55 protein-coding genes and 1 pseudogene (2 of these 56 cut by a window edge) are annotated in these 57671 nt (G+C 71.0%); 7 read left to right on the top strand and 49 right to left on the bottom strand.

Translation table 11 applies throughout. The annotated features are described in order from the left end of the window. The 4 genes from infB to rimP all read right to left on the bottom strand — a co-directional run. Nucleotides 1–2009, bottom strand: the 5' portion of a protein-coding gene (infB, locus tag ACTVCO_RS08130) for a translation initiation factor IF-2 (RefSeq protein ID WP_443727888.1). 847 nt of this gene lie to the left of the window's left edge; only the first 2009 of its 2856 coding nucleotides appear in the window; the start codon lies at nt 2007–2009; the stop codon falls past the left edge of the window. 139 nt (nt 2010–2148) lie between these two features. After that, nucleotides 2149–2523 (bottom strand): YlxR family protein, encoded by a 375-nt coding sequence (locus ACTVCO_RS08125; protein ID WP_443727932.1) that lies wholly within the window; start codon nt 2521–2523, stop codon nt 2149–2151. Next, complete coding sequence (gene nusA, locus ACTVCO_RS08120; RefSeq protein WP_443727887.1) at nt 2501–3577, bottom strand: transcription termination factor NusA; 1077 nt, start codon at nt 3575–3577, stop codon at nt 2501–2503. The genes ACTVCO_RS08125 and nusA overlap by 23 nt, the downstream gene beginning before the upstream one ends. Before the next feature lie 3 nt (nt 3578–3580). Beyond that, a complete protein-coding gene (gene rimP / locus ACTVCO_RS08115) occupies nt 3581–4096 on the bottom strand; it encodes a ribosome maturation factor RimP (protein WP_443727886.1) in 516 nt (171 codons plus the stop codon). Nucleotides 4097–4288: 192 nt separating this feature from the next. On the opposite strand from rimP, the gene ACTVCO_RS08110 reads away from it, so the two are divergent. After that, entirely contained in the window at nt 4289–5284 is a 996-nt protein-coding gene (locus tag ACTVCO_RS08110) for a DUF4439 domain-containing protein (protein WP_443727885.1), read from the top strand. 60 nt (nt 5285–5344) lie between these two features. On the opposite strand, the gene ACTVCO_RS08105 is transcribed toward ACTVCO_RS08110, so the two are convergent. Next, on the bottom strand, nt 5345–6004 hold the full coding sequence (locus ACTVCO_RS08105) for a response regulator (protein ID WP_443727884.1): 660 nt from the start codon (nt 6002–6004) through the stop codon (nt 5345–5347). Further along, nucleotides 6001–7248: a sensor histidine kinase gene (locus tag ACTVCO_RS08100; RefSeq protein ID WP_443727883.1), complete on the bottom strand. Its 1248-nt coding sequence runs from the start codon at nt 7246–7248 to the stop codon at nt 6001–6003. Before ACTVCO_RS08100 ends, ACTVCO_RS08105 begins: the two co-directional genes overlap by 4 nt. 173 nt (nt 7249–7421) lie before the next feature. On the opposite strand from ACTVCO_RS08100, the gene ACTVCO_RS08095 reads away from it, so the two are divergent. Then, complete coding sequence (locus tag ACTVCO_RS08095; RefSeq protein ID WP_443727882.1) at nt 7422–8372, top strand: ATP-binding cassette domain-containing protein; 951 nt, start codon at nt 7422–7424, stop codon at nt 8370–8372. After that, a complete protein-coding gene (locus ACTVCO_RS08090) occupies nt 8369–9205 on the top strand; it encodes an ABC transporter permease (protein ID WP_443727881.1) in 837 nt (278 codons plus the stop codon). Before ACTVCO_RS08095 ends, ACTVCO_RS08090 begins: the two co-directional genes overlap by 4 nt. Before the next feature lie 124 nt (nt 9206–9329). On the opposite strand, the gene ACTVCO_RS08085 is transcribed toward ACTVCO_RS08090, so the two are convergent. The 12 genes from ACTVCO_RS08085 to rpsB all read right to left on the bottom strand — a co-directional run bounded on the left by ACTVCO_RS08085 (nt 9330) and on the right by rpsB (nt 21925). Further along, nucleotides 9330–11111, bottom strand: coding sequence for a proline--tRNA ligase (locus ACTVCO_RS08085; RefSeq protein ID WP_443727880.1), 1782 nt, complete (start codon nt 11109–11111; stop codon nt 9330–9332). Between the two features lie 63 nt (nt 11112–11174). Continuing rightward, nucleotides 11175–12125 carry a GNAT family N-acetyltransferase gene (locus ACTVCO_RS08080; protein ID WP_443727879.1) on the bottom strand — a complete coding sequence of 317 codons (951 nt, stop codon included), beginning with the start codon at nt 12123–12125 and terminating at the stop codon, nt 11175–11177. A 107-nt stretch (nt 12126–12232) separates the two neighbouring features. Continuing rightward, on the bottom strand, nt 12233–13396 hold the full coding sequence (ispG, locus tag ACTVCO_RS08075) for a flavodoxin-dependent (E)-4-hydroxy-3-methylbut-2-enyl-diphosphate synthase (protein WP_443727878.1): 1164 nt from the start codon (nt 13394–13396) through the stop codon (nt 12233–12235). 121 nt (nt 13397–13517) lie between these two features. Continuing rightward, nucleotides 13518–14837: a M50 family metallopeptidase gene (locus tag ACTVCO_RS08070; RefSeq protein WP_443727877.1), complete on the bottom strand. Its 1320-nt coding sequence runs from the start codon at nt 14835–14837 to the stop codon at nt 13518–13520. A 46-nt stretch (nt 14838–14883) separates the two neighbouring features. Next, nucleotides 14884–16032, bottom strand: coding sequence for a 1-deoxy-D-xylulose-5-phosphate reductoisomerase (gene dxr / locus ACTVCO_RS08065; protein ID WP_443727876.1), 1149 nt, complete (start codon nt 16030–16032; stop codon nt 14884–14886). Between the two features lie 23 nt (nt 16033–16055). After that, on the bottom strand, nt 16056–16619 hold the full coding sequence (locus ACTVCO_RS08060) for a DivIVA domain-containing protein (RefSeq protein ID WP_443727875.1): 564 nt from the start codon (nt 16617–16619) through the stop codon (nt 16056–16058). Next, a complete protein-coding gene (rlmN, locus tag ACTVCO_RS08055) occupies nt 16616–17749 on the bottom strand; it encodes a 23S rRNA (adenine(2503)-C(2))-methyltransferase RlmN (RefSeq protein ID WP_443727874.1) in 1134 nt (377 codons plus the stop codon). The genes ACTVCO_RS08060 and rlmN overlap by 4 nt, the downstream gene beginning before the upstream one ends. 25 nt (nt 17750–17774) lie before the next feature. Next, a complete protein-coding gene (locus ACTVCO_RS08050; protein WP_443727873.1) occupies nt 17775–18620 on the bottom strand; it encodes a phosphatidate cytidylyltransferase in 846 nt (281 codons plus the stop codon). After that, nucleotides 18620–19177 (bottom strand): ribosome recycling factor, encoded by a 558-nt coding sequence (gene frr, locus ACTVCO_RS08045; protein WP_443727872.1) that lies wholly within the window; start codon nt 19175–19177, stop codon nt 18620–18622. The genes ACTVCO_RS08050 and frr overlap by 1 nt, the downstream gene beginning before the upstream one ends. An 81-nt stretch (nt 19178–19258) precedes the next feature. Beyond that, complete coding sequence (pyrH, locus tag ACTVCO_RS08040; protein WP_443727871.1) at nt 19259–19981, bottom strand: UMP kinase; 723 nt, start codon at nt 19979–19981, stop codon at nt 19259–19261. A gap of 94 nt (nt 19982–20075) precedes the next feature. Continuing rightward, nucleotides 20076–20921, bottom strand: coding sequence for a translation elongation factor Ts (tsf, locus tag ACTVCO_RS08035; protein WP_443727870.1), 846 nt, complete (start codon nt 20919–20921; stop codon nt 20076–20078). A gap of 86 nt (nt 20922–21007) precedes the next feature. Continuing rightward, entirely contained in the window at nt 21008–21925 is a 918-nt protein-coding gene (rpsB, locus tag ACTVCO_RS08030) for a 30S ribosomal protein S2 (RefSeq protein WP_443727869.1), read from the bottom strand. A 426-nt stretch (nt 21926–22351) separates the two neighbouring features. Between rpsB and ACTVCO_RS08025 the strand changes: the two genes are divergently transcribed. Further along, entirely contained in the window at nt 22352–22996 is a 645-nt protein-coding gene (locus tag ACTVCO_RS08025; RefSeq protein WP_443727868.1) for a M23 family metallopeptidase, read from the top strand. An 81-nt stretch (nt 22997–23077) separates the two neighbouring features. Here the strand turns inward: ACTVCO_RS08025 and ACTVCO_RS08020 are convergent, their stop codons facing one another. The 31 genes and pseudogenes from ACTVCO_RS08020 to ACTVCO_RS07870 form a co-directional block, all read right to left on the bottom strand. Continuing rightward, nucleotides 23078–23887 carry a FliA/WhiG family RNA polymerase sigma factor gene (locus tag ACTVCO_RS08020; RefSeq protein ID WP_443727867.1) on the bottom strand — a complete coding sequence of 270 codons (810 nt, stop codon included), beginning with the start codon at nt 23885–23887 and terminating at the stop codon, nt 23078–23080. A 59-nt stretch (nt 23888–23946) separates the two neighbouring features. After that, entirely contained in the window at nt 23947–24879 is a 933-nt protein-coding gene (locus tag ACTVCO_RS08015; protein WP_443727866.1) for a tyrosine recombinase XerC, read from the bottom strand. Between the two features lie 249 nt (nt 24880–25128). Next, nucleotides 25129–26367: a DNA-processing protein DprA gene (gene dprA / locus ACTVCO_RS08010; protein ID WP_443727865.1), complete on the bottom strand. Its 1239-nt coding sequence runs from the start codon at nt 26365–26367 to the stop codon at nt 25129–25131. Then, a complete protein-coding gene (locus tag ACTVCO_RS08005; RefSeq protein WP_443727864.1) occupies nt 26364–27899 on the bottom strand; it encodes a YifB family Mg chelatase-like AAA ATPase in 1536 nt (511 codons plus the stop codon). Before ACTVCO_RS08005 ends, dprA begins: the two co-directional genes overlap by 4 nt. Further along, on the bottom strand, nt 27899–28273 hold the full coding sequence (locus tag ACTVCO_RS08000) for a YraN family protein (protein WP_443727863.1): 375 nt from the start codon (nt 28271–28273) through the stop codon (nt 27899–27901). The genes ACTVCO_RS08005 and ACTVCO_RS08000 overlap by 1 nt, the downstream gene beginning before the upstream one ends. 238 nt (nt 28274–28511) lie before the next feature. Then, nucleotides 28512–28811 carry a DUF2469 domain-containing protein gene (locus tag ACTVCO_RS07995; protein ID WP_443727862.1) on the bottom strand — a complete coding sequence of 100 codons (300 nt, stop codon included), beginning with the start codon at nt 28809–28811 and terminating at the stop codon, nt 28512–28514. 7 nt (nt 28812–28818) lie between these two features. Beyond that, the gene (locus tag ACTVCO_RS07990; RefSeq protein WP_443727861.1) at nt 28819–29547 is read right to left on the bottom strand and encodes a ribonuclease HII; all 729 of its coding nucleotides are present in this window, start codon (nt 29545–29547) and stop codon (nt 28819–28821) included. Then, nucleotides 29544–30317 carry a signal peptidase I gene (gene lepB / locus ACTVCO_RS07985; protein WP_443727860.1) on the bottom strand — a complete coding sequence of 258 codons (774 nt, stop codon included), beginning with the start codon at nt 30315–30317 and terminating at the stop codon, nt 29544–29546. The genes ACTVCO_RS07990 and lepB overlap by 4 nt, the downstream gene beginning before the upstream one ends. A gap of 157 nt (nt 30318–30474) precedes the next feature. Beyond that, entirely contained in the window at nt 30475–30834 is a 360-nt protein-coding gene (gene rplS / locus ACTVCO_RS07980) for a 50S ribosomal protein L19 (RefSeq protein ID WP_443727859.1), read from the bottom strand. 211 nt (nt 30835–31045) lie between these two features. Then, nucleotides 31046–31825, bottom strand: coding sequence for a tRNA (guanosine(37)-N1)-methyltransferase TrmD (trmD, locus tag ACTVCO_RS07975; RefSeq protein WP_443727858.1), 780 nt, complete (start codon nt 31823–31825; stop codon nt 31046–31048). Nucleotides 31826–31827: 2 nt separating this feature from the next. Then, complete coding sequence (gene rimM / locus ACTVCO_RS07970) at nt 31828–32397, bottom strand: ribosome maturation factor RimM (RefSeq protein ID WP_443727857.1); 570 nt, start codon at nt 32395–32397, stop codon at nt 31828–31830. Nucleotides 32398–32479: 82 nt separating this feature from the next. Then, nucleotides 32480–32716 (bottom strand): RNA-binding protein, encoded by a 237-nt coding sequence (locus ACTVCO_RS07965; RefSeq protein WP_443727856.1) that lies wholly within the window; start codon nt 32714–32716, stop codon nt 32480–32482. Beyond that, a complete protein-coding gene (gene rpsP, locus ACTVCO_RS07960) occupies nt 32716–33162 on the bottom strand; it encodes a 30S ribosomal protein S16 (RefSeq protein ID WP_443727855.1) in 447 nt (148 codons plus the stop codon). Before rpsP ends, ACTVCO_RS07965 begins: the two co-directional genes overlap by 1 nt. A 254-nt stretch (nt 33163–33416) precedes the next feature. Continuing rightward, the gene (locus ACTVCO_RS07955) at nt 33417–34505 is read right to left on the bottom strand and encodes an amidohydrolase family protein (protein WP_443727854.1); all 1089 of its coding nucleotides are present in this window, start codon (nt 34503–34505) and stop codon (nt 33417–33419) included. Between the two features lie 49 nt (nt 34506–34554). Beyond that, nucleotides 34555–36117 carry a signal recognition particle protein gene (gene ffh, locus ACTVCO_RS07950; RefSeq protein ID WP_443727853.1) on the bottom strand — a complete coding sequence of 521 codons (1563 nt, stop codon included), beginning with the start codon at nt 36115–36117 and terminating at the stop codon, nt 34555–34557. Between the two features lie 44 nt (nt 36118–36161). Then, entirely contained in the window at nt 36162–37976 is a 1815-nt protein-coding gene (locus tag ACTVCO_RS07945) for an HD domain-containing protein (protein ID WP_443727852.1), read from the bottom strand. 11 nt (nt 37977–37987) lie between these two features. Continuing rightward, complete coding sequence (locus ACTVCO_RS07940) at nt 37988–38326, bottom strand: P-II family nitrogen regulator (RefSeq protein ID WP_443727851.1); 339 nt, start codon at nt 38324–38326, stop codon at nt 37988–37990. A 5-nt stretch (nt 38327–38331) separates the two neighbouring features. Further along, entirely contained in the window at nt 38332–39633 is a 1302-nt protein-coding gene (locus ACTVCO_RS07935) for an ammonium transporter (protein WP_443727850.1), read from the bottom strand. Nucleotides 39634–39791: 158 nt separating this feature from the next. Continuing rightward, complete coding sequence (gene ftsY / locus ACTVCO_RS07930) at nt 39792–40988, bottom strand: signal recognition particle-docking protein FtsY (RefSeq protein ID WP_443727849.1); 1197 nt, start codon at nt 40986–40988, stop codon at nt 39792–39794. Nucleotides 40989–41056: 68 nt separating this feature from the next. Next, on the bottom strand, nt 41057–41422 hold the full coding sequence (locus tag ACTVCO_RS07925) for a hypothetical protein (protein ID WP_443727848.1): 366 nt from the start codon (nt 41420–41422) through the stop codon (nt 41057–41059). A gap of 110 nt (nt 41423–41532) precedes the next feature. Beyond that, complete coding sequence (smc, locus tag ACTVCO_RS07920; RefSeq protein ID WP_443727847.1) at nt 41533–45105, bottom strand: chromosome segregation protein SMC; 3573 nt, start codon at nt 45103–45105, stop codon at nt 41533–41535. A 23-nt stretch (nt 45106–45128) separates the two neighbouring features. Further along, entirely contained in the window at nt 45129–45554 is a 426-nt protein-coding gene (gene ndk, locus ACTVCO_RS07915; protein WP_443727846.1) for a nucleoside-diphosphate kinase, read from the bottom strand. Nucleotides 45555–45607: 53 nt separating this feature from the next. Beyond that, complete coding sequence (locus ACTVCO_RS07910; RefSeq protein ID WP_443727845.1) at nt 45608–46054, bottom strand: DUF4233 domain-containing protein; 447 nt, start codon at nt 46052–46054, stop codon at nt 45608–45610. A gap of 66 nt (nt 46055–46120) precedes the next feature. Then, complete coding sequence (gene dhaM / locus ACTVCO_RS07905) at nt 46121–46840, bottom strand: dihydroxyacetone kinase phosphoryl donor subunit DhaM (RefSeq protein ID WP_443727844.1); 720 nt, start codon at nt 46838–46840, stop codon at nt 46121–46123. Between the two features lie 5 nt (nt 46841–46845). Further along, nucleotides 46846–47481, bottom strand: a complete 636-nt coding sequence (gene dhaL, locus ACTVCO_RS07900) for a dihydroxyacetone kinase subunit DhaL (RefSeq protein WP_443727843.1) — start codon at nt 47479–47481, stop codon at nt 46846–46848. A 5-nt stretch (nt 47482–47486) separates the two neighbouring features. Next, on the bottom strand, nt 47487–48482 hold the full coding sequence (dhaK, locus tag ACTVCO_RS07895; RefSeq protein WP_443727842.1) for a dihydroxyacetone kinase subunit DhaK: 996 nt from the start codon (nt 48480–48482) through the stop codon (nt 47487–47489). Between the two features lie 47 nt (nt 48483–48529). Further along, nucleotides 48530–49891, bottom strand: a complete 1362-nt coding sequence (locus tag ACTVCO_RS07890) for a bifunctional folylpolyglutamate synthase/dihydrofolate synthase (RefSeq protein WP_443727841.1) — start codon at nt 49889–49891, stop codon at nt 48530–48532. 11 nt (nt 49892–49902) lie between these two features. Continuing rightward, the gene (gene ileS, locus ACTVCO_RS07885) at nt 49903–53175 is read right to left on the bottom strand and encodes an isoleucine--tRNA ligase (protein WP_443727840.1); all 3273 of its coding nucleotides are present in this window, start codon (nt 53173–53175) and stop codon (nt 49903–49905) included. Nucleotides 53176–53405: 230 nt separating this feature from the next. Continuing rightward, nucleotides 53406–53690, bottom strand: coding sequence for a hypothetical protein (locus ACTVCO_RS07880; protein ID WP_443727839.1), 285 nt, complete (start codon nt 53688–53690; stop codon nt 53406–53408). 232 nt (nt 53691–53922) lie between these two features. Then, on the bottom strand, nt 53923–54669 hold the full coding sequence (locus tag ACTVCO_RS07875; RefSeq protein WP_443727931.1) for an SDR family NAD(P)-dependent oxidoreductase: 747 nt from the start codon (nt 54667–54669) through the stop codon (nt 53923–53925). Between the two features lie 333 nt (nt 54670–55002). Further along, nucleotides 55003–55251, bottom strand: a pseudogene (locus ACTVCO_RS07870) (arsenate-mycothiol transferase ArsC); the annotation flags it as partial. A gap of 183 nt (nt 55252–55434) precedes the next feature. Between ACTVCO_RS07870 and proC the strand changes: the two are divergent. The 3 genes from proC to ACTVCO_RS07855 form a co-directional block, all read left to right on the top strand. Beyond that, nucleotides 55435–56253 (top strand): pyrroline-5-carboxylate reductase, encoded by an 819-nt coding sequence (gene proC / locus ACTVCO_RS07865; RefSeq protein WP_443727838.1) that lies wholly within the window; start codon nt 55435–55437, stop codon nt 56251–56253. 196 nt (nt 56254–56449) lie between these two features. Then, nucleotides 56450–57499, top strand: coding sequence for a putative F420-0 ABC transporter substrate-binding protein (locus tag ACTVCO_RS07860; protein WP_443727837.1), 1050 nt, complete (start codon nt 56450–56452; stop codon nt 57497–57499). Nucleotides 57500–57621: 122 nt separating this feature from the next. Continuing rightward, nucleotides 57622–57671, top strand: the start of a protein-coding gene (locus ACTVCO_RS07855; RefSeq protein WP_443727930.1) for a putative F420-0 ABC transporter permease subunit. Its footprint extends 982 nt past the window's final position; 50 of the gene's 1032 nt are visible here — the first part of the coding sequence; the start codon lies at nt 57622–57624; its stop codon lies beyond the right edge, outside the window.

The following is a 57671-nucleotide window of genomic DNA, read 5'->3' as shown; positions in this document are numbered from 1 at the left end:
AACATCGCACGCACGCGGCCGTAGGCCGTGCCCGCGACGATCGCGTCGCCGACGTGAAGCGTTCCCTGCTGGACGAGGACGGTCGCGACCGCACCGCGGCCCTTGTCGAGGTTCGCCTCGATCGCGACACCACGTGCGTCCTTGTTCGGGTTCGCACGCATGTCGAGCGACGCGTCAGCCGTGAGCAGCACGGCCTCGATGAGCGCGTCGATGTTGAGGTTCTGACGAGCAGAGACGTCGACGAACATCGTGTCGCCGCCGTACTCCTCAGCCACGAGGTTGTACTCGGTGAGCTGCTGGCGGATCTTGGCGGGGTTCGCCGTCTCCTTGTCGATCTTGTTGACCGCGACGACGATCGGCACGCCGGCCGCCTGCGCGTGGTTGAGCGCCTCGACCGTCTGCGGCATGACACCGTCATCGGCTGCGACGACGAGGATCGCGATGTCCGTGACCTCGGCACCACGTGCACGCATGGCCGTGAAGGCCTCGTGACCCGGGGTGTCGATGAAGGTCAGCGCACGGTCGATGCCCTCGTGCTCACGCCGCACCTGGTAGGCACCGATGTGCTGCGTGATGCCGCCGGCCTCGCCCGAGACGACGTCGGTCCGGCGGATCGCGTCGAGAAGACGCGTCTTGCCGTGGTCGACGTGACCCATGACGGTGACGACGGGCGGACGTGCGACGAGGTCCTCGTCGGACTCACCCTCGAGCTCAGCCTCAAGGTCGATGTCGAAGGCCTCGAGCAGTTCGCGGTCCTCCTCCTCGGCAGAGACCATCTCGATGACGTACCCGAGCTCCTGGCCGAGCGAGCCGAACGTGTCTTCGTCGAGCGACTGCGTCGCGGTGGCCATCTCTCCCAGGTGGAAGAGGACGGTCACGAGCGATGCGGGGTTCGCATCGATCTTGTCGGCGAAGTCATTGAGCGAGGAGCCGTGACGCAGACGGACGATGGTCGAGCCGTCGCCGCGGGGAACCTGCACGCCGCCAAGCGACGGCGCCTGCATCTGCTCAAATTCCTGACGCTTCGCGCGCTTCGACTTCCGTCCGCGCACGGGGCGGCCACCGGCGCGCCCAAAAGCACCCTGGGTGCTGCCACGACCGGCACCACCGGGACGACCGCCGCCACCACCGGGGCGACCGGCGAAACCGCCGCCACCCGCGCCAGGAGCGCCGCCGCCGGGACGACCTGCGCCGCCACCGCCGCCGCCGTAGCCGCCGCGACCGCCGCCAGCACCGCCGGGACGACCGCCGCCGCCTGCAGCAGCGCCCGGACCGGGGCGACCCAGCTGGGTCTTGCCGGGCATCATGCCGGGGTTAGGACGGGCTCCGCCCGGACGCGGGGCGCCAGGACGGGGTGCGCCAGGACGGGGTGCGCCGGGGCGAGGACCGCCCGTGCGCTCGCCCGTCGCGGCAGCGTCCGCCGCGGGGGCGGGACGCGCACCGGGACGGGGCATGCCCTGGCTCGGTGCGAAGGGGTTGTTGCCCGGACGGGGGCCACCTGCGCGATCGCCGCGCGGCATGCCCTGGCTCGGTGCGAAGGGGTTGTTGCCCGGACGCGGGGTCCGCGCCGGACGCTCAGCGGCCGGTCCGGGACGCGGGGCGCCAGGACGCGGGGCCGCGGCGGCCTCGGTCGCCGGTGCCGCAGGGGCGGGTGCCGCAGGGGCCGCCGGGGCGGGTGCCGCAGGAGCGGCGGGTGCCGGTGCCGCGGGGGCGGGTGCTGCGGGGGCCGGAGCCTGGGCCGCGGGGGCGGGTGCCTGCTCCGCGGGGGCTTCGGCTGCCTTCGCAGGTGCCTTCGGTGCCGCAGCACGCTTGGCGGGCGCCTTGGGTGCGTCGGCGGGAGCCTCGGGGGCCTTGGCCGGAACGGCGTCGCGAATGCGACGCACGACCGGCGCTTCAATGGTCGACGATGCCGACCGGACGAACTCACCCATCTCGGTGAGCTTCGTCATGAGCTCCTTGCTCTCCACACCGAGCTCCTTAGCGAGCTCGTATACGCGGATCTTTGCCACATCTCTCCTGTCTGGGCCCCACCCCGGACAGGGAGGGACCGTCTTAGTGCTGGGGGCTCATCGCTGAGTACTCATCGGGTGCCCATCGGCCTCTGACCCGCTTTCCTTGGTGAAGTCCTGACCGTGAGTGACCGGGTGGTCACGCGCGTCCAGCGTTTCCTTGCCATGCATGCTCTACTGCCGAATCGATCCGCAGCGCACGCACCACGGCCCGCCGCTTCTCGGCAAGCTCGTGACAATGCGGGTCCGGATGGACCCACGCGCCCCGCCCCGGGAGTGACCGCCGCACATCGACCACGACCCTGGGGGTCGCGCCGGGCGCAACGTCCACGACGAGGCGGACGAGCGCGTCTCGCGCGTCCTTCCTTCGACACCCCACGCAGGTTCGAACCGGCCCCGTCCGCGTCGCCACGAGGGCGTTCGGCGTCGGAGTCACGGGTGTCTGTGGGTGGGGTGCGTCAGGCACGGCGCGAGATCGCACGTCGACCAGTCTAGCGCGCCTCACCGTCGGCATCGGCAGGCGCGCCATCGGCCACGTCGTCGACACCACCGTCGGAGCGGATATCGATGCGCCAGCCCGTGAGCTTCGCGGCGAGACGTGCGTTCTGTCCCTCCTTGCCGATGGCGAGCGACAGCTGGTAGTCCGGCACGATGACGCGCGCGGCACGCGCCGCGAGGTCGACGACCTCGACCGAGACGACCTTCGCGGGCGAGAGGGCGTTCGCGACGAACGACGCCGGGTCGTCGGCCCAGTCGACGATGTCGATCTTCTCGCCGTGAAGCTCGGCCATGACGGCGCGCACACGCTGGCCCATCGGGCCGATGCACGCACCCTTTGCGTTGACCCCCGCAACCGTCGACCGCACCGCGATCTTCGTGCGGTGACCAGCTTCGCGAGCGATCGCGAGGATCTCGACCGTCCCGTCAGCGACCTCGGGAACCTCCATCTCGAAGAGGCGGCGCACGAGCCCGGGGTGCGTGCGCGAGAGCACGATCTGCGCACCCTTGAGCCCGCGGGTCACCTCGACGACGAACGAGCGCAGCCGCTCCCCGTGGACGTACCGCTCGGTCGGCACCTGCTCGTGCTGCGGCAGAACAGCCTCGGTACCCCCGACGTCGACGAGCACGACGCGCGAGTCGCGACCCTGCTGGATGACGCCACCGAGGAGCTCGCCCTCCTTGTCGCGGAACTGACCCAGCACCTGCTCGTCCTCGGCGTCACGCAGACGCTGGACGATCACCTGACGCGCAGTCGCGGTCGCGACCCGGCCGAAGCCAGACGGCGTGTGGTCGAACTCGGGGCCGAGCTCACGCAGCGTCCGCGTCGTCGGCTCGGACTCCGGGTCCTCGGGGTCGGCCTCGACCGGAACCTGCGTGACGATCTCCTCGCGAGCGAGCACGGTGACGCGTCCGCTGCGGCGGTCGACCGAGACACGGGCGTGCGCGTATGCGTCGGGCGTGCGCAGGTAGGCCGAGCGAAGGGCCTCCTCGATCGCGGACACCAAGACGTCGAGCGGGATCTCCCGCTCGCTCTCGAGCATCCGCAGCGCGGTCATGTCAATATCCATCGGTCAGTCCTCCACGTCGTCGTCGCCCAGGTCGACCTCGTCGATGCGACGCATCTCGAGCTCGACACGGCCGCGGCGCACATCAGCAAGCAGCGGGCGGTGGGTCACGCCGGCCTCACCGTCAAGCACGAGCGCGTCGCCCTCGACGTCGGTGAGCCGACCAAGAATCTCTGTGCCGTCGCGCATCTCGACGCGGACGAGCCGGGTCCGAGCACGACGGAAGTGGCGCGCGTCCGTGAGCGTGCGGGTCGCGCCGGGCGACGACACCTCGAGCTGATAGGCGTGCGGCAGGACGTCAGAGGCGTCAAGGGCCTCGGACACCGCACGCGAGACATCGGCAAGCCGCTCGAGCGGGAGCGAACCGACCTCGTCCTCGCCCAGGTCGACCGTGACGCGCACGACGCTGCGCGTCACGGGCCCCGAGATCGTGACGTCCTCGAGGAAGAGGTCAGCGGCGCCGACCGCGCCGGCGATCGCAGCGGTCACAGCCGCAGCGAGGTCCTCATGCTGGGATGCCATGTGTGTCTCCTGTCGATCCAGGCGCACTCGCACCTGACGAACGACCGGTGTGATGTTGTGCGCGCACCCACAGCCTATCCGGTGGTGGGCGCCCGCACGCGGCACTGCGCCGTCGACCTCGTGCGACGTGCCTCACGCGCCACGGCGAGCGCGGCCGGAACCGCACGGTCCCGCGTGGCATGATCGGCAGCGATGGACACGTCTTCTCGCCCCGCCTCTCCGCGCCGCACCCGTCGTACGGCGGCGTCGCTCCTTGTCGTGCTCGCGCTCACCGGCTGCAGCGTGCGGCTCGAGACCCCACCGCCGAGCGAGCCGTCCCTCACCTCCGTCGAGGCCGCACGCCGAGCCGCCGTGACCGACGTGCTCGACGTCCGTGCCACGGCTCAGGCGGCCACGGCCAAGGCCGCCAAGCGTCCCGCAGCGATCCTCGCCGAGGTGGCAGCAGCGGCCGACTCCCAGGAGACGCAGCTCGGTGGCGTCTACGCGTCGGGACTCGTCGGTCCCGACGGCTCCCCCGCACCAGCCCCGACAGGTACACCCGCGGGGACCGACGTACCCGCCACGATCGAGGTCCTTGCTCAGGCTGCGTCGCGAGCTCGCGCGGGCCTCGAGACGGCCGAGGACCCCGGTTTCGCACGGCTCACCGGCTCGCTCAGCATCGCGCACCTCGCCGCAGCACGGGCGCTGGCTGCCGCGGCTGACGCCGAGCAGCCCGAGACGGAGTTCACCCCGGTTCCTGCCGTCCCAGCCGAGCTCGACGGCGTCCCGGCATCCGACCTGCTCGCGCTCGTCGTCGCTGAGGACTCCGCGGGCTACATGCTCGAGGTCCTCGCCTCACGTCTCGAGGACCCGCGCCGGGCCGCCGCGTTGTCACGCGCCGCGATCCACCGGGAGCGCGCCGACGACTGGGCTCGCGTCGCAGGTGTCGACGCCACCCCCGAGGACCCACGGCGCGTGGCCTACGCGCTGCCCGACGGCATCGCGACCGACGAGCCTCGGACCGCTCGTGTGGCCGAGGCCGAGACTGCGCTCACCGCAGACCTCGTCACCCTGCTGGCCGTCGTCCCGCCGCAGTCGCGCGCTGCCACGCTCGACCTCGCCGCCGACACGTGGTCGAGCGCACTCACGTGGGGTGCCTCGCGGGTCCCGTTCCCCGGCATGCCGGAGCTCGCACCAGCCACGGACTGAGCCGCCCGCACCCGGCCCGACGACGGGGTTCCCGGACTGAGGAACCAGCTGCTCCGAGACTCAGCGCCCGACGAGCCCGAGGTCGAGAGCGCGCACCACGGCACGGGTCCGGTCCCGCACACCCAGCTTGAGCATGATCGCCGAGACATGGTTCTTCACCGTGCCCTCCGCCAGGTGGAGCCCTCGCGCGATCTCACGGTTCGACCAGCCGGCCGCGAGCAGCCGGAGAACCTCCGTCTCGCGCGGCGTCATCGAGATCCCAGGCCCAGCAGGGCGAGGCTCCGCGAGCGGAGCGGCGGCGAGCCTGTCAAGCACGCGTGCCGTCACGGCGGGCTGCACAAGGCGCTCACCGCGCGCAAGCGTGTGGACGCCCTCAACGACCTCGTCGAGCGTGACGTCCTTGAGGAGATAGCCCCGTGCGCCCGCCCGCAGCGCGGCGAGCACGAGATCGTCGTCGTCGAACGTCGTGAGGACGAGGACCGCGGGGCGGTGCCCCGCGAGCGCGAGCGCCTCGAGCGTCCCCAGCCCGTCGAGGACGGGCATCCGCAGGTCGAGGAGCAGGACGTCGGGCTGCGTCGCCGCGACGACCTCGAGTGCCTCACGTCCGTCGGACGCCTCCCCGACGATCTCGATGCCCTCAGCGAGTCCGAGGAGCGCCGCAAGCCCGCGGCGCACGAGCGTCTGGTCGTCGGCGAGCACGACGCGCACGGGCCCGCTCACGTTCCCGCTCCGCCCGAGCGAGCCCCACCGAGGGGAATCTCGACGCGGACGAGCACACCGAGGCCGGGGCTCCCCGGCCCCGCTGATCCCGGCTCGATCGCGACGCTCCCACCGAGTGCGGTCACACGCTCGCGCATCCCGCGCAATCCGTGGCCCTCCACGAGCGAGGGCGCGCCACGCCCGTCATCACGCACCGCGAGGTGCACGTGCGTCGGACTCACGCGCACACGGACGTCGACGCGTTCGGCCTGGGCGTGTCGCACAGCGTTCGTCACCGCCTCCTGGACACAGCGCAGCACCACATGGGCGTAGGCCGGCTCGAGCACGTCGACGCCCTCTGCGACAAGGACGACCCGCGGATGAGGGACCGCGTCAGCCACGGCCGCGAGAGCGGCTCCCAGATCGGTCGGGGCATCGTCGCGCAGCGTGGCCACCACGGTCCGGACGTCAGCAAGAAGCGACTTGGCGGCGCCGCGAGCCGCCTCCACGTGCGACTGCGCCTGCCCCTCGGTGAGGTGCGCAGCCACCTCGAGGTGCACCGCGAGCCCGGCAAGCTGGTGCCCGACCAAGTCGTGCAGCTCCCGCGAGATGCGCAGGCGCTCAGCCGCGCGGGACGCCTCGGCAAGGTCATCGCGCGCCTCCTGGAGGGCTCGGTGCGTCACCGTGAGCTCTGCGAGGGCGTGCGCGTGACGCTCGCGCAGCCGCCGCTCGGCGGCCGACGAGTAGCCCGTCGTCGCGGCGAACAGCACGAGCCCCGCGTACATCGTCGTGAGGATGACGGCGTACGCCGTCACGTCCTGCTCACGGAGGTTGCCGACCGCGATGACGGCGACGCTCGCCACACACGTCACCACGACCCAGTGCCACGGGAGCGTGAGGCCCACGGTCGCGGCGGCGACGACGAGCGGCACTCCCCCCACACCGTCCCCAGCGTCGAGCAGGTAGACGGCGGCCGCAGCACCCACGAGCACGAACGCGGCCACGTGGACCGTCAGCGCTCGCTCGCACCCCACGATGGCCAGGAGGACGAAGGCCGCGAGCCCGACGAGGTAGGCGCACCACCACAGGGGCGTCCCGCTCCCGGCGCCGGGCAGGAGGGCGGCAACCGCAGGCATGAGGTAGGCGCCCGTGCCTGCGACGGACAGCAGGACGCCGCGCACTCCCTCACGCCGCTCCCGCCCCGCTCCGTCGGGCACGAGGTCCACGTCGTGCCCCTCACGAGGTCCCTGCATGTCTCCCGTCACGCGCCCCAGCCTACGGACCCGCACGAGCGCCGACCCGTGCCATCAGTCATGGGTCGCGCACACGACAGGCATGACGGACGGCACTGTGACCAGCACCGTCACCCTCGTAGGGTGAAGCCCGGCGGGGATGTCCCGCCCCAGCGGTCGCCTCGCGGCCCGAGTCAGGAGGAACTATGCACGCGATCGAGGCACGGGGCCTACGACGCACCTTCGGTGACGTCGTCGCCGTCGACGGGATCGACCTCGTCATCGACCCGGGCGAGGTTGTCGCAGTGCTCGGGCCCAACGGCGCCGGCAAGACCACGACGATCGAGATGCTCCTCGGGATGCGCACCCCGACAGCAGGAACCATCCGCGTGCTCGGCGGGTCCCCGACGGACAAGGCGGTCCGGGCCCGCGTCGGCGCCATGCTCCAGGACACCGACGCCCCCGGCTCGCTCACGGCCGCAGAGGTCGTCGACCTCGTCGGCTCGTACCACCCCACCCGCATCCCGACGGCGCTCGCCCTGGGCCGCGCCGACCTCACCGCCCAGGCACACCAACGCGTCTCGCAGCTCTCGGGCGGACAACGTCAACGCCTGTCCTTCGCCGTCGCGCTCGTCGGCGACCCCGACGTGCTCTACCTCGACGAACCCACCGCCGCCCTCGACGTCGCCGCCCGCGGCGACCTGTGGGAGCACGTGCGCGCGTTCGCGGCGCTCGGCCGCACGATCCTCTACACGAGCCACAACCTCGCCGAGGTCGCGGGCACGGCAAGCCGCGTCGTCGTCATCGATCACGGCCGGATCATCGCCGACGGAACGCCGGCCGAGATCCGTCGCATCGTCGAAGGCTCGACGATCAAGGCGACGACCGACGCCGCTGCGCACACGCTCGCCGCGCTGCCCGGCCTGCGCACGTTCGAGGACCCGGGCGGCACCACGCGCCGAGTCGCGCTCCATGTCGCCGACGCCGTGCCCGCGCTCCGCGCGCTCCTCGCCTCGGGTGCCGAGGTCACCGAGCTCGAGGTGAACGAGGCGAGCCTCGAGGACGCATTCTTCGCCCTCACGGGGGCTGATCACCCGCACGACCGGGTCGCGCCGAGCACGACCGGACCGACGTCGGCCGAGGAGGCCTTGCGATGAGCACGATCGAACACGTTCGTTCCCCCGAGGCGTACGCCGGCCCCGGCCCTCTCGGGGCTCTCGGCGCCCAGGTGCGCGCCGAGGTTCTGCGCTACAAGCGCGTCCCGGAGTACGTCGTCGGCGTCGTCGTCCTTCCGGTCATTCTCTTCACGATGTTCGGCCTGCCCAACTCGGGCCAGACCCTCCCGGGCGGGACGAGCGTCGTCGCCCTCCTCTTCGTCTCCTTCGCCTGCTACGGAATCGTCTCCCAGGCGCTCTTCACTTTCGGCGCCGACCTCGCCGAGGAGCGCCAGCAGGGCTGGCTGCGCCGCCTGCGCGCGACCCCGATGCCGATGAGCGTGTACTTCGGCGGCAAGCTCGCGCTGTCGCTCTTCTACTCCGCACTGACGATCATCGGCATCGCGCTCCTCGCCCAGACCGCAGGGTCTGCGAACTTCTCTCCGGGACGACTCCTCGCGACGACAGGCGTGCTCCTGCTCGGGACCGTGTGCTTCTCACCCATGGGCTCCGCGATCGCCTACTGGGCACGGCCGCGCGCGGTCTCGACGATCGTCAACCTCGTCTTCTTGCCCCTGTCGTTCCTCTCCGGGTTCTTCTTCCCGGCCTCGCAGCTGCCCGAGGTTCTGCAGGGCGTCGCGCCGTGGCTCCCCACCCACCACTTCGGTCAGCTCGCGTGGGGCGCCATGGCCCCGGCCGACGACATCTCGCTGTTCGGTGCGACGGCGAGCGACTCGACCGTGCTCAACCTCGCCGTCGTCATCGGCTGGGGAGCGCTCTGCACCGTCCTCACGGCACTCGGCTACCGCCGCGAGCTCGACCGCGAACGCGCCTAGCGACGCCCGAGCACGACGACGGAGGGTCCCGCACGCGCTGCGTGCGGGACCCTCCGTTGTCGTGCTCAGCTTCTGCTGCGTCTCGCGCAGCGCACGCACCCGCCGGAGCCCGGGGGCACCTCGTTCAGCGCGCGAGGAGCTCCGCGACACGCGTCGCGACACTCTCGACCGCGGTCTCGACCGCGATCTGCTCGGCCTCGCCCGCTCGCGGACGCAGCTCGACGACGCCGTCAGCCAGACCGCGACCGACAACGACGAGCAGCGGCACGCCGAGCAGCTCGGCGTCGGCGAACTTCACGCCCGGCGACACCTTGGGACGGTCGTCGTAGAGAACTTCGATGCCGCGCGCCGACAGGTCGTCGGCGATGCGGCCCGCAGTCTCGAAGACGGCAGCGTCCTTGCCCGTCGCAACCACGTGCACGTGCGCGGGGGCGACGTGCGCAGGCCATGCCAGGCCCTTGTCGTCATGGTTTGCCTCAGCGAGGGCAGCCAGGACGCGGGTGACGCCGATGCCGTAGGAGCCCATCGTCACGGTCACCTGCTTGCCGTTGACGTCGAGGACCTTGAGGCCGAGCGAGTCCGCGTACTTGCGGCCCAGCTGGAAGATGTGACCGATCTCGATGCCGCGCGCGAACTCGAGCTCGCCCGAGCCGTCGGGAGCGACGTCGCCCGGGCGCACGTCGGCGGCCTCGACGACGCCGTCGGCCACGAAGTCGCGGTCCGCGACGAGGTCGACGACATGGGCGTCGGGCGTGCTCGCGCCCGTCACCCAACGGGTGCCGGTGACGACGCGGGGGTCGACGAGGTAACGGATCGCGTCCTCGTTGCCCGTCTGGGCGCGTCCGAGAACCTGCGGCCCGATGAAGCCCTTGACGAGCGTCGGGTTCTTGGCGAAGTCCGCGTCCGTCGCGGGCTCGATCTCGGCGGGCGCGAACGCTGCCTCAGCGCGCTTGAGATCGATGTCGCGGTCGCCGGGGATGCCCACGACGACAACCTCACGCTCACCGCCTGGGTGGGTGAGGGCGAGGACGACGTTCTTCAGGGTGTCGGCAGCCGACCACGCACGGCCGTCGGTCCGCGCGTGGTGCACGTCGAGGAAGGCCACGAGGTCCTCGATCGACGACGCCCCCGGCGTCGCGACGACCGCGGGAGCCGGAACGTCGGAGTAGTCGAGCGCGGCGGGCACGGGCGTGACCACGGCCTCGACGTTGGCGGCGTAGCCGCCGGCCGTGCGGACGAACGTGTCCTCACCGATCGGGCTGGGCGAGAGGAACTCCTCGGAGCGCGAACCGCCCATCGCGCCCGCGGTGGCCGCAACGATGACGTACTCGAGGCCGAGGCGCGTGAAGATCCGCTCGTACGCGTCACGCTGTGCCTGGTAGGAGGCATCAAGACCCGCGTCGTCCATGTCGAACGAGTAGGCGTCCTTCATGATGAACTCGCGGCCGCGGATGAGGCCGGCGCGCGGACGCGCCTCGTCGCGGTACTTCGTCTGCACCTGGAACAGCGTGAGCGGCAGGTCCTTGTACGAGGAGTACAGGTCCTTGACGAGGAGCGTGAACATCTCCTCGTGCGTGGGCGCGAGAAGGTAGTCGGCGTCCTTGCGGTCCTGGAGGCGGAAGAGGTTGGGCCCGTACTCGGTCCAACGGCCCGTCGCCTCATAGGGCTCGCGCGGCAGGAGCGCCGGGAAGTGCACCTCTTGCGCGCCCGAGGCGATCATCTCCTCACGCACGACCGCCTCGACCTTCGCGAGGACGCGCAGGCCGAGCGGGAGCCACGTGTAGATGCCGGGGGCCGCCCGGCGGATGTAGCCCGCGCGGACGAGGAGCCGGTGGCTCGCGACCTCCGCGTCGGCAGGATCTTCGCGCAGCGTGCGCAGGAACAGCGTCGACATCCGCAGGAGCATGGGACTGATCCTACCGCCGCTGCGCGCACGTCCCGTGCGCTCACCGCCGCACCCGGGCACGTCTCAGAACAGGATCGTCGCGAACGTGCCGACCTGTTCGAACCCCACACGGCGGTAGGTCGCGACCGCACGCTCGTTGAAGTCGTTGACGTAGAGCGAGATGACGGGATGCCGCTCGAGCGCGCCGACGACGACAGCCGCCATGGCGGGAGCCGCAATCCCTGCCCCCCGTCGCGTCGGGGTCACCCACACCCCCTGAACCTGGGCGATTGGGCCAGCGATCGCACCCAGCTCAGCCTTGAAGACGACGTGCTCGCGCGCAGGAAGGGTCGCGAACGCCTCGAGCCCGAGCCGCGCCTCCTGCGCATCGACTCGCGCTCCCGGCGCGGTACGCACGAACGTGCGCCCCTGCTGCGCAAGCGAACGCACGCGCTCGATGTACGCGCCCGGTGCGGCTCCGAGGGGCGAGTACCCGACCTCTTCGAGGAACATCGCGACGCTTGCCGGCAGCAGGACGGCGAGCTCGGCAGGCGACGCGAGCCGCACCTCCGGGTCCGGGTCAACATCCGGGAGGCGATCGATCGCAAGGGAGGGCTGCACCGGACGGACCTCGCGCGCGGGCCCCCACGTCGCCCCGAGGCGGTCCCACAGGCCGAGCGCATACGGAGCAGGGCCCACGATCGAAGACGCCCGACGGCCCCCTCGGCGCAGCTCGACCGCGAACGCATCGAGCGCAGCCTCAGCCTCGGCGCCGACGCACTCCCCCAGGACGGGAACGACGTTCGCCCCGACCCAGCACAGCGCACGCGGCTCGCCCGACGCCGGGTAGACCCAGCCCTGGCTGCCAGTCACGGCGAGACCGCCCGATGCCGCCAGGCGCAGCCGCGAGGCAGCGAGGACGGAGGCCACAGGATCAAGGGCGCACAGCGCAAGGGCGCGGGGAACGTCCGCGTCGGTCAGGGCGCGGACGCCCGTGCTGTGCGCGACGCTCTGGCCGCGGAACCACCGTCCCATGAGGCGATTCTCCCCCACCGGCGGGCTCGGCCACGACCGGTCACTGGCAGGGGAAGCACCGAGCCCGGCGGGGTTCCCCGCCGGGCTCGGCTCACAGCTCTCAGACGTCAGCGGCCGACGCTCACAGACGGGGCGCCACCCTCGACGGGCTCCATCGACTCGGCGATGCGCATGGCCTCCTCGATGAGGGTCTCGACGATCGCGTGCTCGGGGACCGTCTTGATGACCTTGCCCTTGACGAAGATCTGGCCCTTGCCATTGCCCGAGGCCACACCGAGATCGGCCTCCCGGGCCTCGCCCGGTCCGTTGACGACGCAGCCCATGACGGCGACGCGCAGCGGCACCTCAAGGCCCTCGAGTCCCGCCGTCACCTGCTCGGCGAGCGTGTAGACGTCCACCTGTGCGCGCCCGCACGACGGGCACGAGACGATCTCAAGCTTGCGTTCCTTGAGGCCGAGCGACTGCAGGATCTGGATGCCGACCTTGACCTCCTCGACCGGAGGCGCGGACAGCGAGACGCGGATCGTGTCGCCGATGCCCTTGCTCAGCAACGCGCCGAAGGCCGTCGCCGACTTGATCGTGCCTTGGAACGCAGGGCCGGCCTCGGTCACGCCGAGGTGCAGCGGCCAGTCGCCACGCTCGGAGAGCAGCTCGTAGGCCCGCACCATGACGACGGGGTCATTGTGCTTGACGGAGATCTTGAAGTCGTGGAAGTCGTGCTCCTCGAAGAGCGACGCCTCCCACACGGCGGACTCGACGAGAGCCTCAGGGGTGGCCTTGCCGTACTTCTCCAGCAGGCGAGGGTCGAGCGACCCTGCGTTGACGCCGATGCGGATCGACGTTCCGGCATCCTTCGCGGCACGCGCGATCTGCTTGACCTGGTCGTCGAACTTCCGGATGTTGCCCGGGTTGACGCGGACAGCCGCACAGCCCGCATCGATCGCAGCGAAGACGTACTTCGGCTGGAAGTGGATGTCTGCGATCACCGGGATCTGCGACTTTTTCGCGATGATCGGCAGCGCGTCAGCGTCGTCCTGCGAGGGGCACGCGACACGCACGATGTCGCACCCCGAGGCCGTGAGCTCAGCGATCTGCTGAAGCGTCGCGTTGATGTCGGTCGTCGGCGTCGTCGTCATCGACTGGACCGAGATCGGGGCGCCGCCCCCGACCGGCACGGAGCCGACGTTGATGCGACGGGTGGGTCGACGGGGGGCCAGAACGGCGGGTGCTTCCTTGACCGCTGGCATGCCAAGACTGATCGGTACGCTCACCCCGCCAGTATCCCCCGTCCGGACCGTCCGTGGGACACCGCCGGGGCCACGTGCACCATTCCCACGCAGACACGGTGGCGCACGTCACCCGCACGGGGGCGCGCCGACGGTCGGCGCGCCGCTAGCCGATCGTCACGGGTCTGATGACGTCCGCGACGATGAGCAGGACGCTCATCCCGACGAGCAGGACGAAGACCCCGTACGCGACCGGCATCATCCGAGCGGTGTCGGCGGGGCCCGGGTCAGGACGCCCACGCAGGCGCGCGATCTGGCGGCGGGCACCCTCGTACAGGGCGCCGACGACGTGCCCACCGTCGAGCGGCAGCAGCGGAACGAGGTTGAAGACGAAGAGCGCGATGTTGAGGCTCGCAAGGAGCGAGAGCCAGACGGCAACCCGGTCGCCGATCCCCACCTCGTCACCACCCATCGTGCCGACCTCGCCCGCGACGCGGCCGACACCCACGATGCTCATGACGGACTCGGCCGACCGCTCCCCTCCCGTGACGAGCGTGCGGCCGACGTCCCACACCTGCCCGGGCAGGGTGACGACGATGCTCGCGGTCCCCGACACCTGGGCCCACAGCTGGGAAGGAACCGGCGCGAGCGAGCGAGACCTGTCGATCGTCGGCTGGATGCCGACGTACGTCGAGGTGACGGTGGCGTCGGAACCGTCCGACCCGCGCACGGGAGCGCCCGCCGCATCGACGACCGTCCGGGTGAGATCGACCGGCGTGAGGTCGAGCGTCATCCGCTGCCCGGCCCGCTCGATCGTGACGACCGTCGGCCGCGAACCGACGGCCGCGATCTGGTCCGTGAGCTCGGTCCAGCCGTCGACCGGCTCACCGCCGTACTCGAGGATGCGGTCCCCAGGCTCGAGCCCCGCCGCCGCAGCCGGCGACCCCGGAGCCCCCGCCGCGCACGAGTCCGTGACCGCCGTCGTCGCCGGGGCGCACGGCACGACCGCAGCGAGCGTCGATGTCGCGCTCGCCGTGCCCCACCCCAGCGTGACGATCCCCAGGAGGACAGCCGCGATGAGCAGGTTCATCACCGGCCCGCCGAGCATGACGATGAGCTTCTTGGGCGCCGACAAGTTGTAGAAGGCGCGCGCCTCCTCGCCCGGCCGGATCTCCTCGGCCGAGACCTCGCGCGCGTCCGCCGCCATCTCTTCGAAGCGGCCGCGGCGCGGAGCCCGACCCTCGGCAGGCGGACGCGCCGGCGCATACATGCCGACGAGCCGCACATACCCGCCGAGCGGGATCCACTTGAAGCCGTACTCGGTCTCGCCGCGGGTCCACGAGCGGATTGTCGACCCGAACCCCACCATGAACTGGCTCACGCGCACACCAAACCGTTTGGCGGGCAGCATGTGCCCCACCTCGTGGAGCGCGATCGAGACGACCATGCCGACGACGAACACGAGGACGCCGACGGCGTAGCCCATGAGGGTCCCCTCCCTTTCGACGGCCCGGGGGCCAGGTCAGTGCGCGCTAGGCGCGCGCAAGCAGCTCGTGGGCACGTGCACGCGCCCACGCCTCAGTCTCGAGCACGAGGCTGGGAGTGAGGTGGGAGTCGCCGGGGCCGTCGTGCTCGTCGAGGACACGCTCGACCGTCGCGACGATGTCGAGGAAGCCGATGCGTCCCGCGAGGAACGCGTCGACACACTCCTCGTTGACCGCGTTGAGGACCGCGGGGTGCGTCGCCGAGGCGCCCAGAACCTCGCGGGCAAGGCGTACGGCCGAGAACGTCGCCTCGTCGAGAGGCTCGAACGTCCACTCGCTCGCCTGCGTCCAGTCGCACGCGGGCGCGACGTCCGCGACGCGTTCAGGCCACGTGAGACCCAGCGCGATCGGGATCCGCATGTCCGGGGGCGAGGCCTGGGCGATCGTCGATCCGTCGTGGAACTCGACCATCGAGTGCACGATCGACTGCGGATGGACGACGACCGTGATGTCAGGGACCGGGACCGCGAAGAGCAGGTGGGCCTCGATGAGCTCGAGGCCCTTGTTCATCATCGACGCCGAGTTCACGGTGACGACCGGCCCCATCGACCACGTCGGGTGCGCGAGCGCCTGCTCGGCCGTCACCGACGCCATCTGCTCGCGGGTCCAGCCGCGGAAGGGACCGCCTGACGCGGTGAGGATGAGCCGACGGACCTCGTCGCGACGCCCGCCGCGCAGCGACTGAGCGATCGCGGAGTGCTCCGAGTCCACGGGGACGAGCTGGTCCGCGCGTCGGATCGCATCCGTGACGAGCGCGCCGCCGACGACGAGCGACTCCTTGTTGGCGAGCGCGAGGACGGAGTCGGCCTTGAGCGCCGTCAGAGTCGGCTCGAGGCCGACCGAACCTGTGATGCCGTTGAGGACGACGTCCGCGCCGAGCCCGGCCACCGTGGTTGCGGCGTCCGGCCCGGCAAGGATCTCCACGCCGCGGGCATCGTTGCCGAGCGCGGAAGCGAGGGCGTCGCGGCCCGACGCGACAGCCACGGCCACGACCTCGGGCCGCGTCTCGCGGACCTGCCGCGCAAGCAGCTCGATGTCGGAGCCACCGGCGGCGAGCGCGCGCACCCGGAACGCGCCAGGGTGCCGTGCGATGACGTCGAGCGCCTGCGTGCCGATCGAACCTGTCGAACCGAGCACCGTGAGCGTTCGGGGCGCCGAGGTCACTCGACCCCCAGCAGCACCTCGACGGCGCGGGTGAGGAACGCGTCGACGGGCCCGACCGCATAGCCGTCGCGTCCACGACGCGTGCGGAAGCGGGCTTCACGTACCTCGCTGCTCGTCAGCGCCTCACCGCGATCGAAGTAACCGATGAGCCGCGTGCAGAGTGCGTCGACGTCGTCGGCGTCGTACGACGCCTCGCCGCGGCGACCGGGAGCGAACCGCTCGCCGTCGGGCCGCCCGAGGCGCCCGTAGAGGGTGCGGGCCTTCTCGGCGAGCTCAGCCATCCAGGCCTGCTGGCCGTGCGCAGCGACGAACTCGGCGCGCTCGCGCGCGACGAACGCTCCCTCGAGCCGGTCGAGCGCAGAATCGACCGCAGACGTCTCGTAGGCGTTGCGGCGGACGACGGGGAACGCGACGCGGTGGATCGCCGCGGCGTCGAGCGTCGTCGTCCCCGGGGCTGCTGCGCTCTCGTACTCGGAGCGCGCACGTGTGAACAGCGCGTCGACGTCGGCCACCGCATACCCCCGGCGAAGTCCGGTGGTCATCGGGAACGTTCCGGTCATGAGGCCTCCTCGGCTGCGAGCTGGCCGCACGCCCCGTCGATGTCCGAGCCGCGCGTGTCACGGATCGTCGTCGGGATGCCGTGGCCGCGCAGGCGTGCCACGAACTCTTCCTCGACGGCCGGATCGCTCGCGGTCCACTTCGAGCCGGGGGTGGGGTTGAGAGGAATCGGGTTGGCATGCACCCAGCCATGACCGCGCGCATTGAGCTTCTTGCCCAGCAGGTCCGCTCGCCACGCGTGGTCGTTGATGTCGCGGATGAGTGCGTACTCGATGCTCACACGCCTGCCCGTGACCTCGTAGTAGGCGCGCGCAGCGTCGAGGGTCTCGTCGACCGACCAGCGCGTGTTCACGGGCACGAGCTCGGAGCGCAGCTCGTCGTCCGGCGCGTGGAGCGAGAGCGCGAGGGTGAGCGGCAGCCCCTCCTGCGCGAGGCGCTTCATCGCGGGAACGAGCCCGACGGTCGAGACCGTGATGTTCCGGGCCGACATACCCATGCCGTCAGGGACCGGAGCGACGAGCTGACGGATCGTGCCCATGACCGCCTTGTAGTTCGCGAGCGGCTCCCCCATGCCCATGAACACGAGGTTCGTCAGACGACCAGGCCCACCTGGCACCTCGCCGAGGCTGAGCGAGCGCGCAGCCTCGCGGACCTGCTCGACGATCTCAGCCGTCGACAGGTTCCGCGTGAGGCCCAGCTGGCCCGTCGCGCAGAACGGGCACGCCATGCCGCAGCCCGCCTGGCTCGAGACGCACAGGGTCGAACGATTGGGGTAGCGCATGAGGACGGACTCGACACGTGCTTGGTCGAACATGCGCCAGAGCGTCTTGACGGTCGTGCCGCCGTCCGCCTTCATCACGCGCGTGCTGCGCAGGAGCGGCGGGAAGAAGGCTTCGGCGAGACGGTCGCGCGTGGCGGCCGGAAGGTCGCTCATCTCTGCGGGGTCCGCCGTGAGGTGCCCGTAGTAGTGCTGACCGATCTGCTTGGCTCGGAACGGCTTCTCGCCCACCTCCGCGACGACCTCGAGACGCTCGTCGGGCGTGAGGTCGGCGAAGTGACGCGGCGGCTTGCCACGTCGCCCCGCTGCGGGGGTTGAGAGGTCGAGCGTCACGGGGACGCGGCGGTCAGACATGTGCTTCAGCTTCCGGTGGAATGACTCAGCCGCCGAGGGCGGCCGACAGCATGAGGTAGGCAAAGGGCGCGGTGAGCAGGAGCGAGTCCAGCCGGTCGAGGACGCCCCCGTGACCGGGCAGCAGGCTGCCCATGTCCTTGAGGCCCAGGTCGCGCTTGAGAAGGGACTCGGCGAGGTCGCCGAACGTGCCCGTGACGGGGGTCGCGGCGCCGAGGACGAGCCCCCACCACCACGGACCTCCGAGGAGGATGATCCCCACGACCCCCACGATCGAGGTGAGCACGAACGAGCCCGCAAGGCCCTCCCAGCTCTTCTTCGGGGAGATCGAGGGTGCGAGCGGGTGCTTGCCGAACCGCACCCCCGCGAAGAAACCTCCCGTGTCGCTCGCGACAGGAAGGAGGATGAAGAGCAGGACCCGCCAAACGCCCTCGGGCTGGGCGAGCATGAGCATCGCAAAGCCCGCCATGAGCGGCAGGTACGCGGTCGCGAACGTGGCCGCAGCCGCGTCCCGCAGCCCGCGAGGACCGTAACCGTCGAGTGCGCGCCACACGAGCACACCCAGAACAGTGAGGACGAACGAGACGAACATCGCCTCGCTCCCGGCGCTGTACGCCGAGACGAGGATTCCTGCGGATCCCACCCAGAGCGGGGCGAGCGGAAGGTGGACGTCGCGGCGGGCGAACGCCTGCGCGAGCTCCCAGAGCGCCGCACCCACCGCGACGAGAGCAAGTCCGACAAACGCGGGCGTCCACAGGAACAGGCTCAGACCCACGACAGCGAGAAGGCCGAGCCCGACCGCGATCGCCCGAGGCAGATCGCGGCCGGAACGGCCGGTCGTCGTGGGCTGAGCGCCCTCGTGCACGTCAGGCATCAGACCTCGAGAAGTTCCGTCTCCTTGGCACCGAGGATCGCATCGACCTCGTCCGTGTGCCGCTTGGTGAGGCCGTCAAGCTCCTTCTCAGCACGCCCGACCTCGTCCTCACCAGCCTCGCCGTCCTTGACGAGGCGGTCGAGGACGTCCTTCGCCTTACGGCGCACGGCACGGATCGAGACGCGCGCGTCCTCAGCCTTCGTCTTGGCCAGCTTGACGTAGTCCCGACGGCGCTCTTCCGTGAGGGACGGAAGCACGACGCGCACGACGTTGCCGTCGTTGGCCGGGTTCACGCCGAGGTCGGAGTCGCGCAGCGCCTTCTCGATCGCACTCATCGCGGTCTTGTCGAACGGCGAGATGAGAACGGTGCGGGCCTCGGTGACGTTGAACGATGCAAGCTGCTGCAGCGGCGTGGGCGTCCCGTAGTACTCGACAAAGATCTTTGCGAACATCGCTGCGTTCGCACGGCCCGTGCGGATGGCAGCGAAGTCCTCCTTGGCGACCTCCACGGCCTTGCCCATCTTTTCCTCGGCCTCGAGGAGAGTCTCGTCGATCACGGGTGCTCCTTGTCTCAGCCGCCCTGGGGGCGGCGCGTGCGGTGGGGTCGTGCTGCGGTTGAGAGCGCGGGTCCGGGGGCGTCAGCCCGCGGTGACCACGGTCCCGATGTTCTCACCCAGGAGGGCGCGGGTCACGTTTCCGGGCTCGCCCATCCCGAAGACACGCATCTTCACACCGTTGTCCATGCAGAGGCTGAAGGCCGTCGAGTCGACGACCCGAAGCCCGCGCTGCAGGGCGTCCGAGTACGTGAGCGTGCTGAGCAATGTCGCCGACGGGTCGGTCCGCGGGTCCGCGGTGTAGACGCCGTCCACCCCGTTCTTGCCCATGAGGACCTCGTCGCAGCGGGTCTCGAGGGCACGCTGGACGGCGACGGTGTCGGTTGAGAAGTAGGGCATCCCGGCGCCCGCGCCGAAGATGACGACGCGACCCTTCTCCATGTGCCGGATCGCACGCAGCGGGATGTAGTTCTCTGCGACCTGACCCATCGCGATCGCGGTCTGCACGCGCGTCGAGCGTCCCGCCTGCTCGAGGAAGTCCTGCAGGGCGAGGCAGTTCATCACGGTGCCGAGCATGCCCATGTAGTCCGCACGGGCCCGGTCGAGGCCACGCTGGGAGAGCTCGGCCCCTCGGAAGAAGTTGCCTCCCCCGACGACGATCGCGATCTGAACACCCTGAGCGGCAGCGGCAGCGATCTCAGCGGCGACGCGCTGGACGACGTCGGGCGCGAGGCCGATCTGGCCCCCTCCGAACATCTCGCCGGAGAGCTTGAGCAGAACGCGGCGGGGCGTGGCGGACTCGGTCATCTGGACTCCTCAGGGCTGCGTGGGTGGTGCAGGGCGGGTGCGCCGTCGGCCCGGCCCCGGAGTGGGGGCCGGGCCGACGGTGAGGACGACCGGATCAGTTACCGACGCGGAAGCGGACGTACGACACGATCGTGCCGCCGGCCTCCTTCGCGACCTGACCGACCTTCTTCGTGGGGTCCTTCGCGAGAGGCTGCTCGAGGAGGACGACGTCCTCGAAGAACTTCCCGAGACGGTTCTCGGCGATCTTCGTGATGATGTGATCGGGCTTGTTGCCGCCCTCGTTACGCGCGGTCTCCTCGGCGATGCGACGCTCGTTGTCGACCTTCTCGGCCGGGACGTCCTCACGCGAGAGGAAGTCCGGCGCGAGGGCTGCAACGTGCTGCGCAACATCCTTGCCGATGGCTGCGCCGGCCGCGTCGGTGACGACGAGGACACCGATCGTGGGCGGGAGGTCCTTGGCCGTGCGGTGGACGTAGCTCGTCACCTTGGGGCCGGCGACCGTCGCGACGCGGCGAAGGACGACCTTCTCACCGATCTCTGCCGCGAGTGCAGTGATCGTGTCAGCGATGGTGCCCTCGGTCGTCGAGGCCGCGAGTGCGCCCTCGACGTCGGTCGCACCGGAAGCGACGACGGCCGCGAGGACCGTGTCGGCGAGCGCGAGGAACTTCTCGTTCTTGGCGACGAAGTCGGTCTCGCAGTTGAGCTCGATGATCGTGCCGGACTCGCCCGCGTCAGTAGCGCGGATGTCGACGGCGACGAGGCCCTCGGTGGTCTCGCGGTCCTCACGCTTCGAGACGCCCTTGAGCCCCTTGATGCGGAGGAGCTCGAGCGCCTTCTCCGAGTTGCCGTCGGCCTCGTCGAGCGCCTTCTTGACGTCGAGCATGCCGGCGCCCGTGCGCTCACGCAGGGCCTTGATGTCAGCGGCGGTGTAGTTCGCCATGGGTGGTCACCCTTTGCGGTCGGTCTGGACGGTGGTCGGTTGGTGACCTGTGCGGCCGGGCGGTCACCCGCCCGGCCGCACCTGGGTCACTCGGCCGCGGGGGCCTCAGCGGCGGGCGCCGCAGCAGCCGGAGCCTCAGCCGCGGGGGCCTCAGCAACGGGAGCCTCGGCCGCGGGGGCCTCAGCAACGGGCGCCTCGGCCGCGGGGGCCTCAGCAGCCGGAGCCTCAGCAGCCGGGGCGTCGTTCGTCGCGAGGAGCTCCTGCTCCCACTCGGCGAGCGGCTCAGCCGGAGCGTCGGAGCCCGAACGGCCCTGAGCGCGCGAGACGAGGCCGTCCGCGACGGCGTCGGCGATCACACGGGTCAGCAGGCCGACAGCGCGGATCGCGTCGTCGTTGCCCGGGATCTTGTAGTCGACGACGTCGGGGTCGCAGTTGGTGTCGAGGATCGCGACGACCGGGATGTTGAGCTTGCGCGCCTCGTTGACAGCGAGGTGCTCCTTGTTCGTGTCGACGATCCAGACGGCCGAGGGAACCTTGACCATGTCGCGGATGCCGCCGAGCGTCCGCGTGAGCTTGTCCTTCTCACGGCGGAGCACGAGCAGCTCCTTCTTCGTGAGGTTCGAGCCCGCGACGTCGTCGAAGTCGATCTGCTCAAGTTCCTTCATGCGCTGCAGGCGCTTGTGCACCGTGCCGAAGTTCGTGAGCATGCCACCGAGCCAGCGGTGGTTGACGTACGGCATGCCGACGCGCGTGGCCTGCTCCGCAACGGCCTCCTGGGCCTGCTTCTTCGTTCCGACGAAGAGGATGGAGCCGCCGTGCGCGACCGTCTGCTTGACGAACTCGTACGCCGTGTCGATGTAGGACAGCGACTGCTGAAGGTCGACGATGTAGATCCCGTTGCGCTCCGTGAAGATGAATCGCTTCATCTTCGGGTTCCAACGACGGGTCTGGTGACCGAAGTGGACGCCGCTCTCGAGGAGCTGGCGCATGGTCACAACTGCCATGGCACTTCCTTCCGGCACGGCGGCGGGTCCTCCGCCCCTCCGTGCACGATCAGCGGCCCGTACGGGCCGCGTGGTGGTTGATGGTCCGACGCCAGGTGGCGCAGACCCCTGGCACTCGACCTGCCGACACCGGCCGGAGCCGGACCACGTCGCAGGACCCTGGCCAGCTCGCCGCATTGCGCGACGGACGACGACCAGGAGGGAGTGCGCGATGTCCCCAGGCATGCGTGCAGGCACAGCACACCCGGAGCAGATCTATCGTACCCGACGCAACCCCGCCGTCGGGCCGTCAGGCATGTGACTCAGGCACCAGTCCGGCGGCACGCCACGACCCACGACCTGCCCACACAGCGCACCCACGAGAACCCGCCCCACAACCTCGGCCCCTCCCATGCAGGCGTGCGCCGGTCAGTGTCCACTCCTGCTATGAGGACCACAACACAACGCGACCGGGCCACCCCCAGCCCACGGCGGCGCAAGGGTCGGTGGCGCACGTCCACCATGACGCTCGTCTTCGTCCTGCTTGGACCCACGCCGGTCGCTGCGGCGCGGGCGCAAACAGCCGACCGCACCCCCGGCCGGGCAGCCCCGGCCGCCGTCGCGCACGACCGCCACGCAGGCGCCGCACCGGTCCGGTCGGGCGATCACGGGCGAAACCCCACCTGGCGGCCGCCCAGCCCGGGTTCGCTCGTGCGCGCGGCCTCGATCCCGACCAGCGAATGGGCCGCGGGCCACCGCGGGATCGACTTCGCGGCCGAGATCGGCACGCGGATCACCACGCCGGCGGCCGGGACCGTGAGCTTCGTCGGGCAGGTCGCGGGCAGGCCCGTCGTCGTCATCGAGCACCCGGGCGGGCTCCGCACCTCGCTCGAGCCCGTCGCGCCAACCGTCGAGGTCGGCACCTCCCTCGTCAGCGGCGCGACCGTCGGGATCCTCGACCCGTCACCAGGGCACTGCGCGCCAGCGGCGTGCGTGCACTGGGGCGTACGTCTCGGCGAGCGCTACATCGATCCCGCCCTCCTGCTCAGCCGTCCCCGGATCATCCTGCTCCCGCCGCGCCCCCACACATGAGCGTCGCGGGCGCCGTCCCCCGGACGGCACCCGCGACACATGACGTGCCGGGCTTCCCTGGACCCAGCTCGATGGAGCCCGTCAGCCTCGCTCGACGTCGTCGAGAAGCTGCCGGAGCCGGATGACCGCAGCGGAGTGGACCTGCGAGATCCGGGATTCCGTCACACCGAGGATCGCGCCGATCTCAGCGAGCGTGCGGTTCTGGAAGTAGTAGAGGGTCAGGACGAGCTTCTCGCGGTCCGTCAGCTGGCACAGCGCTCGGCCGAGGAGGTACCTCGACTCCTTCGCCTCAAAGCTGCGGGCAGGGTCGTCGCTGTGCCCCTGGACCGAGGTGTCAAGGACCGAGATCGGCTCGGCACGCTCAGCGCCCACCGCGAGGAGCTCGTCGAGCGCGACGATGTTGGCGCGCGAGACCTGAGTGTGGACGGCCCGCACGTCGACGACAGGCACGTCGAGGTGGGCGGCGACCTCGTCGTCGGTGGGGCGACGGTGCCACTGCGACTCAAGCTCGGCGTGGGCACGGTCGATCGCACGCGACTTGGACCGCACGGAACGCGGAACCCAGTCGATCTGCCGGAGCTCGTCGATGATCGCTCCGCGGATGCGCGCCGACGCGTAGGTCTCGAACTTGATCTCGCGATCGATCTCGAACTTCTCGATCGCGTCGATGAGGCCGAACATGCCGTACGACACGAGGTCAGCGTGCTCGACCGAGCTCGGCAGACGCATGGCGATCCGCGACGCGACCATCGAGACGAGCGGCGCGTAGTGGAGGATGAGCTCCTCGCGGCGCTGCGTCGACCCGGAGTGCTTGTACTCGATCCAGATCTCAGCAACCGCATCGCGCGGGGCAAGGTCTGCCTCGAGGTCGATAAGCACGCTCTCGGTCACGTCACGCTCCGTTGCAGGAAGCGGATAACCCGTGGTGGCCATGATGTCTCCGGCTGGTCTCACGCGCGGGGGTGCGCGAGCTCATAGGACGAGCGAAGGCGCTCGGCGCTGACGTGGGTGTACTTCTGGGTGGTGGCGAGGGTCGCGTGACCCAGCACCTCTTGAACCCCCCGGAGGTCGGAGCCTCCGGCGAGCAGATGTGTGGCGGCGGAGTGCCGCAGCCCGTGAGGGGCGATGTCGACGACACCCGCCAGGCTCGCGAGGTCGTGGACGACCTGGCGGATCTGTCGCTGGCCCCAGCGCTGACCGCGCGTGCCCAGCAGCAGAGCCGGCTCGGTCGGGTCGGTGACGAGAACAGGGCGTCCGCTCTCGAGCCATGCGTGAACCGCACGCCCTGCCGGGACACCGAACGGAACAACGCGTTCGCGGGATCCCTTGCCCATGACGCGGACGGTGCGCTCGGCAAGCTGGACGTCCTGGACGTCGACGCCCACGAGCTCACCCACGCGAATACCCGTGGCGTAGAGCAGCTCGACCGCGGCCCAGTCGCGCAGGTGCGCGGGGTCGCCGCTCTCCGCACGCTCGTGCGCGGTCTCCATGAGGGCACGTGCCGCGTCGACGTCGAGGACCGCGGGCAGCAGGCGGTCGCCGCGAGGGCTCGCGAGGCGGGTCGCCGGGTCGTGGTCGACCTGCCCGGTGCGGCACAGCCATTCGAAGAACGAGCGGACCGATGCGCCGCGCCGCGCCAGGGTGGCCCGGGACAGGTTGCGCTCGCTCATGTCGGCGAGCCAGGCGCGCAGCAGTGAGAGGTCGACGTCGCCCGGGTCAGTGATTCCCTGGGCGGCCGCGTAGGACGCGAGCTGCTCGACGTCGCTGCGGTAGGCCCGCACCGTGTGCGCGGCGAGGCCTCGGTGGACCGAGAGGTCCACGCAGAAGCGAGCGAGCGGTTCATCCCACCCGCCTGCTGCTCGTCCCTCGGTACGTGTGCGCACGATACGTAGGGTGGCCCCACCTGCAGCGTTGTTCAAGTATGGGTTTCGTGGAAGCGCTCCACCCCCGCCCGATTCGTTCGGGCTTCACCCGCTTTTTCAGGTCGCGACAGAAAAAACGCACGGGACGTGGCGCGATCAATCTCGGCGGGCTCCCCACCAATCGCGCCAGATCTTGTTCAGTTCTGCCGGATTATTGGGCACTATGGGCAGGCTCTCGACGCATTCGGCGAGATCTGAGGTCGGCGCAGGTCAACGCCCTGGGCGAGAGGCCGGACGGCGTCCCAGAGCCGTCAGCCCCCACCCACCCGTGCCCTTCACCACGAGCCCAGCAAGCTCGAGCTCCCCGAGCCCGGCGAGGACCTCGCCCGGAGCGAGTCCCACCGCGGCCACCACGTCATCAAGCATCGACGGTCGCCGCACCTCGAGCCCGTCGATGACGAGCCGTGCCTTCTCCGTCAGCCCATCACGGGGATCGTCGGCCGCCCGAGCTTCGTCCCGCCCCGGGGGCGAGACCGCGAGTCCCGGAAGGAGCTCGACGACGTCACCGACGGACGTCACGCACACGGCTCCGTGCTCGCGCAGCAGGCGATGACATCCGGTCGACGCCATCGACGTGACCGGACCCGGAACAGCGCCGACCGGTCGCAAGAGCCCCTCGGCGTGCGTCGCAGTGCTCAACGAGCCCGAACGCCACGCCGCCTCGACGACAACAGTCGCGGCCGACACTGCCGCGATGAGCCGGTTGCGCCTGAGGAAGCGCGACCGTGTCGGCGTCGCGCCGAGCGGAACCTCGGCGATGACGGCACCACCACGCGCCAGGATGCGCTCAAGGAGGTCCGTGTTGCCGGCGGGGTAGAGCCGGTCCACACCGCCTGCCATGACGGCAACCGTGGGGCCACCACCGGCCAGGGCGCCCCGGTGGGCCGCGGCATCGATGCCGTACGCACCGCCCGAGACGACCGCGTGCCCGCGGTCAGCCAGCCCGCAGCCCAGATCGGCGGCAACCGACGTGCCGTAGCTCGTCGCGGCGCGCGCACCGACCAGAGCGACCGCCGCGTGCCCGCCCAACGCACGGACCTCGCCGCGCACCCAGAGACACGGGGGTGCTGCAGGGCCCAGATCGTCGAGGCCGGCAGGCCAGCCCGCGTCCCCACGTACGAGCACACGACCACCGAGCAGTGCGAGCCGGCGCCGAGCAGCGTCGGTCTCCACCCTCCCGAGACGAGGCGCCCACCGCGCCAGCGCAGCGTGGAGACGCCGCGCCGAGAGGTCGTCCCCCGGCGCGTCTAGCCGCTCCCGGAGCCGCGCGATCGCGCGCGCATGATCATCACCCGCGCCCGACGCCCGCAGCCAGGCGAGCGCAGCGACGGGGCCGACCGCCGCCACGAGGGCGCCTCCTGTCACGTCGCCCGGCTCCATGAGCCCGCTCCAGACCGCAGCAGCGTCACGGACCCGGTCCTGGTCGAGTCCGCTCTCGTCGCCGGTCACGCAACCGCTCCTCGGGTGCGGAGCGCGAGCGCTCGTCCGACGTCATCCCGTCGGGGGCGGTCCCGACCCGCCAGGTCGGCGATCGTCCAGGCGATACGCAGCACCCGGTCCGCCCCACGCAGCGAGATCATGCCACGGTCGAGCGCGCGGTCGACGTCGGCCAGGACGCCCGCGCCCCGACCCAGAAGACCACGGAGGTACCTGCCCGGAACCTCGCCGTTGAGACGCCACGGCGTCTGCGCGAGCCGCGCCTGAGCCGCGTCACGCGCCGTCCTCACGCGCGCCGCCACCGCAGCACTCGACTCGCCGGTCCCGGCCTGGTCGAGATCGACACGGCTCACCCCGGCGACCTCCACCTGAAGGTCGACCCGGTCGAGAAGCGGGCCCTGGATCCGAGAGAAGTACCGCCGCCTCTGCACGGGGGTGCACGTGCACTGGAGCCCGTTCCCCACGGCCAGGCCGCACGGGCAGGGGTTGGCGGCGAGCACGAGCTGGAAGCGCGCAGGAAAGCGCGCCGACCCACCCGCACGATGAATGACGAGCTGACCGTCCTCGAGAGGCTGTCGCAGCGTCTGCAGGACGCGAGGACCGAACTCGGGGCACTCGTCGAGGAAGAGCACGCCTCGGTGCGCGCGCGAGGCCGCGCCGGGTCGCGGGATGCCGCTCCCGCCGCCGACGAGCGCGGCAGCCGTCGCGGTGTGGTGCGGGTTCTCGTACGGAGGCCGTCTCACGAGGCCGTCGCCAGGATCAAAGGTCCCCGCAATGGAGTGCACTGCCGTGACCTCAACCGCCTCGGCCTCCGAGAGGTCAGGAAGCAGTCCCGGAAGCCGGGAGGCGAGCATCGTCTTGCCCGCCCCCGGTGGGCCGACCATGAGGAGGTGGTGGCCGCCTGCGGCCGCGATCTCGAGCGCAGCACGCGCCTCGTGCTGACCCAGCACGTCGGCGAGATCCCCCGCGGGCTCCTGCAGCGTCGGTGAGCTGCTCCGCGCCGGCGTGCGGACCTCAGGAGGTTCGGGAATGTCAGCGCCGTACGCGTACGCGAGCTCGGCGAGGCACGACACGCCCCGGACCTCGGCTCCGGGGACGAGCCGCGCCTCGGCCACGTCGGCCTCCGCGACGACGACACGCCTCACGCCCGAGGCCACCGCAGCAGCGACGGCGGGGAGCACCCCGCGCACGGGATGGACGCGGCCGTCCAGCCCGAGCTCCCCGAGGTGCACGACCCCTCGTGGCCCGGTCGTGTCGATGAGCTGCGCCCCCGCCAGCACGGCCACCGCGATCGCGAGGTCGAAGCCTGCGCCGTGTTTGGGCAGTGACGCCGGTGAGAGGTTGACGGTGACGCGCTTCTGCGGCCAGGCGAGCCCGCTCGAGGTCACGGCGGCGCGCACGCGGTCGCGCGACTCGCTCAGCGATGTGTCCGGCAACCCGATGAGCGCGAAGCCCGGGACCGTCGCCGCAAGGTGCGCCTCGACGCCGACGACGTGCCCCGTCATGCCGACGAGCGCAACCGCACTCGCGGTTCCCAGGCCCATCAGAGGATCCCTCGGAGGTGCTCGACGCGGGCGGGCTCGCCGGGGCAGAGCCAGACCGCGACGACATCGACGCGCACGAGGGGGGCCCGGGGGCAGTGCTCAGCGAGCCACTGCCCTGTGAGTCGTCGCAGTCGCGCGGCCTTCGCCGGTGTCACGGCCTCGGCCGGGTGTCCGAATCCGGTTCCGGTCCGCGTCTTGACCTCGATGACGACGAGGTCCTCCCCTTCGAGCGCGACAATGTCGAGCTCGCCACCCTGACCGCGCCAGTTGCGATCGAGAATGCACCACCCTGCGTCCTCGAGCCGTCTCGCGACGAGGTCCTCCCCCGCGCGCCCCACCGCACGCTTGTCCGTCGTCCGTCCGTACGCCACCATGGCCACCACCTCCGGGACCGAGGGTGGTGCTCGCGCCGGTTCGCCGCACACGTGCGCGCAGGTTCTGGGGACGACGACCGCGGCCCGCGTGTTGTGGTCAGCAGGGTGGGCGGGGTCGCGACCACGCGGCACAGGCGACCACGCGGCGCCGGCGACGTGCGGGCCGGGCGGACCGCGGGGTGATTCGCCCAGGTCAGACGCCCATCACACGCGTCAACAACGCGTTGGGTCGGTACCCCTAGAGCGAGAGCTCGGGGCGCGCCAGCTCCTCGACGTTGACGTCCTTGAACGTCACGACGCGCACGGACTTCACGAAGCGCGCGGTGCGGTAGACATCCCACACCCACGCGTCGGCGAGCGTCAGCTCGAAGTAGACCTCACCCGCAGCCGACCGCACCTGCAGGTCGACCTGGTTGGCGAGGTAGAAACGTCGCTCCGTCTCGACGACGTAAGAGAACAGGCCGACGACATCCCGGTACTCCCGGTAGAGCGCCAGCTCCATGTCTGTCTCGTAGTTCTCAAGGTCTTCTGCACTCACGCGTCCATCATCCCCCATCACCGACCGCGTCGAGGACCGCCTCACGCTCGGGCAGCCGCCACGACCGCCGGTGCTCGTCCGACGGTCCGACCCGCCTGATCTCCGCGAGGTGCGCGGCCGAGCCATACCCCTTGTTCTGCGCCCAGCCGTAGCCAGGCTGCCGCAACGCGGCCTGGGCCATGAGCCGGTCGCGCGACTGCTTCGCGAGCACGCTCGCCGCCGAGATCGACGCGCACCGGAGATCCCCCTTCACCACGGTACGCACCTCCCGCTCGACGCCGTCGTCGGGCTCGGGCGCGACAGGCTCGAGCGCCCCCATGGCGAAGAGGTCCTCACGCGGCTCCGAGAGCCAGTCGTGAGAACCGTCGAGCAGGACCGCGCGCACGGCCGGTCCCGTCACCTGCGCCGCACGGAGCGCGCGGCGCCCGGCCGTGCGCAGCGCGACGATGATGCCGTATGCGTCGATCTCTGCGGGCGATGCATGCCCGACGCCCCATGCGAGCACCCACCCCGCGACGGCGGGCTCGATGCGCTCGCGCGCGGGCGCGCTCAGCAGCTTGGAGTCCGTGAGGCCCTGCGGGAAGGGGACCTCGAGCGTCGCGACGGACACGACCGCGCAGCCCACCGTGACCGGACCGGCCAGCGCCCCGCGGCCGACCTCGTCCATGCCGGCGATGACCTCGACGCCTTCGACGAGCCACGCGGACTCGGTCGCGACGTCCGGAGGAACCCTCACGGGGTCGGAGCAGGGACGTCAGCGAAGACGTCGCCGGGGTTACGCATGAGGGAGACGCGGTCGATCGGCCAGACCTTCGCGAACGCCACACCGACGACGTTGTCGATCGGGACGAAGCCCCCGCCACGACTGCCTCCGTTGAAGCGCGAGTCACCCGAGTGCTGCCTGTTGTCCCCCAGAACCCAGAGGTTCCCGTCCGGCACCGTCACGTCGAATTCCGTCTGGCTCGGGACAGCACCGGCGGCGAGGTACGACGACTCCTCGAGCGGGACCCCGTTGACCGAGACCTGCCCGCCGTCCGTGCAGCACGTCACCGTGTCGCCGGGAAGACCGACGACCCGTTTGATGAGGTGCTCGCCCGCGTCCTGCGGGCGCAGGCCGACGATCGTCAGCGGCGTGCTCAGCCACGTCGGCATGTTGTCGGCACGGCTCACCGCGACGCCGTCGAGCCACCCCCCGGGGTCTTTGAAGACCACGACGTCGCCGCGGGAGATGTCGAACGGACCCGGCGTGAGCTTTGAGACCAGGACGCGGTCGCCCGCGACGAGGGTGTCTTCCATCGACTCCGACGGGATCATGAACGGCTGCACGAGGAAGGTCTTGACGACGAACGAGAGCACGAGCGCCGAGACGAGGATGATGACCGTCTCTCTCACCGTCGCCATGAGGCGCGACCGGGGGCGTGAGGCACCACGCGGGCGCCTCGCGTCCGCGCGTGCGGGGGCGCCCTCGTCCTCGGGGGTCGCGCGGATGTCGTTCTCATCGATCACGGGGTCCACTGTCCCACCTTCTCGCTGCTGGGCCGAACTGACCCACATCGTGTGCGTCCCCGTGCGCGGTCGCGCTCGCCCTCGGGCGCGCCGTCCGGGGACGCCCGAGGGCGGGCGACCGGTGTGGTCGCCCGCCCTCGGGATGGTTGCGTGAGGCTCAGGCCTTGGGCCCGAAGTCGCGCTTCTCCTTGATGCGCGCGGCCTTGCCGCGGAGCTTGCGGAGGTAGTAGAGCTTGGCGCGACGCACGTCACCGCGCGTGAGGACCTCGATCGACTCGATCGAGGGCGAGTTCACCGGGAACGTACGCTCGACGCCGACGCCGAACGAGACCTTGCGGATCGTGAACGTCTCGCGGATGCCGCCGTTGCGACGCGCGATGACGATGCCCTGGAACACCTGGACGCGCGAGCGCGTGCCCTCGACGACCTTGACGTTGACCTTGAGGGTGTCACCGGCGCGGAAGAGCGGGATGTCGGTGCGCAGCTGGGCTGCGTCGACGGAGTCAAGAATGTGCATGAGAACTCCTCGTCCTGCCACAGGTCAGGGACGTGATCGTGGGCCCGCGAGTGGCCCGTCTGTCGATGGGGTGGTGCGTGACGGGCAAGCCCGCCGTGGCGAATGGCTCTCCCCTGTGGCAGAGGCCAGCGCGCACCAACGCCCTATTCTGCCACACCGCGGCCCTGCTGCGGAAACGACCCAGGCCGTGCCGACCATCACGTCCGGGCTGCTAGTGACCGGCTGGACGCACGCCGTCCGCGTGGACCCACCAGCCGAGCTCACCGAGCGTCGCTCGGTCGCGCTTGTCGAGCCGAGCGGGATCGAGCGCCGCCACCATGTCGGGACGACGCTCGGCCGTCCGCGCGAGTGCCTGATCGCGACGCCAGCGCGCGACCTTGCCATGATGGCCGGACTGGAGAACGTCGGGGATGGCCAGACCTTCCCACTCGACCGGCCGGGTGTAGACGGGGTACTCGAGAAGCCCCTCGGCCGAGTGCGACTCCTCGACGACCGACTCGGCATTGCCGAGAACTCCGGGCAGGAGCCGTGCGACGGCCTCGATCATGACGAGCGCCGCAACCTCGCCGCCGTTGAGGACGTAGTCACCGATCGAGGCCTCCTCGACCTGCACGCCGCGGGTCCGGAAGTGCTCGGCGACACGCGCGTCGATCCCCTCGTAGCGCCCGCACGCGAACACCAGCTGTCCGCGCGTCGCCCAGTCCTCAGCGGTCCGCTGCGTGAACGAGGGGCCCGAGGGAGTCGGCACGACGAGCGTCGCACCCTCGGTGAGGACGTCGTCGAGAGCCGCGCCCCACACGTCGGGTCGCATGACCATGCCGGCGCCGCCACCGGCGGGCGTGTCGTCGACCGTGCGGTGGCGGTCGTGGGCCCAGTCGCGCAGGTCGTGCACGTCCAGGTCGAGCAGGCCCGCGGTGCGTGCCTTTCCGACGAGCGAGAGGTTGAGCACGTCGAGGTACGTCGGGAAGATCGAGACGACGTCGATGCGCACGCTCAGCGCTCCTCGTCGTCGGACGAGCCTGGCGTGGGCGGGACAACCTCGAGGTTCGCGGCGTCGGAGGCGAGGAGGCCGCCCGGGGGCGTGAGGACGACACGTCCGCCCGCGACGTCGACGGTCGGCACGATCGCACGCACGAACGGCACGAGCGTGCGCTCACCGCCCGTCTCGAGGATGACGAGCAGGTCGTGAGCCGGCCCGAGCTCGAGGCCCTTGACCGTCCCGACGAGCGTGCCGTCCTCGAGCTCGGCGCGCAGGCCGACGAGCTCGTGGGGGTACCACGCGTCTTCCTCGTCGGAGTCGTCAACCTGGACGACGAGCTCGGTCCCGCGCGCCTCCTCGGCGCCCGTGCGGTCCCCGATCTCAACGAATGCCGCATACCACCGGCCACCCGAGCTGCGCGTGTACTCGATCGTGAGCGGACCCGCACCGGGCGGGACCGTCTCGAAGACCGCCCCGTCGACGAACCGCTCGTCGGGGATGTCGGTGCGCAGGTCAAGCGCGATCTCGCCCCGGAGCCCGTGGGGCTTGCCGAGTCGGGCGACGGTGAGGCGCTGGCGGGTCATATGAACTCCGGTCGTTCGGGGGACACGTCAGGCCCGGCCCTTGTGGGCCGGGCCTGACGTGGTGTGACTCGTGGTGCGCGTCTCAGCGGCGGTCGACGTCAACGACGTCAACGCGGACGGGCTCGTCGGCAAGAGCGCCGACGACCGTACGCAGCGCGCGCGCGGTGCGCCCGGAGCGTCCGATGACGCGACCGAGGTCCTCGGGATTGACCCGAACCTCGAGCAGGTCGCCACGGCGCGTCGCCTTGGCCTTGACCTCAACGTCGTCGGGGTTGTCCACGATGCCGCGGACAAGGTGCTCCAGAGCGTCGGCGAGCATCAGGCCTGCTCCTCCGAGGACTCCTCCGCGGGAGCCTCGTCAGCGGGGGCCTCAGCCGGGGCAGCGGCAGCAGCCTTGGCCTCAGCGGCCTTGGCCTTGACCTTCTCGGCCTGCTCAGCGGCGGCAGCGATCGCGGCGGCGGGGTCGACCTTGTCGCCCTTGACGCGCAGCGTGCCCTCGGCGCCCGGGAGGCCCTTGAACTTCTGCCAGTCACCCGTGATCTTGAGGAGCACGGCGACCTGCTCGGTCGGCTGTGCGCCGACGCCGAGCCAGTACTGTGCACGCTCGGAGTCGATCTCGATGAGCGAAGGCTCCTCGGTCGGGTGGTACTTGCCGATCTCCTCGATGACGCGGCCGTCACGCTTGGTGCGCGAGTCGGCGACGACGACACGGTAGAACGGGGAGCGCATCTTGCCGAAGCGCTTGAGGCGGATCTTGGTGGCCACTGTGTGGTCTCTCCTGGTTCGTGTGGGTGCGGACCCTCGTGCACACCGGTGGGGCCGGAGTACGTGAGCGTCCAGGACGCGGCGTTGCACGGAGAGAGGGGCCGGGCACACCGAGTACAGCGCACCATTCTGCCAGACGCAGGGCACTGGTCCAACCGTGGGACGCGCCACACCCGTGCGGCGCTCGACTCACGGGCGTCACGACCAGGGTTCCTCAGGCTGTCGACGCACGGTCCGGCCCGCTCGCGTCCCCCTCAGCGCACTCGGCGGCCGCGGAGGACGACGGCGCTCGGGGCCGCAAGGACCGCTGTATCGAGCGTCGGGTCGGCGGGGAAGACGACGAGGTCGGCGCCGGAGCCCTCCCCCATCGGCTCGGCACCGAGGTAGTCCCGGGTGCGCCAGCTCGCAGCCGCAAGGACGTCGAGCGGCGCCATGCCCGCAGCGGCGAGCTCGGCGCACTCCGCCGCGATGCTGCCGTGAGCGATCGTGCCCCCCGCGTCCGTCCCGACAAGAAGGCGCACGCCCGCGTCGAGGAGGTCACGCACGTGGTCGTAGCGGCGTGCGTGCATGCGGCGCATGTGCGCCGCATAGACCGGGTAGCGCTCGTCAGCCTGCCGAGCGATCGAGTCGAAGCGCTCGACCTGCAGGAGCGTCGGCGTCACGGCGATGCCTCGCGCCGCAACCTCGTCGATCATCGAGGCGGTCAGACCCGTGCCGTGCTCGAGGCAGTCGACCCCGGCCGCGAGCAAGCCCGCAAGGGACTCTTCCGCGAAGGTGTGCGCCGTGACGCGCGCACCGGCCGCGTGCGCCCGCGCGACGGCATCCGCGAGGATGTCGTCGGGCCACAGCGCGCGCAGGTCGGCGGCTCTCCCCTCCGACCGCTCGATCCAGTCGGCGACGACCTTGACCCAGCCGTCCCCGCGCCCGGCCTCCTCGGCCACCGCGCCCGGCAGCTCCGAGACGTCGGACAGCTCGCGCCCGTAGCCGCGCAGATAGCGCTTGGGGAGCGCGAGGTGAGTCCCGCAACGCACGAGGCGAGGCAGGTCGTGCTCGTCGTGGACCCACGCGGTCTCGAGCGGCGAGCCCGCGTCCCGCACGAGGAGGACGCCCGCGTCGCGGTCGGCGAGCGCCTGCGCGCGCGCCGTCTCGCGGCTCGTCGCACCGGCCGCGTCCAACCCGATGTGGCAGTGGACGTCGACGAGGCCGGGGACCGCCCACCCGTCGATGCGCGTCGCAGCTGCCGCCGGCCGGTCGAACGTCAGGCGCCCGCCCACGACCCACGCCTCGGGGCGCACGTCGTCGTCACCGAGCCGCACCGGACCCGCAAGGTGGAGAACCTCCACGCCGCCTCCCTCCTCCGTGCCGGTCGACCCAGCCCGCCGGACGCCCTGCTCAGCCGCCGAGCAGCTTGCGCAGCTCGTCCATGTCCGGTGCAGCATCGCTCGACGCGGCGCCGCCGAGCCCGAACGCAGACCCTGAGGGCGCCGACGACACAGCACCAGACTCTTGCTGAGCGCGCTTCGCGGGGTTGCCCGAGCGGCCCTTCTTGCGAGCCGGAGCCTGCGAGCGACCCTTCGACTTCTTGCCACCCATGCCCGGCAGGGCGCCCATGCCGGGCATGCCCATGCCGCCTCCGCGCGCCATCTGCTTCATCATCTTCTGAGCTCCCTCGAAACGCTCGAGGAGCTGGTTGATGGCCGACGGCGTCGTGCCTGCCCCCTTGGCGATACGCGCCCGGCGCGAGCCGTTGATGATCTTGTGGTTACGGCGCTCGCCCGGGGTCATCGAGCGCACGATCGCCTCGACCCGGTCGACCTCACGCTCATCGAAGTTGTCGAGCGCCTCGCGCATCTGGCCCATGCCCGGGAGCATGCCGAGCATCTTCTTCATCGAGCCCATCGAGCGCATGGCCTGCATCTGCGAGAGGAAGTCCTCGAGCGTGAAGTCGTCGCCCTGCGCAAGCTTCGACGCCATCTTCTCGGCCTGCTCGGCGTCGAACGCCTTCTCGGCCTGCTCGATGAGCGTGAGCACGTCACCCATGTCGAGGATGCGCGACGCCATGCGGTCAGGGTGGAACGCCTCGAAGTCGGTGAGCTTCTCACCGGTCGACGCAAAGAGGATGGGACGGCCCGTGACGCGCGCGACCGAGAGCGCCGCACCACCGCGGGCGTCACCGTCGAGCTTCGAGAGCACGACTCCCGTGAAGTCGACGCCCTCGGCGAACGCGTTCGCCGTGGCCACCGCGTCCTGACCGATCATCGCGTCGATGACGAAGAGCACCTCGTCGGGCTGCGTCGCGTCACGGATGTCACGTGCCTGCGTCATGAGCTCGGCGTCGACGCCGAGGCGTCCGGCCGTGTCGATGATGACGACGTCGTGCTGACGCGAACGCGCCGTCTCGACGCCCGCCCGCGCCACCGCGACCGGGTCGCCCGTCGGGACCTCGTCCTCGCCCGCCACGCCCGGGTGCGGCGCGTACACGGGCGCACCCGCGCGCTCGCCCACGACCTGGAGCTGCGTCACCGCGTTGGGCCGCTGGAGGTCAGCCGCGACAAGGAGCGGGGTGTGGCCCTTCTCCTTGAGGTGGAGGGCCAGCTTGCCCGCGAGCGTCGTCTTACCGGCACCCTGGAGACCCGCGAGCATGATGACGGTCGGCGGGGTCTTCGCGAGGGTGAGGCCACGCTGGCCCTCGCCGCCGAGGATGCTCACGAGCTCCTCGTTGACGATCTTCACGATCTGCTGGGCGGGGTTGAGCGCGCCCGAGACCTCGGCGGAGAGCGCGCGCTCGCGCACCGCACCGACGAACTCCCGCACGACGGGGACCGCGACATCGGCATCAAGGAGGGCGCGCCGAATCTCGCGCACGGTCGCGTCGATGTCCGCCTCAGTGAGGCGTCCGCGCGAGCGGAGGTTCTTGAACGTCGATGTCAGACGGTCGGACAGGGTGGCGAACACCGGGGCATCCCTCACGATCACGGGGCTGTAGGTCAGGCGCCAGCCTACCCGTCCAGCACGGCCAGGCCCCTCACGGTGAGGTCATCGACGAGGCTCGAGCGCCACGCCGTCCATCCGTGAGGCCCCAGGGACGACGCATCAGCCTCCGTAAGAGCGCGCAGGACCCGCAGCAGGTCGGCGCGTCCAGCCACCGCCTCGCACAGCTGCGTGAGCGTCGCGGCGTCATGAGGGTCCGCGCTCGTCGCCAGGTGCGCGAGCGTGAGGTGTTCCCTCACGAGAAGGGTGACATCGGCGACGAGACCATCCTCGAACCCGCACCGGTGAAGGATCTGGGGAACGAGCGCGGCCCCACCCACCGAGTGGTCGGCGACCCCCGCACGCTTGCCGATGTCGTGCAGGAGCGAGGCGAGCAGGAGCCTCGAGCGCTCAGGACGCGTCAGACCCTCGACCCGCCCTGCGTGCGCGACGACCTCGAGGAGATGACGATCGACCGTGTGCCGGTGCACGGGCGAGCGCTGCGGACGGTTGCGCACACCCGCCCACTCCGGGATCCACGTCGTCACGACTCCGGCAAGATCGAGCGACTCCCACACCGACAGGCACGCCTCACGCGCTCCGAGCACGGCCAGCAGATGCCGACGCGCAGGCTCGGGCCACGGCTCGGGCACAGGAGGGCACGCGACGAGGTTGCGCGCCGTGACGGGAGAAAGAGGAAGACCCGTCCTCACCGACGTCGCCGCCGCACGCAACGCGAGCAGCGGATCGAGCGCGGGCTGCGCGTCGGCCGCCAGGACAAGCTCACCGTCGAACTCGACGAGACCGTCGGCCACAGCCCTCAGCCGGGGCGCGACCCGCCGCCCACGGACGACACGCGGACCCAGGACAACCGTGCGGGTGAGCGCATGCCGCGCCCGACGCGCCGTCGTCTCGAGCGCCTCCGTGACGATGCGTCCCGACTCGGCAAGCCCCGACAGCAGGTCGTCGGTCGCCGCGAGCACGCCGTCCTCCCCCTCGTCAGCGTCGGCACAACCGAGAACCCGCGCAACCTCCGGCTGGTCGGCCGCGAGAAGCAGGTTCGTCGGGCGCCCCGTCACCGCCGCGAGCGCGTCACGCACCGTGAGCACGCGGCTCACGGCCGCATCGACATCGCCATGAGGTCGGTCCGTCACCCAGGACGCCGCAAGAGCGGCAAGCACCGTCGCGTCCCGCAAACCGCCTCGCGCCTCCTTGAGATCAGGTTCGACGAGGTAGGCGAGCTCCCCTGCCCGATCTGCGCGCTCCTTCATCGAGGCCAGCAGCTCGGGCAGACGGCGCCGCACCGCTCCCCGCCAGTCCGCCAGGACCGCCGAGGCCGCGCGCGCCGTCACCGCGGCATCCCCGGCGACGTGACGAGTCTCGAGCATCCCGACGACCGCCGGCACGTCGACCGTCGCGACCCGTCGGCACTGCGCGAGCGACCGCACCGCGTGATCAACCTCGAGGCCCGAGTCCCACAGGGGGTACCACAGACGCTCCGCGATGCGGCGCAGCCGCGCGCCGTCCGTCCCCCGCCCCTCGTGCACGAGCACGAGGTCGAGGTCCGAGCACGGCCCCGCCTGACCACGGGCGAGCGAACCCACAGCCGCGAGGGCGAGGCCCTCACCACTGTCGCCCTCGAGAGCCTCGTCCCACAGCCCGCGGAGCACCGCGCACGTCGCCTCCGACGCACGCGCACGCAGCACCTGCGAGGCCCCGACGGTGAGCGGACGCGGAGCCGAGCGCCACAGGCCCAGACGGAAGGACCGCAGGTCCCGCACCCCAGCAGGGTGCGGGACCTGCGGTTCCCGCGCGACCCCGGCCTCAGCGGCGTCGTCGTGCACCGCGGCTCCGATCAGAGAGCGTCGGAGCCGGACTCACCGGTGCGGACGCGCACGACGTCCTCGACCGGCACGACCCACACCTTGCCGTCACCGATGCGGCCCGTCTGAGCGGCCGCGACGATCGCATCGACGACGGTCGCGGCCACCGCGTCGTCCACGACGAGCTCGACACGCACCTTGGGCACGAGGTCGACCGTGTACTCCGCACCCCGATACACCTCGGTGTGGCCCTTCTGACGGCCGTAGCCGCTGGCCTCGCTCACCGTCATGCCGCGGACTCCCGCAGCGTCGATCGCCTTCTTCACCTCGTCGAGACGGTGGGGCTGAATCACTCCTGTGACAAGCTTCATGATGGTTACGCCTCTCGGATCACTCGGCCGGAGCCGATCGTCTCGTACGCCTGCTCGCCGTGCTCGGCCAGGTCGATTCCCCCGACCTCGACGTCGTCCGCAACCCTCCAACCAATCGTGCGCCTGATGCCGTAGCCCACAACGGCCGTGACGACACCGGAGACGAGGATCGCCGCGAGCGCAATGACGATCTGGATGACGAGCAGCTGGGCACCGTCACCGAAGAGGAGTCCGCCCTCGGAGGCGAGGAAGCCAATCCCCACGGTTCCGACGAGGCCACCGACGAGGTGGACCCCGACGACGTCGAGCGAGTCGTCGAAGCCGAAGCGGTACTTGAGACCGACCGCCAGGGCACAGCACGCTCCGGCGACCGCACCGAGCACGAGCGAGGTCACGGGTGTGAGCACGCCGGCAGCCGGGGTGACGGCGACAAGACCTGCGACGATGCCGGACGCGGCACCGAGCGATGTCGCGTGCCCATCACGGAACTTCTCGACGACGAGCCAGCCGCAGATCGCCGCGGAGGCAGCCGACGTCGTGTTGACCCAGGCGAGGCCGGCGCCACCGTCCGCCGCGAACGCCGAGCCCGCGTTGAACCCGAACCAGCCGAACCACAGCAGCGCGGCACCGAGCATGACGAACGGCAGGTTGTGCGGACGCATCGGTTCGGTTCCGAACCCCTTGCGCTTGCCGATGATGAGCGCGAGCACAAGGCCCGCGACACCCGCGTTGATGTGGACGACCGTGCCGCCCGCGAAGTCGACGGGAGCGACCGCGGCGGCGCCCTCGACGACGCCGAAGATCTTGGCTGCGAGACCCTCCTCGGAGCCCGAGAGCAAGCCGCCGCCCCACACCATGTGGGCCATCGGGAAGTACGCGAGCGTGACCCACAGCGGCACGAAGACCATCCACGAACCGAACTTCACGCGGTCGGCGATCGCACCCGAGATGAGCGCGGTCGTGATGATCGCGAAGGTCACCTGGAAGGCGACGTCGATCACCTGCGGGTAGTTGCCCACCCCGGCGATCCACGCCCCCGTCCCGTCCTGCAGGGTGCCGACGAGGCCGAACTGGTCACCCGGGTTTCCGAACAGGCCGAGCACGCTCGACCCGTATGACATCGACCAGCCCCACAGGACGTAGATGACGCCGATGCTGCCCATGGCACCGAACGACATCATCATCATGTTGAGCACGGACTTGCTCCGGACCATGCCTCCGTAGAAGAAGGCAAGCCCGGGCGTCATGAGCAGCACGAGCGATGCTGACATGAGCATCCACGCGGCCGCTCCAGTGTCGAATTCCATGACGTTCTCCCAACGCCAGCCCCTCGGCCGGCCCGGGATCAACACTCGCGGTCGCACGTTTCAACGACAGACGATCGATGTTCCACGCGTGTGACGTCGAGCGACGCCACGTGAACTTTGTGTTTCGGCGAGCCGGATCGACGTCGTGCGCGCCGGGGTCAGTCGCCGAGCAGCCCGTCGACGAACGCCTCGGGCTCGAACGGCGCGAGGTCGTCGGGGCCCTCACCGAGGCCGACGAGCTTGACGGGCACGCCGAGCTCACGCTGCACGGCCACGACAATCCCGCCCTTGGCGGTTCCGTCGAGCTTCGTCAGGACGATGCCGGTGACGCCCGCGACCTCACCGAAGACCCGCGCCTGCATGAGGCCGTTCTGGCCCGTCGTCGCGTCGAGCACGAGCAGGACCTCGCTCAACGGCGCTTCCTTCTCGATGACACGGCGGATCTTGCCGAGCTCGTCCATGAGCCCCGACTTGTTCTGCAGGCGGCCCGCGGTGTCGACGAGAACGACGTCGACGCCCTCGGTCCGTCCGCGCCGCACCGCGTCGAACGCGACGGCCGCGGGGTCGGCTCCGTCCTTGGCAGAACGGACGACCGGCACCCCGACGCGTGAGCCCCACGTCTCGAGCTGGTCGGCGGCTGCGGCACGGAACGTGTCGGCGGCACCAAGAACGACCTCGGAGCCCTCCGCGACGAGGACGCGGGCGAGCTTGCCGACGGTCGTCGTCTTGCCGGTGCCATTGACCCCGACGACGAGCACGACGGACGGGACACGCGCGCCGTCCTCACCGAGGCGGGCCTCGGTCGCGAGCGTGCGGTCGAGGCTCGGGTCGACGAGGTCGAGCAGCGCGGCACGGAGCATCGCGCGCACCTGGGCGGGGTCCGAGACCCCGTTGATGCGGACCTGCGTGCGCAGCGCGTCGATGAGCTCGGCGGACGGGCCGGCGCCGACGTCCGCGAGCAGGAGCAGCTCCTCAAGCTCGTCCCAGTCGTCCTCGGAGAGGTGGTCGCGCGAGAGCACGGCGAGCAGGCGCGCGCCGAGCGGCGAACCGGAACGCGCGAGGCGCGCGCGCAGGCGGGCGAGACGTCCCGTGACCGGCTCGGGGATGTCGAGCGTCGGTGCCAGGGCGGCGTCGGACGCCTCGGGGAGGGTCGGTGCGGGCGTCGCGATCGCGTCGTCATCGGCACCGGGGCGGTCGTCGACTGTCGCGGTCGGAGCCTGCGCCCCCGTGGGCCGTTCGGGCAGGCGGGAAGCCCGCGAGCGGCGACCGAGGCGCGGCGCGAGCAGCGCGGCACCGGTCGCGAGTCCGAGCAGGACGACGCCAAGGACGATCCAGATCCAGAGGTTCTCGAGCATGACGCTAGTCTCTCAGGTCATCGCGGGCGTGGCACACGCCGCGGCCGGGCGACGGACGCGGGGGCGCCTCAGTCGCCCGAGCGGGCGCTGCGGCTCGTCGCTGCGCGGGCCGCACTCGCTGCCCGGCCGACGCGGTCGACGAGAACCTCGGCGTCGAGGTAGCCGGTTCCTGCGGTGAGGTTCGCGGAGAAGAAGTCGTCCATGGTCGTCTCGACGGGCTCTGCGCTCACGACTCGCTCGAGGTCGGAGTTCTCGGCGGGCGTCGTGAGGGGGCGACGCCGCCGCACGACGTCCCAGGCCCGGCGCGTGTCCTGTCGCAGGCCGCGCGAACCGCGGCCCACGCCGAAGCGTTCGGTCGTCACGAAGGCCGCCGCAGCGATGACGACGCCCGCGGCGACAAGGGCAACAACGAAGATCAGCAGGTACTCAGGCACATCCTCAGTGTGAGTCCCCTGCAGTGCGCACGACGCCGCGCACGACCAAGCCGCCCGCGTTCACCACACAATCTTTACCGGCGTTCACTCGGACCGGCCGACGATCTAGGTCAGGCGACGTCCTCGCGCAGCCGCTGACTGACGACCGTCGTCACTCCGTCGCGCATCGTCACCCCGTAGAGCGCGTCGGCGATCTCCATCGTGCGCTTCTGGTGCGTAACGACGATGATCTGGGACTCCTCCTGCAGCTCGCGGAAGATCTCGAGCAGACGGCCGAGGTTCGTGTCGTCGAGCGCCGCCTCGACCTCGTCCATGACGTAGAACGGGCTCGGACGCGCCTTGAAGATCGCGACGAGAAGTGCAACAGCCGTGAGCGACCGCTCCCCTCCCGAGAGCAGCGAGAGTCGCTTGACCTTCTTGCCCGCGGGGCGGGCTTCGACCTCGATCCCTGTCGTCAGCATGCTCTCCGGGTCAGTGAGGACGAGGCGTCCCTCGCCACCGGGGAACACCCGTGCAAAAACACGCTCGAACTGGACGGCCGTGTCCCGGAACGCGTCCGCGAAGACACGCTCGACGCGCTCGTCGATCTCCTTGACGATCTGCATGAGGTCGGCGCGCGACCGCTTGAGGTCGTCGAGCTGCTCGACGAGAAACTGGTGACGTTCCTCGAGCGCGGCGAACTCCTCGAGCGCAAGCGGGTTGACGCGCCCGAGCCGCGCGAGGTCGCGCTGCGCCCGAGCGAGTCGCTTCTCCTGCTCCGCGCGAACGTAAGGCCGCGTCACCTGCTGACCGTCCTCGTCGAGCGCGGGCTCCCCGGAGTCGGTGAGGACAGCGATCGGGCGGTCGGGACCGTACTCGGCCGCGAGCACCTCGGGTGCGAGACCGAGCTCGGCGATCGCTCGCTCGTGGAGCTGCTCGATGCGCAGCATCTGCTGCGCGCGCGCGAGCTCGTCGCGGTGCGCGACGTCGGTCAGCTCACGCAGGCGCCCGGAACAGGCCTCGACCCGGGCGCGCGTCGCGGCGAGGTTCCCCTCACGTGCGCTGCGCTCCGCCTCAGCCTGCTCGCGCGCGCCGGTCGCGGCGGCGAGCGACTCGTCGGCCGCACGGACCGCAAGGGCCGCCCCCGTCGCGACGGCCTGCGCGCGCTGTGCCTGCGCGGCGCGGCGCAGGGCGAGCCGCGCAGCCTTCTGGGCTGCCTGGCGCTCCGCCGCAGCGGCACGGTCGAGCGCAGCGGCCCGCCCACCGAGCGCACGCGCACGCTCCTCGGCGGTACGCAGCGCGAGACGCGCCTCCGTCTCAACCGAACGCAACTGGCTCGCCCGGCTCTGGGCGGCATCACGCGCCTCGACCGCGGCCCGGGCAGCGTCATCGGAGCTCGACGGCTCAGCCTCGGCGGCCTCGAGCCTCGCCACGAGAGCCACGTGCTCGGCCTGTTCGACGGCGAGGTCGGCCGTGGCCCGGGCGAGCGCGTCCTCGGCGCGCTCGGCCTCCGCCTGCGCCGCACGCACCCCCGCGCCGAGGTGTCCGAGCTGCTCGGCGATCGCCGCGATCGCAGCATCCGACTCGTGGAGGCGGTCAAGGGTCTCGGCGTAGAGACGTGCCGCCTCGCGCTCCCGCTCGGCTGCGCCTTCGATCTGCGCGATCGCGTCAGTCTCACGTCGTTCGGCCTCCGCGAGCACGCCGCGCGACGCCTCGAGCGCCGCCTGGAGGTGGAGCACGGATGGCGCTGCGGCCGAGCCGCCGAACGCACGCACGGCTCCGAGCACGTCGCCCGAGCGCGTCACCGCGACGAGGTCGGGGCGCGCTGCGACGACGCCGCGAGCCGCGGCCAGGTCGTCGACGACGACGTGCCCCGCAAGAAGCGTGCGCACCGAACCGTGGAGGGCCGCGGTTGTTGTCACGACGTCGCTCAGCGCCACGACGCCGTCGGGGACGGCCTCGCCGCTCGTCACCGGTGGCGCCGGAGCGCCCGCGACGACGACGCTCGCCCGGCCGAGGTCGTCCGTGCGCAGCCACCGCACGACGTCGATCGCACCGCCGAGCGACGCGACGACGAGCGCGTCCGCCGCCGGTCCGAGCGCCGCCGCCACCGCCTCCTCGTACCCCGGCTCGACCGTGAGGAGCGCGGCGAGCGAGCCGACGACCTCGGCGAGCGCATCGTCCTCCGACGCAAGGACGGCGCCGACCGCGTCGCGGCGGTCCAGGCTCAGCTCGAGCGTCTCGATACGGGCGCGCGCCGCGATCGCCTCCTGGCGAGCAGCGCCGCGTCGTTCCTTGAGCTCCTCAAGCTCTGCCCGCGCCGTCTCAAGCGCGAGCGTCGCAGCCTCGTGCGCCGAGTCGAGGTCTTCCTCCCCGTCCTGCGCGCCCTCGACCTCCGACTCGAGGAGCTCCAGCTCGCCCGACGCGAGCGCGCCGCGGGCCCGAGCCGCGTCGGCGGCTCCTCGCAGACGGTCGATCTCAGCAGCGCGCGCCTCCGCGCGCGAACGCTTCGCGGCCACCTGCCCCGCGAGCCGTGCGAGCCCCTCACGCCGGTCGGCAGCGCTTCGCAGGAGCGAGGCCACCTCGCGTTCGGCCGACTGAGCGGCCTCTTCTGCCTCCGTCCGCGTCGCGGCCGCAGCATCGAGGCTCGCCCGCGCCGCGCGCACCTCGGCCTGCAGCTCGGCCTCGGACTCCCGCACGCGCCGCGCCTGCTCCTCGAGCGCGCGCGGGTCCTCACGGCGCTCGGGCGTCTCCGGGGTCCCGAGAAGGCGCACGCGTTCGGTCGCCAGCTGCTGGGTGCCACGCAGGCGTTCACGCAATGCGGACAGGCGGTACCAGGTCTCGGCGATCTGGGTGAGCTGCGGCGCGGCCTGCGCGGCCTCGGCCTCGAGCCCGGCGAGCTCGGCGCGCGCCTGCGCGAGCTCACGCTCGACGAGCTCGGTCTGCTCACGCAACGCGGTCTCGTCGGCGAGCTCCTGCTCGACGGTCGAGGTCAGCTGGACGAGGTCGTCGGCGAGGAGCCTCGCGCGCGCGTCGCGCACGTCGGTCTGAACCCCTTGGGCGCGTCGCGCGACCTCGGCTTGCTTGCCGAGGGGGCCCAGCTGCCGACGGATCTCCGCGGTGAGGTCCGCCAGACGCACGAGGTTGCCCTGCATCGAGTCGAGCTTGCGCAGCGCCTTCTCTTTGCGCTTGCGGTGCTTGAGGACGCCCGCTGCCTCCTCGATGAACCCGCGGCGCTCCTCGGGCGTCGCGCGCAGCACCGTGTCGAGGCGACCCTGCCCGACGATGACGTGCATCTCGCGGCCGAGGCCCGAGTCCGAGAGCAGCTCCTGGATGTCGAGCAGCCGGCACTGCGCCCCGTTGATCTGGTACTCGGAACCCCCGTGACGGAACAGGGTCCGCGTGATCGTCACCTCGGAGTACTCGATCGGCAGGGCGCCGTCCGTGTTGTCGATCGTCAGCGACACCTCGGCGCGGCCGAGCGGTGGTCGGCCCGACGTCCCCGCGAAGATGACGTCCTCCATCGTGCCGCCGCGGAGCGTCTTGGCACCTTGCTCGCCCATGACCCACGCGAGCGCGTCGACGACGTTCGACTTGCCCGAGCCGTTCGGGCCGACGACGCACGTCATGCCGGGTTCGAGGCTCAGCGTCGTCGCCGACGCGAAGCTCTTGAACCCGCGCAGGGTGAGCGTCTTGAGGTGCACGGGACGAGCCTAGCGGGGCAGGGTCACAGGCCCGGGAACCACAGCCCGATCTCGCGAGCCGCGGACTCGGGTGCATCCGAGCCGTGGACGATGTTCTGTGCGACGGGCAGGCCCCAGTCGCGTCCGAGATCGCCGCGCACGGTTCCGGGTGCGGCAGTCGTCGGGTCGGTCGTCCCCGCGAGGGAGCGGAAGCCCTCGATGACCCGTTGACCCTCGACGACGGCGGCCACGAGCGGGCCCGAGCTCATGAACTCGACGAGCGGCGCGTAGAAGGGCTTGCCAGCGTGCTCGGCATAGTGCTCCTCGAGGAGCGCGACCGACGCCGTCCGCATCTCGAGCGCGACGAGTCGGTAACCCTTGGCCTCGATCCGACGCAGGACCTCACCCGTGAGGCCGCGTGAGACGCCGTCGGGCTTGATGAGAACGAGTGTGCGCTGCGCAGAAGTCATGCGGACGACCCTACCGTCCGCGTCCCTCACGTGCGGCCTGACCGGCGCGTTCGTCAGACCGACGGGGCCGTGTCGGGATGGGTTGCGTCGTAGTGGGCACGCTCGCGGTCGATACGCCCTCCGAGCCGCACCGAGATCACCCAGAGCACGACGAAGACCCCGCCGACGACCCACATCATGGGGACGACGAAGCCCGTCGCAAGAACGACGACCTGCCCGATCGATCCCGCCACGAGGCCCGCGGGGCTCCCGACGGCGCGCGACAAGATGATGAGGACCGCCATGAGGACGCCGCCCGACGTCCAGATCGCCGCGTCGGACATCGGAGGGACTGCGTCGGCACCGGCCCCCGCGACGCCCTGCAGGCCCATCGCGACGAAGCAGGCAAAGAGCACGACGAAAGCCTCGAGGACGAGGATCGTCGACGTGAACTGGGTACGAGCAGAGGGTTTGGCCTCGATCGGCTGGCCGGGAACGGGAAGACCGGAGGACGCGTGCACGCCCCGACAATACCCGTGCGCTCACGTTCCCCCGGCCTCGCCCCCGGATCCTCGGGCACGCGAGACTCAGGTCTCGCCGAACCCCGAGCTGATGAGCTGCGTGATCGCGGCAACGGCCTGCTCGGCGCCCTCGCCGCTCGCCGTCACCTCGAGCTCGGCGCCCGCCGTCACGCCGAGCGCCATGAGCGCGAGCACGCTCGTCCCGTCGACACCGCCGACCATCACGCTCGCAGGCTGGTCCGCCGCGAGGCGGGCGACCTCGGCCGCGGGCCGCGCGTGGAGCCCGTAGGGATTGACGACGGTCACGGTGCGCGTGACCGAGGCCGCCGGAGCCAGGCTCGCCTCGCCCCCGGTGGCCACGTCCGGCCCCGCGGCACCACCCGGCTCGGCGCCTGCCGCCTGCGCCACGGCCGCCGCAGCCTCCCGCACGACGTCGACGAGCGCGAGCGCGTCGGCACCGCCCTGGGCGGCGACGGCGCACGCGACGGCACCCTCGACGAAGGGCCCCGGCACGAGGTGCGTCCGCGCCGCGACGTCGTCGTCGACGATCTCAAGAACCGCCTGCGTCGTGAGAACCGCCGAGCCGAGGTCCGCGAGGACGACAACCTCCCCGGGCGCTCCCGTCACCGCGGCCTCGATCCGCTCGAAGTCCGTTCCGAGCGAGCCGTCAGCCAGGCCTCCGACCGCGTGGATGTCGACGTCGGGCGCCATCTGGCCCGCCAGCTCCGAGAGCCCCCGCGCCAGTGCGTCGGAGTGCGAGACGAGAACGATCCGGGTCCGCTCCACCGCGCTCACTCCTCGGCCGCCGCGAGCGCAGCCTCGAGCAGCAGGACCGTGGACCGCGACCCCGGGTCCAGATGGTCGCGGCTGCGTTCGCCGAGGTAGCTCGCGCGGCCCTTCGTCGCCGTGAGCGCGATCGTCGACTCGGCGCCCTCCTGAGCACCGCGCACCGCCGCCGCAAGCACGTCGGTCGGGCTCGCCCCGTCGGCGTGCGCCGCCACAGCGGCCTCCGCTGCCGGGGTCCACGCGTCGACCATCGTCTTGTCTCCCACCTGAGCCTTGCCGCGCGCGACGATGCCCTCGAGCCCCGCCTCGAGGAGCGCGACGACCTCTGCGGAGCCGAGCTCCGGGACGGCCGTCACCTTCGCCGCGCGCAGGAACGCTGTGCCGTAGAGGGGCCCGGCCGCACCCCCGACGGTCGACATGAGCGTCATCGCGACGCTCTTGAGCACATCGCCGACCGTCTCGGCGGGCACGTCGACAACCTTCGCAGCGGCCGCCTGAAAGCCCCGGTCCATGTTGAAGCCGTGGTCGGCGTCACCGATGAGCCGGTCAAGCTCGGTGAGCTCGTCCCTTGCCTCCGCGACGCTCGCCGCGGCGGCGACGACCCAGGAACGCGCCCACCCCACGTCAAGAGATCTCGGCATCCCGGTCACCACCGCAGCGCGGGCGTGTGCACGGGCGCGTCCCACAGGCTCGTCAGCTCGTCGTCGAGCCGCATGACCGTGAGCGAGCATCCCTGCATCTCGAGCGAGGTGACGTACGAGCCGACGAGCGAGCGGTCGACCGTGATGCCACGCTCCTCGAGCATGCGACGAGCGGCGCGGTAGACGACGTACAGCTCCGAGGACGGAGTCCCACCCATGCCGTTGACGAAGAGCAGGACGCTCTCACCGCCGGTCAGGCCCAGGTCCTCGACGACCGGGTCGAGGAGCATCTTCGTGATGTCGTCGGCGGGAGCCGCCTTGATGCGGTGACGCCCCGGCTCGCCGTGGATCCCGATACCGATCTCGATCTCGTCGTCGGCCAGGTCGAAGCTCGGCCGGCCCACGTGCGGGACCGTCGGCGCATACAGCGCGACACCCATCGACCGCACAGCCGCCGACGCCTTCTCGGCAAGCTCGGCCACGGCGTCAAGGTCGTCGCCGCGTGCGGCCGCAGCACCCGCGATCTTCTCGACCATGAGCGTGCCGCCGACACCGCGGCGCCCAGCCGTGTAGAGAGAGTCCTCGACGGCGACGTCGTCGTGCACGAGAACCGTGCGCACCGTGACCCCGTCGGCGTCCGCGAGCTCGGCCGCGGTCTCAAAGTTGAGGACGTCGCCCGTGTAGTTCTTGACGATCGCGAGCACGCCACCGCCCTGGTCGGCCGCGACGAAGGCCGCACCCACCTGGTCGGGAGTCGGCGACGTGAACATGGCACCGGGGACAGCAGCGTCGAGCATGCCGTCGCCGACGAAGCCCGCGTGCAGCGGCTCGTGACCTGCGCCCCCGCCAGAGACCACCGCGACTGTCCCGTGCGGCGGGCGCTGCCTCCGCAGAACGTACAAGGGGTCCGTGTGGATCTCGACGAGGTCGGCGTGAGCCAGACCAAAGCCCTCGACCGACTCGTCGACCGCCTTCGCGGGATCGTTGAGCAACTTCTTCATGGCACACCCTCCGTGTCACGGTGCCCGGGTGGACCGGGCGCCGTCGCCTAGGAGCGTCCGAGCAAGATGCGTGCCTCCGCCGCGAGAATGACCGAGCCTGCGACGATGACACCGGCACCTGCACCGACACCCACCGTGTCCTCACTCTCCGCCAAGGTCGCGGCCGTGTCGAGAGCAGAGGCGAGGTCTGGGAGGACGTGCACACGATCAGGCCCGAAGACCTCGTCGGCGAGCTGGCCGAGCTCCTCGGCGGGCGTAGCACGGACCGAGTGCACCTCGGTGACGACGAGCTCGTCGACGTGCGGCTCAAGGACGGAGAGAATGCCCTCGGCGTCCTTGTCAGCGAGGATCGCGACCACTGCGACGACGCGCGTGAGGCCGAAGGTCTCGTGGAGCGACTCGACGAGTGCCTCGGCACCCGCAGGGTTGTGCGCGGCATCGACGATGATCGTCGGGCTCGAACGCACGACTTCGAGGCGCCCGGGCGACGTCGCCGTGCCGAAGCCCGCCTCGACGACCGCCGCAGGAAGCGCTGCGCCACCCGTGACGAGCGCCTCGACAGCGGCGAGCGCGAGCAGCGCGTTGTGCGCCTGGTGCGCGCCGTGCAGGGGCAAGAAGATCTCCTGGTAGAGGCCACCGGGCGTCCGCAGGTCGAGCAGCTGGCCCCCGACCGCGACGTGACGCTGGACGACCTCGAGCTCGAGACCCTCGCGCACCAGGCGCGCCCCGCGGGTGCCTGCCTCGTCGATGATCTCGCGCATCGCGTCGTCGGGCTGGTCGGCGACGACGACGGTCGCACCGTCCTTGATGATCCCCGCCTTGGTCCTCGCGATCTCAGTGATCGTGTGGCCCAGCCAGCGCTCGTGGTCGATGGCGATCGGTGCGATGACCGCGACGTCGCCGTCGACGACGTTCGTCGAGTCCCACGCACCACCCAGACCGACCTCGATGATCGCGACGTCGACCGGGGCGTCCGCGAACGCCGCGAACGCCATGACCGTGAGGACCTCGAAGAAGCTCAGCCGCGGCCCGCCCGCAGCCTCCGACTCCGCATCCACCATCTGCACGTACGGCTCGACGTCACGGAAGATCTCGACGAAGCGCTCCTCGGTGACGGGCTCGCCGTCGATCGCGATGCGCTCGGTGATGCTTGTGAGGTGAGGGCTCGTGAACCGACCCGTCCGCAAGCCCTGCTCGCGCACGAGCGACTCGACCATGCGCGCCGTCGACGTCTTGCCGTTGGTCCCCGTGAGGTGAATCGTCTTGAAGGCGCGCTGCGGGTCGCCCAGCAGCTCGCACACGCGCTGCACGCGTCCGAGCGTCGGCTCGAAGTCATGCTCGGGGTTGCGTCCGACGATCTCGGCGTAGACAGCCGCGAGCTCAGGGCTACGGCCCTCGGGCTCAGTCATGGTGCGGGCCATCATTCCCCCCGGCGTTCGACGTGCACGGACGGTTCGCCGGTGACGACCGTGAGCTCGACGGCAAGCGTCTCGGACGCGACGAGGTCGCGATTCGCCTCGATCGCGGCGACCCGTTCGGCGGGAAGCGTGAGCGTGAGCGCGATCCGGTCGCCGACGTCGAGGCCCGCGGCCTTCCGTGCGTCCTGAACCTCGCGGATGACGTCCCGGGCCTCGCCCTCGGCGCGCAGCGCGTCGTCGAGCGCGAGGTCGAGCACGACGAAGCCGCCACCCGCGAGCACGGCCGCACCCACCTCGGCGTCCGCGCCGCCGTCACCGACGACGGTCGCAAGCTCGTACTCGGCCGGCTCGAGCGGAACGTCGCCGTCGGGCGTGGCGACGACGATCGTGCCGTCGGCCTCCTCGCGCCAGTCCCCCGCCTTGGCAGCCTTGATGGCGGCCTGCACGCCGCGCCCCAGGCGCGGGCCCGCTGCACGCGCGTTGACAGCCAGTCGCTGCGCAACCCCGTACTTCTCACCCGAGGCGGCGTCGAGCAGCACGAGCTCGACCGCCTTGACATTGAGCTCAGAGGCGACGAGGTCCGCGTACGGCGTGAGCGCCGCCGGGTCCTCGACGACGACCGTGAGCCGGGCCAAGGGCTGACGCACCCGCTGGCGGTGCGCCTTGCGCACCGCGTGGCTCGATGACACGACGGCACGCACGCGGTCGATCGCCTCGACGAGTGCGTCGTCGGCCGCCAGAACAGTGCCGGCATCCGTCGCCGTACCTGCCGCGTCGACGAGCACGGGCCAGTCGACGAGGTGGACGGAACGGCCACCCGTCAGGCCGCGCCAGACCTCTTCGGAAAGGAGCGGCGCGAGCGGCGCCATGACCCGCGCCAACGACTCGAGCGCCGTCCACAGCGTGTCGAACGCGTCGACGTCCTCGTCCCAGAAGCGGTCACGCTGCGTGCGCACGTACCAGTTCGTGAGCGCGTCCAGGTAGTCACGCACGGACTCGCAGGCGCCCGCGATGTCGTACGCGTCAAGCTGTGCCGTCACCGATCGCACGAGGTCACCCGTCCGCGCGAGCAGGTAGCGGTCCATGTCGCCGAGCGTTGCTGCGCGCTCGGGCGTCACGGCGCTCGCCTCGTAGCCCGCGCCACCGCGCGCGGCCCCCGCGTACAGCGTGAAGAAGTAGTACGTGCTCCACACGGGGAGCAGGACCTGCCGGACCGAGTCCCGGATCCCGTCCTCGGTGACGATGAGGTTGCCGCCGCGCAGGATCGGGCTCGACATGAGGAACCAGCGCATCGCGTCCGACCCGTCCCGGTCGAGAACCTCGGACACGTCGGGGTAGTTGCGCAGCGACTTGCTCATCTTGCGGCCGTCAGAGCCGAGCACGATGCCGTGCGAGACAGCCGTGCGGAACGCGGGACGGTCGAAGAGCGCAGTCGAGAGAACGTGCAGCAGGTAGAACCAGCCGCGCGTCTGCCCGATGTACTCGACGATGAAGTCACCCGGGAAGTGGTGCTCGAACCAGTCCGTGTTCTCGAACGGGTAGTGCACCTGGGCGAACGGCATCGACCCCGAGTCGAACCACACGTCGAGCACGTCGGGGATGCGGCGCATCATCGCCTTGCCCGACGGGTCGTCCGGGTTGGGCCGCACGAGGTCGTCGATGTACGGACGGTGCAGGTCGGGCTCGCCCGCCTCGTTCAGCGGGAGACGACCGAAGTCGGCCTCGAGCTCGGCGAGCGACCCGTACACGTCCGTGCGCGGGAACGCCGCGTCGTCAGAGACCCACACCGGGATCGGCGTGCCGAAGTAGCGGTTGCGCGAGATCGACCAGTCACGGGCGCCGGCCAGCCACTTGCCGAACTGGCCGTGCTTGATGTGCTCAGGCGTCCACGTGATCTCTTCGTTGAGCTCGACCATGCGGTCGCGGAACTCCGTGACGCGCACGAACCAGCTCGAGACCGCCTTGTAGATGAGCGGGTTCCGGCAGCGCCAGCAGTGCGGGTAGGAGTGCTGGTACGTCTCGTGGCGCAGGACGACGGCGCGCTCGTCGGCGGGCGTCGCAGCGAGCGGGCCGGAGCCGTCCTTGAGGTCCCGGATGATCAGCGGGTTCGCGTCGAAGACCTGCTGGCCCTCGTAGTCCGGGACGAGCGACGTGAAGCAGCCCTTGGCATCGATCGGGACGACCGGGTGGATGCCGGCAGCATCGCACGCCTCCTTGTCGTCCTCGCCGAAGGCCGGGGCGAGGTGGACGAGGCCCGTGCCGTCCTCGGTCGAGACCCAGTCCGCTGCCAGCACCTGGTGGGCCGCCGGGTTCTCGGCATCGTCGGCGAAGTAGGCGAACGGAGGCGTGTAGCGTCGCCCCGCGAGCTCCGCACCGCGGACCCTCCGCACGACGGCAGCCTGCGGATCCTCGCCCAGCGCGAGCTCAGCCGCATACGCGCCGAGGCGCGCGGCACCCAGGAGCACCTCCTGGCCAGCAACGACCGAGCCCTCCCCGGCCCGCACGACGACGTAGTCGACGTCCGGCCCCACAGCGATCGCCAGGTTCGACGGAAGCGTCCACGGGGTCGTCGTCCACACGAGCGCAAGCTCGCCCGACTCGAGGCGCACACCCACCGTGAGCGCGGGGTCCTGACGCGACTGGTAGACGTCGTCGTCCATGCGCAGCTCGTGGTTCGACAACGGGGTCTCGTCACGCCAGCAGTACGGCAGCACCCGATAGCCCTCGTACGCGAGGCCCTTGTCGTGGAGACGCTTGAACGCCCACAGCACCGATTCCATGTACGTGACGTCGAGCGTCTTGTAGTCGTTGTCGAAATCGACCCAGCGCGCCTGGCGCGTCACATACTCCTGCCACTCCTTCGTGTACCGGAGCACCGACGTGCGGCAAGCCTCGTTGAACGCGGCGATCCCCATCGCCTCGATCTCGGACTTGTCCGTGATCCCGAGGACCCGCTCGGCCTCGAGCTCAGCCGGGAGTCCGTGCGTGTCCCAGCCGAAACGACGCTCGACGCGACGACCGCGCATCGTCATGTACCGCGGCACGACGTCCTTCGCGTACCCCGTGAGCAGATGGCCGTAGTGCGGCAAGCCGTTGGCGAAGGGAGGTCCGTCGTAGAAGACGAACTCGTTGTCGCCGTCCGTGCCCGCAGGACGCTGATCAATCGAGGCCTGGAACGTGCCGTCGGTGTTCCAGTACGCCAGGACCTCGCGCTCGAGCGCGGGAAGGTCTGGGCTCGCCGGAACGGCGGAGTCGCGGTGGAGGGGATAAGCCATGACGAACTCTCCTGCGGGTGGTCGCGTACTGCTGCATCTTCTGCAGGGACGACGTCACCGCCGCGGTACCACCCCGCTTGTTCGCGCCCGCCCGACGGGCCGTGCACGAACCGCTCAACCGGCTATGACGGGCCGCTCCCGTCCGGTTCTACTCGGGCCGCAGCGCGGCCGTTTCTTCCGGAGGCTCACCGGTGATGGCCGGGTCAACGCCTATGGGAGCCATCATAGCGTCACGAGTGCTGCGCGGGGCCGGATGCCCTCGTGTGACGGGCGAGGCGCCGCGCAGTGAACGCCTCGATGTCGCGGGCGACAAGCTCCTCGACGGTCGCGATCGCTGGTCCGAAGAGCGAGCGGACGAGCTCACGTCCGGGGAGATGGTGAGGCGGGAGGCCGACGGACGGCATGCTGCGGGTGGGTGCGGGCCGGACGGGTCCAGCCGCGGTCGTCGGTGCTGGTGCGGTCGGAGCTGGTGCGGTCGGAGCCGGTGCGGGGGCAGCAAGAAGGGTTGCGGGCATGGTGGGTCCTCGGGGCGCGCGGGTCGGGTCGGGGTGCGGGTCGTGCGTCGTCAGCGACAGCGACAACACGCACCGGCGAGGACCGCCGGAGCCGTCACGGGCATGACGACGCAGCGCATTCGCTGCGTTGTCATGGCGTGGCTCGTGCTCATGGGGTGAGGGTGCCCGACGACCCCGGGGCGCCCGAAGACCTTGCGGAGATATTCCGAATTCTGAGACGGAGCGCAGGGTTCTACGCGTCGTTGCGCGCCACGACGGTGTTCGACGCTTGCGCGCGCGGCCGGATGATCATCGAGTCGATGTTGACGTGGTGCGGGCGCGTGAGGGTCCAGACGATCGCGTCGGCCACATCATCGGCGACAAGAGGCGCGTCGACGCCCGCGTAGACAGCGGCGGCGCGCTCGGCGTCACCTCCGAACCTCACGAGCGAGAACTCGTCTGTTGCGACCATGCCCGGGGCGATCTCGATGACCCGCACAGGCTCCCCCACGAGCTCGAGGCGCAGGGTGCTCGCGATGATGCGCTCGGCGTGCTTGGCCGCGACGTAGCCGGCCCCGCCCGGGTACGTGTCGTGGGCGGCGGTCGAGGTGAGGACGACGACGTCGCCGCGGCCCGACGCACGCAGCGACGGGAGCAAGGACCGTGTGAGGCGGAGCGTGCCAAGCACGTTGGTCTCGTACATCTGACGCCACCGGTCAAGGTCTGCCTCCGCGACGGAGTCGGCCCCGAGCGCGCCGCCCGCCACGTTGATCAGGGCGTTGAGCGGACCGTCCGCGGTCACACGCTCGACTGCGGTCGCGACCGACTCGTCATCGGTGACGTCGCACGTCACCGCAGTCGCGCCCGTCTCCGCGGCAAGCTCGTCCAGCTTGTCGGCCCGGCGCGCCAGGGCGAAGACGTCCCACCCCGCAGCGCGCAACGTCGTCACGGTTGCGCGGCCGATACCCGACGACGCTCCCGTGACGACCGCGCGCAGCACACGCGGGGCCGGACGCGAGGCTCCCCGGCGTCCAGCACGCGTCGGGAGACGCTCGAGCGTGTCCTCGACACTCGCGTCGAGGTCGACATCATAGGGATTCGTCGTGCGCTGCTGCGGTGCAGGATCTGGAACAGAAGCTGACGAGTCGGAGCGCGAGGGAGCGGCCGGCGCGTCTCCTGCTTCGTCCCCGAGCAAGGCGCGCACCCGGCCAGCGATGTCGTCGCGCACGAGCCTCATGCGCTCCATGCCGACGATGCCGCGCATCGACGGCTCGTCGAGGACCCAGCGGACGACGGGCGTGCCATCGTGCGTCACGACGTCGGCCTCGTCTCCGAGGACGACGACGACGTCGGCCGCAGCAATGAGGTTCTCCGTGACCGGCTGGGGGGTGTGCGTCGACATGTCGACGCCTACCTCCGCGAGCGCGGCGACCGACTCGTCGTTGACGCCCGACCCCGGGTCCGTCCCCGCGGACGCAAAGCTCGCACCTGGCGCGAAGGAACGCGCGAGACCTTCCGCCATCGGCGACTTGCCACCGTTACGACGACACACGAACAGGACTGACCCGGGAACCACGCTCATGGCACCCATCGTCGCACCACCGACGGACATCGGGGGCGCCAACCCACACCGTGGCGTGCCCCGTCCCGATCCAGCCCCCGTGGATGTCGCGCGCAGCCACAGATCCTCAGCGTGGACGCGCCCCGAGCACCTAGGCTGATGTCCGCGGCGGCCGCCGCACGTCTTCTCGGAGAGGCACACGACATGACCATCGGTTTCATCGGCGCTGGAACGATGGCGTCCGCGATCATCGCAGGAGTCGTCGAGCGCGGCATCGTCTCTCCGGAGGACGTCGTCGTGTTCGACCCGCAGGGAGCAGCGTCGGCAGCACTCGCCGCGACGCTGGGCGTGCGCGTCGCAGAATCCAACGAGCTGCTGATCGACGCGGTCGACACTGTTGTCCTCGCGATCAAGCCGCAGGTCTTCGGCGAGGTTCTTCCGCCCCTGGCCACGGCCCTCGCCGAGAACGGCACCCTCGTCGTCTCGATCGCTGCAGGCACGTCTCTTGCGCGCATCGAAGAGCTCCTTGGTGAGCACGGTGCCGCTCAGCCGGTCGTCCGCGTCATGCCCAACGTCAACGCCCAGATCGGCGCGGGCATGGCTGCGGTGGCAGGCAACGCCAGTGCGAGCGCCGCGCAGGTCGCCGAGGTCGTCGAGCTGTTCCGCGCGGTCGGCGACGCGATCGAGCTGCCCGAGGCGTCCTTCTCGACCTTCACCGCGATCGCAGGCTCGGCCCCGGCCTACGCCTTTCTCTTCATCGACTCCCTCGCCCGCGGTGCGCTCAAGGCAGGCATGCCCAAGGCGCTCGCCACCCGCATCGCAGCGCAGACGGTCCTGGGCTCGGCTCGGATGATCCTCGAGTCGGAGGATCACCCCTGGACGCTCATCGACAAGGTCTGCTCGCCCGGGGGGACCACGATCGCCGGACTCATGGCGCTCGAGGACGGTGGGTTCACGTCAACCGTCGTCGACTCGGTGAGCGCGACGATCGAACGCGATCTCGAGCTCGGCGCGGGGCGCTGACCTCCTCCCCCGCACCATCGTGAGCTCGGAGTATCGTGGAGACCGATCCGCTCGGTAGCGATTCTCCGGGCGTCGCGGCCTGGACGTGGGCCGTCGGTCGCGGTCGCCCCTTGTGCGGCTCCCTACGCACGAGCCTGGCCGCAGCCTCGGCCACTGCCTCGATGCCCACCGTCTCTGCGCCGCTCCCGGAGTCTCTGTGCCTCGCTCTCGTCACCTCCCGTCGTCGACCACCCCCCTCATCGCCCTCGTCGCCGCGAGCGTCGCCGCGCTTGCGCTCGCCGGGTGCACATCGTCTGACACTCAGGCCGCCGCTCCCGGGGCGACCACAGCCGGGTCCCCCGTCACGTCCGCGAGCGCTACGGCCTACCCGCTCACCGTCGACAACTGCGGCACCACCGTGACGTTCACGCAACGCCCCGAGCGGATCCTCACGATCAAGTCAGCAACAACCGAGATGGTTCTCGCGCTCGGCGCGGGCGACTCGATCATCGCCACCGCCTACCCCGACGGGCCTGCCCCTCAACCGTGGACGGCGCAAGCCGCGGCGCTCCCCGTGCTTGCCGACAGAGTTCCCAGCCGCGAGATCGTCCTTGCCGCCGAACCCGACCTCGTCTACGCAGGCTGGGAGTCCAACTTCTCAGCCGAAGGAGTCGGCGAACGTCCCGGCCTCGAAAAGCTCGGGGTACGCACCTTGGTGGCCCCCTCGGCATGCAAGTCCGCCCCCTACGCACCGAACCCGCTGACGTTCGACGCCGTGTTCGACGAGATCGCTCAGGTCGGGACGATCCTTGACCGCGGCGCGGAAGCGGCGCGCCTCATCGCGACCCAACGTGCCCAGCTCGACTCTGTGACCCCCGACGAGCGGAACCTGTCCGCCCTGTGGTTCTCCTCGGGGTCCGACACTCCCTACGTCGGAGGCGGCACCGGGGCACCGCAGCTCATCATGCAGACAGCCGGTCTGACGAACATCGGCGCCGAGATCGACGACGCCTGGGGTCCACTGTCCTGGGAAGCGATCGCCGCCGCCGACCCTGACGTCATCGTGCTCGTCGACTCCCCGTGGAACAGCGCGGAGAAGAAGAAGGCGCTCCTCGCGTCGGGCGCCGTGACGAGCGAGCTCCGCGCGGTCCGTGCGGGCGCCTACGTCGTCGTGCCCTTCCCCGCAACCGAAGCTGGTGTGCGCACCGTCGCAGCTGCAGAGCAGGTCGCGGCCGACGTGCGCACGCTCGAGCTCACTGCTCCGTGACGACGACACGCCCCAGCGCAGAGGCGCCACGTTCCGCCAGGAGCAAGCCCACGCTCGCCCCGGTCCGCGTCACGGACGGGGACGGTGAGGCGGGGCGCCGTGAGGCACGGCGCGGCCTTGCGATGCGCGAGGTCAGGCCACGTGCGGTTCCGTCGACGGTTCTTCTCGTCAG

The sequence above is a fragment of the Sanguibacter sp. A247 genome (assembly GCF_052324925.1).
GTDB lineage: Bacteria > Actinomycetota > Actinomycetes > Actinomycetales > Cellulomonadaceae > Flavimobilis.
This window is presented reverse-complemented; position numbering and strand designations above follow the sequence as displayed.

Coding starts and splice junctions, on each gene's coding strand:
- ACTVCO_RS08125 (WP_443727932.1), bottom strand. CDS start 2,523: ATGCCGACGGTGAGGCGCGCTAGACTGGTCGACGTGCGATCTCGCGCC.
- ACTVCO_RS07935 (WP_443727850.1), bottom strand. CDS start 39,633: ATGGAATTCGACACTGGAGCGGCCGCGTGGATGCTCATGTCAGCATCG.
- ftsY (WP_443727849.1), bottom strand. CDS start 40,988: ATGCTCGAGAACCTCTGGATCTGGATCGTCCTTGGCGTCGTCCTGCTC.
- ACTVCO_RS07890 (WP_443727841.1), bottom strand. CDS start 49,891: ATGACTGAGCCCGAGGGCCGTAGCCCTGAGCTCGCGGCTGTCTACGCC.
- rpsB (WP_443727869.1), bottom strand. CDS start 21,925: ATGGCAGTTGTGACCATGCGCCAGCTCCTCGAGAGCGGCGTCCACTTC.
- ACTVCO_RS07940 (WP_443727851.1), bottom strand. CDS start 38,326: ATGAAGCTTGTCACAGGAGTGATTCAGCCCCACCGTCTCGACGAGGTG.
- rplS (WP_443727859.1), bottom strand. CDS start 30,834: ATGCACATTCTTGACTCCGTCGACGCAGCCCAGCTGCGCACCGACATC.
- ndk (WP_443727846.1), bottom strand. CDS start 45,554: ATGACTTCTGCGCAGCGCACACTCGTTCTCATCAAGCCCGACGGCGTC.
- rimP (WP_443727886.1), bottom strand. CDS start 4,096: ATGGCATCCCAGCATGAGGACCTCGCTGCGGCTGTGACCGCTGCGATC.
- ACTVCO_RS07880 (WP_443727839.1), bottom strand. CDS start 53,690: ATGCCCGCAACCCTTCTTGCTGCCCCCGCACCGGCTCCGACCGCACCA.
- rimM (WP_443727857.1), bottom strand. CDS start 32,397: ATGACCCGCCAGCGCCTCACCGTCGCCCGACTCGGCAAGCCCCACGGG.
- ACTVCO_RS08025 (WP_443727868.1), top strand. CDS start 22,352: ATGAGGACCACAACACAACGCGACCGGGCCACCCCCAGCCCACGGCGG.
- pyrH (WP_443727871.1), bottom strand. CDS start 19,981: ATGACCGAGTCCGCCACGCCCCGCCGCGTTCTGCTCAAGCTCTCCGGC.
- nusA (WP_443727887.1), bottom strand. CDS start 3,577: ATGGATATTGACATGACCGCGCTGCGGATGCTCGAGAGCGAGCGGGAG.
- proC (WP_443727838.1), top strand. CDS start 55,435: ATGACCATCGGTTTCATCGGCGCTGGAACGATGGCGTCCGCGATCATC.
- rlmN (WP_443727874.1), bottom strand. CDS start 17,749: ATGTCTGACCGCCGCGTCCCCGTGACGCTCGACCTCTCAACCCCCGCA.
- ACTVCO_RS08070 (WP_443727877.1), bottom strand. CDS start 14,837: ATGGGCTACGCCGTCGGCGTCCTCGTGTTCGTCGTCGGCATGGTCGTC.
- ACTVCO_RS08060 (WP_443727875.1), bottom strand. CDS start 16,619: ATGACCGGAACGTTCCCGATGACCACCGGACTTCGCCGGGGGTATGCG.
- dhaK (WP_443727842.1), bottom strand. CDS start 48,482: ATGAAGAAGTTGCTCAACGATCCCGCGAAGGCGGTCGACGAGTCGGTC.
- ACTVCO_RS08110 (WP_443727885.1), top strand. CDS start 4,289: ATGGACACGTCTTCTCGCCCCGCCTCTCCGCGCCGCACCCGTCGTACG.
- ileS (WP_443727840.1), bottom strand. CDS start 53,175: ATGGCTTATCCCCTCCACCGCGACTCCGCCGTTCCGGCGAGCCCAGAC.
- ACTVCO_RS08095 (WP_443727882.1), top strand. CDS start 7,422: ATGCACGCGATCGAGGCACGGGGCCTACGACGCACCTTCGGTGACGTC.
- dhaL (WP_443727843.1), bottom strand. CDS start 47,481: ATGCCGAGATCTCTTGACGTGGGGTGGGCGCGTTCCTGGGTCGTCGCC.
- ACTVCO_RS08090 (WP_443727881.1), top strand. CDS start 8,369: ATGAGCACGATCGAACACGTTCGTTCCCCCGAGGCGTACGCCGGCCCC.
- ACTVCO_RS08080 (WP_443727879.1), bottom strand. CDS start 12,125: ATGGGACGGTGGTTCCGCGGCCAGAGCGTCGCGCACAGCACGGGCGTC.
- ACTVCO_RS08000 (WP_443727863.1), bottom strand. CDS start 28,273: ATGGTGGCGTACGGACGGACGACGGACAAGCGTGCGGTGGGGCGCGCG.
- ACTVCO_RS07965 (WP_443727856.1), bottom strand. CDS start 32,716: ATGCTCGCCGACGCTCTGGAGCACCTTGTCCGCGGCATCGTGGACAAC.
- ACTVCO_RS08005 (WP_443727864.1), bottom strand. CDS start 27,899: ATGGGCCTGGGAACCGCGAGTGCGGTTGCGCTCGTCGGCATGACGGGG.
- tsf (WP_443727870.1), bottom strand. CDS start 20,921: ATGGCGAACTACACCGCCGCTGACATCAAGGCCCTGCGTGAGCGCACG.
- ACTVCO_RS08085 (WP_443727880.1), bottom strand. CDS start 11,111: ATGCTCCTGCGGATGTCGACGCTGTTCCTGCGCACGCTGCGCGAAGAT.
- ACTVCO_RS08050 (WP_443727873.1), bottom strand. CDS start 18,620: ATGCCTGACGTGCACGAGGGCGCTCAGCCCACGACGACCGGCCGTTCC.